Below are 56,874 nucleotides of genomic sequence, written 5' to 3'. Positions count from 1 at the left end.
CGCGAGCTGGCCGAACTCTCCGAGCGCTGTTCCCGGGTGTTCGTCGCGGGCCTGTCCATGGGCGGCGCCCTGGCGCTCCGGCTCGCGGCCCGGCACGGCGAGCGGGTCGCGGGCGCGGTGGTCGTCAACCCGGCGAACAAGGTGCACGGCCTGTCGGCGTACGCCCTTCCGGTGGCCCGCCATCTCGTGCGGACGACGAAGGGCATCGCCAGCGACATCGCGAAGGAGGGCGCGGCCGAGCTGGGGTACGACCGGGTGCCGCTGCACGCGGCACACTCGCTGCGCCAGTTCCTGCGCCGGCTGGACGGCGAGCTGCCCCAGGTCACCCAGCCGTTGCTGCTGCTGCGCAGCGCCCAGGACCATGTCGTCCCGGCGGTCGACTCGGCCCGTGTGCTGAGCCGGGTGTCGTCCACGGACGTGACGGAGATCGTGCTGGAACACAGCTACCACGTGGCGACGTTGGACGAGGATGCGGACCGGGTCTTCGAGGAGAGCCTCGCCTTCGTCGGCCGGCTCGCACCCAGTCTCGGTAAGGAAGGGACGGCCACAGGTGGCTGAGCACGAGTCCGACCGCGAGGACCGCGAGCCGGACGAGCAGGGCGCGTCCTTCGACGAGGACGCCGCCTGGCGCGCCATCGTCGCCGGGTTCGGCGAGGAGCCGCCGGATCCGCCGGGCGCCAGGCCCTTCAAGCCGGTCGAGGACCTGGCGCTGCCGGAGCCGGAGAAGGACGCCGGGAGCGACACCGACAAGGCGCCGGTGCGGCCGCTGGGCAGCTCGGTCTCGTTCGCGCCCGGCGTCGGCCCACGCGACTACACGGCCCCGGAGCCGGCCGAGGACGACTTCGACGAGGACGACGAGGGCCACTTCGTCCCACCGGAGCCGCCGCCGCTGCCGACCGCCGACACCACCGCGAAGTTCGCCTGGCTGGGCGTCCTGGGCGGGCCGGTTCTCCTTCTCCTGGCGGTGCTGCTCGGCTGGGAGATGACCTGGTGGCTGACGACCCTCGGCATCGGCGGCTTCCTGGGCGGCTTCGCCGCGCTGGTGATGCGGATGCGCACGGACGACGAGGAGGACGGCGACGATCCGGGGCGGGGCGCGGTGGTCTGAACTTTGTACGAGTTCTGTGTGGCTCACCTATCGTGAGCCCGTGCCGCGCGACACCCTCACCCCGGAGCAGATCGTCCGGACCGCCGTGGAACTGCTGGACGACGAGGGCCTCGAAGGCCTGAACATGCGCAGCCTGGGCAAGCGGCTGGGGGCCGCGGCGACCGCCGTCTACTGGCATGTGAAGAACAAGGACGACCTCGTGCTGCTGGCCGCGGACCGGGTGTGGCACGAGGTGGAGCTGCCACAGCTCGACGCGGCCGACTGGCGGGGCACCGCCGCGGCGATGGCCGACCGGCTGCACGCGATGCTCGTCCGGCATCCGTGGCTGGTGCAGGCGATCGGCTCCCATCTGCTCTACAGCACCGGGAAGGCCCGTTACGACGACCATCTCCTCGGGGTCTTCGAGACGGCGGGATTCGCGCCGGAGGAAGCGGACCGCGCCGCCGGTGCGGTGATGACGTATGTCCTCGGCAACGCGCTCGGCGCTGCCACGATGGCCTCTCTGTCGCGCAAGCTGCGGCGGGCCGGCGAGGATCCCGGGGGGCGGTTCGAGGAGACGATGGCCAAGGCGGCGGAGGTTGCGGAGCCGTTTCCGCGGTTGCGGGCGCGGTTGGACACGGCGGCGGCCACGGGGTACGCGGACGCTCCTGACGGCACCTACCGGGTGGGACTGCGGGCTCTGCTGGACGGGCTGCGGGCGGGCGGCGCGGACAGCGGTGCCGGTGCTGCCTGAGGATCGGCAGACGCTGCTCTCCGGGAGGTGCGCTTTCTGTGGGACGGGCACCGCCCGAGCGGCACGACCGCCGGCAGCCAGGGCGGTATGAGGCTGCCCGCAGCGGCGGTGCGCTGTCGGGGGCGGCGGCTGCAGTTCCCCAAGGGGCGCGGGGCTGTATCGATCTGCGGCTCCGCCGCGACGGGGGTCCCCAGGTTCGAGCGAAGCCGAGAACTTGGGGGAGCGACCAGCCACCCCGCACCCGCAGCCGCGTACGGCGAGTCAGACCCTGCTGAAGAGGCGCCCGGCCAAGTCGACGCCCGTCACCGTGCCATCGGCCCCGCGTGAGAAGAAGCCTCGCTGGCCCTTCAAGCCGCCCTCGGCGATCACGTACTCCTCGCCCTCCCCCGGCAGGAAGCCGATCTCCGCGGCCGGGTAGTCCGGCGGCATCTGCACGTCGGAGGCCGCGCGGATCTGCGGCTTGATGCCGACCGCCAGCGTGAGGCGGCCGGCGTCGGCCGCGATGTCGAGGTTCATCGCGTCGGTCTCGTACCGCCCGGCGACCTCCCGCGCCTGCTCCTCGTCGTACGGGAGCGGTTCCGGTTCCCGCTCGACGACACCGAGGTACAGCTCCGGCGCCCGCTTCAGTACCGCCTGGTTGAACTGATAGCCGTCCGGGCCGATGTTGGCCAGCGAGACGACGGCGAAGTCCCGCTCCGGCACCAGGAGCAGCTCGGCGAACTGCCCGTTGCCCGAACCTCCGTGGCCGACCGTGCGGACGCCCTCCACGTCCCGCAGGAACCAGCAGATACCGAGGGCGTCGCCGAGCGCGCTGCCGCGCAGTCCGACCGTGGGCTGCTTCATGCGGGCCAGCGCCTGTGCCGGCAACAGGCCCTCGCCGTCGCCCAGTTGGAAGCGGGCCCAGCGCAGCAGGTCGCTCGCCGAGGAGACGATGCCGCCGCCGGGGTTGTTGCCCCGGGTGCCGGCCCGCCAGGACTTCCAGGGGCGGGCGAGGGTCACGGTGCCGTCCTCGGCGCGGTGGTGACCGACGGCGAAGCGCCGGACCACGACCTCGTCCAGGTCGTAGACGGTGTCGGACAGGCCCAGCGGCTCCAGGACCAGCTCGGCCACCGCCTTCTCGAACGGCATCCCGGTGACGTTCTCCACCACCAGCCCGGCCAGGCTGTACCCGGCCTGGCTGTAGGAGGCGCGAGCGCCGGGCGGGGCGATCAGCGGCAAGCGGTCCAGTTGGGCGACGAACGCGGCGAGCGAACCGTCGGTGTCGTCGGCGTCGATCAGATTCCAGTCCAGGCCCGCCGTGTGGTTGAGCAGGTTCAGCACGGTGATCCGGGCGGCGGTGTCCTCGTCGGCGAGGCGCAGCGCGGGGACTGGAAGAGCGTGTGCTCGTCGACCGGCAGGGGGTGGTCCACGTTCGTCACGCCGGGCGTGACATGGACCTCCTCACCACCCGTCAGCACGGCGACAGCCGCCCCCGAGAGTGGCTGCAAGAAATTTCCTGTACTTAGTTCAAGTGAAAGCTGTGGAAGCTACGCCACCGGCACGCGAAGGGCGGCCAGCACCGGGAGGTGATCCGTGGCCGCGATCAGGTCGGCCGGGGTGACTCCCGGCTGCTCCAGCGGCACCCCGCAGCCCAGCACCTCGATGCCCTTCGTGGCGAAGACGGCGTCGATACGGCGGTGGGGCTCGCTGTATCTCCAGGTCTCCTCGCCGCCCCAGGGGGCTACGGCCCGGCAGTCCTGGAGGGCGCCGGAGAGCAGCCGGAAGGCGGGACCGTCGGGGCCCTCGTTGAGGTCGCCACCGGCGATGGCGTGCTCCACCCCCATGCCGGCGAGGCGGTCGAGGAGCATCCCGGCCTGCTCGCGGCGTTCGTCCTTCCGCAGGCTCAGGTGGCAGCTGAGTACGCCGACGCGGGCGCCGCCGAAACGGACCACTGCCGTGGCGAAGCCGCGGCGGTGCTGGCCGGGGGTGAGCGGGAGGAGGACGTCTTCCGTGCGTTCGACGGTGGCGCGGAGTGAGCAGAGGATCGCCGGGCCCGCTGCCGTGGCTCCGCCGGTGAGGATCACCTGGCCGGAGGCCGCGGCCAGGCGGGCGAGCTTTTTGCGCCAGCGGAAGAAGCGGGGGGCTTCTTGCACGAGGACCAGGTCGGGAGCGCAAGCGGAGATGATTCTGGCCAGGGCATCCGTGTCGTCGCGCATCGAGCGGATGTTGTAGCTGAGAACGCGGATGACCGAGGAACCGTCGGATTCGGTACGGGAGTTGGGAAGCAGCGTGCTGGTCGCCATGCCGATCAACATACGACGATGCCCGCCCGTCCCGGGACCGGACGCGGCGGGCACTGTCGTACGACCTCGCTACATGATCGGGTCGGGCTCCCGGGCCAGGTCCGCTGCGCCCACCATGCCCGCCTTGTTGCCCAGCTGGGCCGCGATCACGTCGGCCACCGGGCGCCAGTTGCCGCCGACCAGCCAGCGCTTGTAGGACTTGCGGATCGGGTCGAGGACCAGTTCGCCCTCGTCGGAGAGGCCGCCGCCGACGATGAATGCGGACGGGTCGAAGAGGGAGGCCAGGTCGGCCAGGCCCGCGCCCGCCCAGCGGGCCAGCTCGCGGTAGGAGTCGACGGCGACCGGGTCGCCCTGGCGGGCGGCCATGGAGATGTGCTTGCCCTCGATGCCCTCGGGGGTGCCGTCGCCGAGCGAGAGCAGCAGCTCTGCATGCTCGGGGGTGGCGTTGGCGCGCTGCTTGGCGTACCTCACCAGCGCCCGCCCCGACGCGTACTGCTCCCAGCAGCCCTGCGAGCCGCAGCCGCACAGCAGGCCGTCCGGGACCATCCGGATGTGACCGAACTCGGCGGCCACGCCGAAGTGCCCGCGGCGCAGCTTGTTGCCGATGATGATGCCGCCGCCGAGGCCGGTGCCGAGGGTGATGCAGATGACGTTGCGGTGGCCCTTGCCGGCGCCGAACTTGTACTCGCCCCAGGCGGCGGCGTTGGCGTCGTTCTCGACCACGACCGGGAGGCCCACGCGGGCCTCGACCTTCTCCTTCAGCGGCTCCTGGCGCCAGTCGATGTTCGGCGCGAAGTACACCGTCGAGCGCTGCCGGTTCACATAGCCGGCCGCACCGATGCCCACGCCGACGATGTCGTGACCGACGCGTGCGCCCTCGACGGCGGCGGCGATGGCGTCCACGATGCCCTCGGGCGTGCCCGGGGTCGGCACCTGGTGGGTCGAGAGGATGTTGCCTTCCTCGTCGACCACGCCGGCCGCGATCTTGGTGCCGCCGATGTCGACGCCGATGGTGAGTCCCATGAATCCCTCAGTTTCGGTCGAGCCCCGCTACGGCCAACCGTACCCGAGGCCCTGCCGGGGGACGGCTTCAGTCCAGGTCGATGCGCTCTCCCGGGCCGCTGCCCTCACCCCGGTCGCGCCGGTCGTCGCGCCACTCGTCGGCCAGGTCGGCCGAGCGGGCGGTCCAGCGGTGCTCCTGGGCCTGGACGGCGGAACGGTAGGCGGCGAGCAGCTCGCCGCCGGCCGCGGCGAGGTGGTCGAAGACGTCGGGGTTGCGCTCCATGACGGGCTCGACGGCGGCCTTGGCCTGCTGGACGACCTGGCGCACCACCTGCTGGGCGGCGGGTCCGGCGAGGCCGCCGAGGAGCGGTGACGGGAGGCCGGACAGCTTCTCGGCCACCGTGTCCACGAGCTTCTTCAGTTCCTCGGCGGCCGAGCCGGGCTGCGGGCCGTGCTCGGCACGGTGGCGGGCCTTCTCGGCGGCGAGGTCCTCGGCGCAGGCCGTGGCCCAGGCGTCGGCGTCGGCCGCCCGGCCCTGCTCCTCGGACGACTCCTCGGACGAGTCGGTTGCGGGGCGCTCTTCGCTCATGGCGGACTCCTGACTACGGTTCGCCCTTACGACGTTACCCGAACGGGCGTACCCGGTTCATCGTCCGCCGACCGGCCACAGGTCGGGGTCCGGGGCGAACCGGACGCGCAGCTCGCCCTCGCGCAGACCGGCCCCCGCGACGGTGCAGCGGCGCAGGGCGGAGGGCAGCGCGACGATCCGCCGGAAGGGTCCCACGGTGATGACGAGTTCGTCGCCGCGCCGGATCAGGTCCACCTCGTCCCGTATCGCGCCGGGCAGCGGGATGTGCCAGACCAGCACGCCGTCCTCGGCGATCCGGTCGGCCACGGGCCACTCGACGGGGGCGGGCGCCGGATTGACGGCGGGCACGGCCAGGGCGGCGAGGTCGTCGCCGCCGCGTGGGTCGCGGCCGAGGTGCGGGACGGGGTGGACGTCGTACGGCTGCTCCCGCCAGTCGGCGAGCGTCTTGCGCTGCTGGGCGAGGAGGGAGGAGAACCAGCTGTCGGGGGTGGCCTCGGGCAGGGTGCGGTTGGCGATCAGGGCCTCGGTGCGCAGGCCGCGCAGGGCGAGGCCCAGGCGGGCGGCGGATACGGCGTCGGCGCCGGCCGGGCCGGGTTCGGCGACCAGGCGTACGGCGGTGTTCCGGTCGGTGAGGACGGCCTCGACGGCGGCCAGTTCGACGTCCCAGCGGGCCGCCGTCTCGTACAGCCAGTCGGCGGGCATGGGCACGCCGGCCAGCCGGCCGAGGACCGGGCGCAGGGCGCGGGCCGCCTGCCGCTCGGGCGGGAGCAGGCGGCGCAGATAGCGGCGCAGCTCCTCGGCGAGTGCGAGCAGGGCGAGGGCCTGCGGGAGGGGTGGGAGGTCGACGACGAGGAGGTCGTAGCGCTCGCAGAGGGCGGCGTCCCTGAGCGCGCGCAGGAAGGACAGTTCCTCGGCGCCGGGGAGCGGGGTGACCTCCTCGGCGTCCAGGCGGGCGGCGCCGAGGAGGTCGAGGACGTTCGCGGCGCGGGCCTGGAAGGCGGTGAGGTCCTCGCGGAACCGGGCGGCCGCGTCGGGACGCCAGGTGGTGAGGTTCGCGGCGGCTTCCTCGGGGACCGGTCCTGTCGCGGAGCCCAGCGCGGCGCCGAGGGTGTCGGTGCGGTCGGCGCTGAGGAGGAGAGTGCGGGTGCCCTCGCGGGCGGCGTCGAGCGCGGTCGCGGCGGCGATCGTGGTACGACCGCTGCCGCCGGGGCCCGTGATCAGGATGGTGCGCATGAGGGTGAACGGTATCGTCGTGCGCGAGCGGTGAACCGGGGTGATCAGTTCTCCCCCGACTCCACCCTCTTCTTCAGGCCCGCCAGGGCCCGGTCGATGATGACCTTCTCCGCCTTGCGCTTGATCATGCCGAGCATGGGGATCTTGACGTCGACCGTGAGGAGGTAGGTGACCTCGGTGGCGCCGGGGCCGGTGGGCTTCAGGACGTACGAGCCGTCCAGGGAGCGGAGCATCTGGGACTTGACCAGGGTCCAGGAGACCTCGTTGTCGCCGGTCCAGGTGTAGGCCAGCGTCTGGTCGTCCTTGATCGCCCCGGCGTCCATGACGAGGCGGACCTGCTCGGCGCGGCCGTGGTCGTCGGTCTTGAGGACCTCCGCCTCCTTCACCTCGCCCGTCCAGTCCGGGTAGCGGGCGAAGTCGGCGATCACCCCCATGACGTCGGCCGGTGCCGCCTCGATCGTGATGCTCGAGCTGGTGTGTTCCGCCATCGCCGTGGCTCCTCCAGATGCGGGCCGGTACTGAGGTCGTCGTGCGCACGTGTGTGCAGCGTGAAGGCTACCGCGCCGCCGACCTGCCGCCTTCACCCCATGTCCCACCGGCCGTCGACCGGTCACCATTCGAGCGCCCAGGGGCGGCCCGTGCCCGCGAAGTGGCCCACGTTGACGCACTCGGTCGCGCCGATCCGCATGCGGCGGGCGAGCGGCTGGTGCACATGCCCGAAGAGCGAATAGCGGGGTTTCGTACGGCGGATGGCGTCCAGCAGCGCGCGGCTGCCGCGTTCGAAGCGGCGGGCGACGGTGTCGTAGACGAGCTCGGGGACGTCCGGCGGGATGTGCGTGCACAGCACGTCGACCTCGCCGACCGCCTCGATCTTCGCCGCGTACTCCTCGTCGCCGATCTCGTACGGCGTGCGCATGGGCGTTTTCAGGCCACCGCCGACGAACCCGAAGGTCCAGCCGCCGATCTCGATCCGTTGGCCGTCGAGGACCGTGGTGCCGGGGCGGGCGTACTCGCTCCACAGTGGCGGCATGTCGACATTTCCGTAGGTGGCGTACGTCGGGGTGGGGAACGCGGCGAACATCTCGGCGTACTGCTTGCGCACCGCCTTCTCGATGGCCCCGGCCCGGTCCGTGCCTATGCCGCCCCACAGCCGGGCGCCGAACTCCCGGGCCTCCTCGAAGCGGCGGGCGGTGCGCAGCTCGACGATGCGGTCGGCGTTCTCCTTGCCGAACAGGTCCGGGAAGATGCCGCGCGAGTGGTCGGCGTAGTCGAGGAAGAGCACGAGGTCGCCGAGGCAGATCAGGGCGTCGGCACCCTCTCCGGCCCGGGCCAGGTCCCGGGCATTGCCATGCACGTCACTGACCACGTGGACGCGCGTCCTGTGGTTACCGGAGGGTGTGGATGCCATGACGATCAAGGGTAGGCGTGTGCGGTGTGCGTGAACAGTGTCGGCCCCGCCTGCGGTTACTCGCCGGTCGGTTCAGCCGTGGACTACTGTGCGCGAAGGAACGCCAACGTGTGTGACGCAGCGAACATCTGGCTCGGACCCCCTGTCGGGAACGCCATACCGACGGGTAACGTCCGGGCAGTCCAGTCGTGCTCTGGATTTCAACCACCGAAGACCCGAGCACCAGCCCGAGCCTTGGACCGCACCGTCGCATCACACAGTGTCGTGGCGCCGGCGCCCTATGAGGAGCAGCAGTCTTGCGCGAGTTCAGCCTTCCGGCTTTGTACGAGGTCCCTGCGGACGGCAATCTGACCGACATCGTCCGCAGAAACGCCGCGCAGCATCCCGACGTCGCCGTCATCGCCCGCAAGGCCGGAGGCAGCTGGCAGGACGTGAGCGCCCGGGAGTTCCTGGCCGAGGTGCACACCGCCGCCAAGGGCCTCATCGCCGCCGGGGTGCAGCCGGGCGACCGGGTGGGCCTGATGTCCCGCACCCGTTATGAGTGGACGCTCATCGACTTCGCGATCTGGTGCGCGGGCGCGGTCACCGTGCCGGTGTACGAGACCAGCTCGCCGGAGCAGGTGCAGTGGATCCTGTCCGACTCGGGCGCCACGGCGTGCGTCGTGGAACTTCCGGGCCACGCGGCCGCCGTGGAGTCGGTGCGCGAGTCGCTGCCCGCCCTCAAGCACGTCTGGCAGATCGAGGCCGGCGGCCTGGAGGAGCTGGCGCGGCTCGGGCAGGACGTGTCGGACGAGACGGTCGAGGAACGCAGCTCGCTCGCCTGCGCCGACGACCCGGCGACCATCGTCTACACGAGCGGGACGACCGGCCGCCCCAAGGGCTGCGTGCTCACCCACCGCAGCTTCTTCGCCGAGTGCGGCAACATCGTGGAGCGGCTGCGCCCGCTGTTCCGTACCGGCGAGTGCTCGGTGCTGCTCTTCCTGCCGCTCGCGCACGTCTTCGGGCGGCTCGTGCAGATCGCGCCGATGATGGCGCCGATCAAGCTGGGCTGTGTCCCGGACATCAAGCACCTCACCGACGAGCTGGCCGCCTTCCGGCCGACGCTGGTCCTCGGTGTCCCGCGGGTCTTCGAGAAGGTCTACAACTCGGCGCGCGCCAAGGCGCAGGCGGACGGCAAGGGCGCGATCTTCGACAAGGCCGCGGACACCGCGATCGCCTACAGCAAGGCGCTGGACAGCGCCTCCGGGCCGTCGTTCGGTCTGAAGGTCAAGCACAAGGTCTTCGACAGGCTGGTCTACAGCAAGCTGCGCGCGGTCCTCGGCGGCCGGGGCGAGTACGCCATCTCCGGCGGCGCCCCGCTGGGCGAGCGGCTCGGCCACTTCTTCCGGGGCATCGGCTTCACGGTGCTGGAGGGCTACGGCCTGACCGAGTCCTGCGCGGCGACCGCGTTCAACCCCTGGGACCGGCAGAAGATCGGCACGGTCGGCCAGCCGCTGCCCGGCTCGGTGATCCGGATAGCGGACGACGGCGAGGTGCTGCTGCACGGCGAGCACCTGTTCAAGGAGTACTGGAACAACCCGGGCGCGACGGCGGAGGCGCTGGCCGACGGCTGGTTCCACACGGGCGACATCGGCACCCTGGACGAGGACGGCTACCTCAGGATCACCGGCCGGAAGAAGGAGATCATCGTCACGGCGGGCGGCAAGAACGTGGCGCCGGCGGTGATCGAGGACCGGATCCGGGCGCACGCGCTGGTCGCGGAGTGCATGGTGGTGGGCGACGGGCGGCCGTTCGTGGGCGCGCTGGTCACCGTCGACGAGGAGTTCCTGGGCCGTTGGGCCGAGGAGCACGGCAAGCCGGCGGGTTCCACCGCGGCGTCGCTGAAGGACGACCCGGATCTGATCGAGGCGATCCAGGCGGCGGTCGACGACGGCAACGCCGCGGTGTCGAAGGCGGAATCGGTGCGGAAGTTCCGCATTCTGCCCTCCCAGTTCACGGAGGAGTCGGGCCATCTCACCCCGTCGCTGAAGCTCAAGCGGGGCGTGGTGGCAAAGGACTACGCGGCCGAGATCGAGGCCATCTACCAGAAGTAGCGGGCCACGTACGGCAGTTGGCTCATGGCGCGGTGTCCTCGGCGAGGACCCGCGCCATCGTGCGTTCGGCGAGCGCGGTGATGGTGACGAAGGGGTTCACGCCGATGTTGCCGGGCACGAGCGAGCCGTCGGTGACGTAGAGCCGGTCGTACCCCTTCACCCGGCCGTAGTCGTCCGTCGCCTTCCCGAGGACACAGCCGCCCAGCGGGTGGTACGTGAAGTCGTCGGCGAAGACCTTGCTGGTCGGGCCGAACAGGTCGTAGCGGTAGATGGTCGCGTTGGCCAGGTTGATCCGGTCGAACAGCTTCTTGGCCATGCTCACCGACACCGCGCTCTGGGCGGCGCTCCAGCCGAGCTTCACCGCGCCGGAGGCGGAGTCGTAGGTGAAGGAGGCCCGTTCGGGGTTCTTGGTGATGGCCAGGTAGAGGCTGATCCAGTGCTCGAACCCCATGGGCAGCGGGGCGATCTCGGCGAAGACCGGGTTGTCGGTGTTGGCCCAGTCGTCGATGCCCATCACGGGCATGGTCGCCTCGTTGGCACCCACGGTGTCCCAGACATGGTTGGCACGGCCGAGCATGGTGTTGCCGTTGGTGCCCCAGCCCGCGCCCACGGCGGAGTTCAGGTCGGACAGGGTGCCGGTGTCCCGGGCGCGGACGAGGAGTTCGGTGGTGCCGAGGCTGCCGCCGCCGAGGAAGAGGTACGTGCAGCTGTACTGCTTGGTCTCGACGATCGCGCCGGTGGTGTCGATCCGGTCGGCGGTCAGGACGTACGACCCGTCGTCCGCCCTGGTGACCGCCTTGACCTTCTCCAGGGTGTGGATGGTGACGTTGCCGGTGCCGAGGGCGGCGGCCCAGTAGGTCTTGTCGAGGCTGCGCTTGCCGTAGTTGTTGCCGTAGATGACCTCTCCGGCGAGCGCGGACCTCGTGGCCGTACCGGCGGCCTCCTGCTGCATGTAGCCGAAGTCGTAGACGTTCGGCACGAAGGTGGTCCTCAGGCCCGCGTTGCCGGCGGCCTTGCGGGAGGTGCGGGTGAACCGGTACCAGTCGGTGGACTCGAACCACGCCGGGTCGATGGTGTTGACGCCGAGCATGGCGCGGGCGCGGGGGTAGTAGGTGCCGTACATCTCGTCGGCGTCCACGGTCGGGAACTGCTCGGTGAAGTACGACTTCAGGGGCGTGACCGCCATGCCGCCGTTGACGAGGGAGCCGCCGCCGACGCCGCGGCCGACGTAGACGGACATGTCGTCGTAGTGGACGCGGTCCAGGACGCCTGGATAGGGGCTGATGTCCTTGTTGACCACGTCCAGCCAGAGGAACGCGGCGAGCGGGGCCTCGGTGCGGGTGCGGAACCACATGGAGCGCTGGTCGGGGGCGGAGGTGGAACAGAACACCTTGCCGTCACCGCCGGCCGTGTTCCACAGCCGGCCCATTTCGAGGACGACGGTACGGATGCCGGCCTGACCGAGGCGGAGGGCGGCGACCGCGCCGCCGTAGCCGGAGCCGATCACTATGGCGGGGGCGGATTCGACTGCGTCGGGCTGCGCCGCTCGGGCCGACTGGAGTCCGATGCGGGTGAAACCGAGGGCGGCCGCGGTCTGCAGTGCGGCCATACCGAGTATGTGACGTCTTGTCAGCTGACGTCTCATCAGGTTTGCTGTCATGTGCGCAGCATGGGCGGATTACGGGGTTCCGCCAAGAGGTCCGCCGGGAGCAAGGGCGCCTTCTGGGGTGCCAGGTGCGCTTCGACGGCGAGTGCGGGTCCGATGTGGCTTGTCGCTCCCCCACTCTCGACTGCGCTCGAGCGGGGGGACCCCCATCGCGGCGGTAGCCGCATATCAGACACGGCCCCGCGCCCCTTGGCGGCGTTTGCCCTACAGCAAGTCTTTCAGTTTCTCGGCGAGCAGGTCCCAGCGCCATGTCTCTTCCACCCACTGGCGGCCCCGCTCGCCCATCCTCCGGCGCAGCTCGGGGGCGGCCAGCAAGGGGACGATGCGGGCGGCGGCCTCGGCCGGGTCGCCTCCCCTGACCACCCAGCCGGTCTCGCCGTCCAGGACGGCGTCGGGGGCGCCGCCGGAGTCGCCGGCAATGACCGGGAGCCCGGTGGCCGACGCCTCCAGGTAGACGATGCCCAGGCCCTCCACGTCCAGACCGCCTCGCCGCGTCCGGCAGGGCATCGCGAAGACGTCGCCCGCGCCGTAGTGGGCCGGCAGCTCGGACCAGGGGACGGCGCCGGTGAAGCGGACGGAATCGCCCACACCGGTCTCCGTGGCCATACGCCGCAGGTCCCGCTCGTAGGGGCCGCCGCCGACGATGAGCAGGACGGTGTCGGGCTCGGCCGCGAGGATGCGGGGCATGGCCTGGATCAGGGTGTCCTGGCCCTTGCGCGGGACCAGCCGGGAGACACAGACCACGACCGGGCGGTCGGTGAGGCCGAGGCGGGCGCGGACCTCGTCGCCGCCGGAACCGGGGTGGAAGGTCTTCTCGTCGACGCCGGGCGGCAGCTGGACCATGCGCGCGGCCGCCGCCGGGGTGAGCGCGGTGGCGATACGGGAGCGGGTGTACTCACCCAGATAGGTGATCGTGTCCGTCGATTCACCGATCCGGCGCAGCAGCTGCCGGGCTGCGGGCAGCTGGGCCCAGCCGGCCTCGTGGCCGTGGGTGGTGGCCACCAGCCGCTCGGCGCCGGCCTTGCGCAGGGCCGGGGCCATGAGGCCGAGCGGGGCCGCCGCGCCGAACCACACGGAGGTGCACCCGTGCTCGCGCAGCAGCCCGACCGCCCGCCGGGTCACCTGCGGGGTGGGCAGCAGCATGGTCGTACGATCGCGTACGACGGTGAAGGGCTGCTCGGCGTCGAAGGCGGCCGTGGCCTCGGTGCCCTCCCGGCCGCGCTTCCAGGTGGAGGCGTAGACGACCAGCCGGCCGGGGTCCAGGCGGAGCGCCATGTTGTGCAGGAACGCCTGGATACCGCCCGGCCGGGGCGGGAAGTCGTTGGTCACGATCAGGGTCTTGTGCATCGCCGCCGACCCTACCTAACGGGCTCTCGTCGACCGGGTGGGGCGGGCTCCGGCCGGCCGGACCGAATGGGGCGTCCGTGACCGGGCGCGGCCGGGTCTGTGGCAGGGGCACAGCCGGTCAGGACATCATGGTCACGCGAAAACGGACACCGAAGCGAACAGCGAAGCGAACACCGAAGCGGGCATCGAACGGCAAGGGGATCACGTGGAGACCAAAGGCGCCGGGCGGTCCCTGGCATGGCTGCTCGCGACCTGGGTCGTCACCCGTGCGGTGCTGCTGCTGTTCGTCTTCGGGGTGTACGCCTTCTCGGACCTGGACGTCACGTCCGATGTGTCGGTGATCTACCGGGGCTGGTACGAGGTGCTGCGCCAGGGAACGTTTCCGCTGGACGACGTGACCTGGCAGTACCCGCCGGCCGCCGCCCTCGCGATCCTCTCCCCCGCCGCCCTGCCCTTCCTGTCGTACGCACACGCCTTCTTCCTGCTGGCGTTCCTCGCGGACGTGGCCGTCATGGCACTGCTGGTGTATCCGGGCCGGCGCCCCGACCGGTCCCTGCGCGGCGCCTGGGTGTGGGTGGCGGGCGTGCCGCTGCTCGGCCCGACGGTGTACGCCCGCTACGACGTGATGGTGACCGCGGTGGCCGTGGCGGCGCTGGTCGCCGGGGTCCGGCATCCGCGGGTGATGGGAGCGCTGACCGCGCTGGGGGCGCTGCTGAAGGTGTGGCCGGCGCTGCTGCTGGTGGGCTGCTTCCGGCGGCGGGCGTGGGTGTCGGCGGCGGTGACGGCGTCCGGGATCGCGGCGCTGTTCGCGGTGTCCATGCCGGGTGCCTTCGCCTTTCTGACCTTCCAGCGGGACCGGGGCACCGAGGTGGAGTCGCTGGGCGCCCTGGTCTTCCATGTGGCCCGGCACTTCGGCTGGCAGGGACAAGTGCTGCTGAACTACGGATCGGTCGAGTTCCTGGGCCCGCATGTGAACCTGGTCAGTACGGCGGCGCTGGCGCTGACCGGAGCCGCGTTCGGCTGGCTGCTGCTGTGGCGGCTGCGCGCTGCCCGCAGGGCGCCGCACACGCTCGCGGAGGCGGCCTTCACCGCCGTCCTGATGTTCACGGTCACCAGCCGGGTGATCAGCCCGCAGTACCTGGTGTGGCTGGTCGGACTGGCCGCGGTCTGTGTGTCGTACCGGGCCAGCCGGATGGGGGCGCCCGCGCTGATGGTGGTGGCCGCGGCCTTCGCGACAGTCCTGGAGTTCCCGTTCGGCTTCGCGCACGTGGTGACGAGCGACCGGTACGGCGTTCTGCTGCTGGCGGTGCGCAACGGCCTGCTGGTCGCGGCCTCGCTGACGGCGGCCCGCCGGCTGTGGCGCTCGACCGTGCCCCCGGCTCCCGCCGCGCCGCTGCCGCAGCCGTCCCGGCGCCGCAAGGCCCCGGTCTCCCCCTGATCTTCCCGTGATCCGCCCCCGGCGTTCAGGCGAGCTGCGTCCTGACGTACTCCCGCCAGCGCTCGGTGAACGCCCCCGCCGTGGTGCCGAGGACCTTCTTCAGCGCGTCCTCGACCGCGCCCGCCCGCTGCTCGTGGGCGCCGACTGCGCGGTAGAAGGCGTCGAGCCGGGCCGTGCCCCAGTGGTCGGCGATCATCCGGCAGGCCAGCCAGCCGCCTTCGTAGGCCTGGGCCAGCTCGGTGGGGTCGCTGGTGAAGCCGAAGTCCTTGTCGGTGGGGAGCGCGGTCGGGGTGTGGCCGTCCCGGACGGCGCGGGTCAGCTCCGGCGCGGCCTCGGTGGGGGTGCGGCCGGTGTCGAGGTAGCCGACCCAGTCCGCGTAGCCCTCGGAGAGCCACAGCGGGGTCGCGGCGGTGGTGTCCGCGCGGGTGGCCACATGGGTGGTCTCGTGGGTCAGCACCACCTGCTTGCCGAGGTCGCCCAGGACGGCGTACGCCTCCGGGTTGACGACCACCCGGTCCGCGGGCGCCTGGCCGGATCCGCCCACCTCACCGGTGGTGACGGCGGCGATACCGCGGTAGTTCGCGGCGGACGAGCCGAGCAGTCGCGCCATGTCCGCCAGGGAGCGCGGGACAAGGACGACGACATGGCGGCTCCAGTGGGTCCCCCAGGCCCGGGAGACGGCCGGGACGGCATGGTCGGCCAGTGTGGCGTACCGGCGCAGCCCGGCGGCGGTCCGGCCGGTGCCCAGCACCAGGCTGTGCGCGCCCTCGACGGCGGTCACCGGGCCCTGGTCCCACAGCTGCTGCCCGGCCTGCTCGGCGGGCTTGTCGGAACTCACGTACCACCCCCCGTCGGCGGTGCGGCCGAGGGTGAGGGTGCGGCGGGCGTCGACCGGGGCCCGGTCGTACCCGGCGACGCGGTAGCTCAGGTCGGCGTCGGCGGTGGCGCCGGAGGAGCTGGTGCGTACGTCGGTGACGCGGTAGGTCCAGGAGGCCAGCGGGAGGGCGCGCAGCCGGGTGTACTCGGTACGGGTGCCCGTCACCCCGTACGCCGTCTCGTCGTGGTCCAGGAGGGCGGCGGAGCGCCGGTCGAGCAGGTGCTGCACCTCGGTGCGGGCGGAGTCGGCCGGCGCGCCGCCGCACCCGGCCAGGGGCAGCAGCAGCCCGAGCCCCACGGCTCCGATACTCCACGCCCGTCTGCGACCAGCCACTTCCCGATCCACCTGTGTGACAATTCCCTCCCCCACTGCCTCAAGGGCGTGGGAGGTACCCCCAGCCCCGCCCTCCGGGCGGACGACGGGCATTGTCACACAGGTCCTGACGGCGAGCGGCGCGATCAGGGCCGGGTGACCGACGAGATCGGCATCATCCCGACCGGGTCGTAGCGCACCGCCGCTCCCGGATAGGGCGCGTGGATGACCTGGCCGTTGCCCACGTACATCCCCACATGGCTGGCGTCGGAGCGGTAGACCACCAGGTCGCCGGGGCGGGCCGCGGAGAGCGGGATCTGCCGGCCGGCGAAGCGCTGCTCCTGCGAGGTGCGCGGCAGCTCCATCCCGGCGTGCGCGTACGACCACTGCATCAGGCCCGAGCAGTCGAAGCCGGCGGGGCCGCTGGCGCCCCACACGTACGGGCGGCCGAGGGCGGAGCGGGCGGCGGCCACCGCGGCGGCGGCGCGGGCGTCGGGGGCTTCGGAGCCGAAGACGCCGGTCAGGTCGGGCAGGTCGACGCGGCCGGAGCCGTCGTCGCGCGAGGCCCGGTCGAATGCGGCGCGATCGTGGGCCGGCATCGCGTTGAGCAGTTGCCGGGCCTTGGCCAGCTTCTTCTCCACGGTCCGCTTGTGCGCGGCCACTGCCTTGCGGCTCTTGTCCAGCGCGGCGAGCTTCCCGGCCGTCTCCGCGCGCTGCTGGGCCAGCTCCCGCAGCGCCGACTGCAACTCCCGCAGCTGGCCCGCCTGCTGGACGCTGATGCGGTCGAGGGTGGTCGCCTTGTCGAGATAGCCGGCGGGGTCCGCGGAGAAGAGCAGCGCGACGGTCGGGTCGATGGCGCCCGAGCGGTACTGGGCGCCGGCCAGCGAACCGAGTTGCTCACGCAGGGTGTTGATGTGCTGCTGCTGCCGGGCGATGAGGTCCTGGGCGCCCTGCACCTCGTGGCGCAGCGCATCCGCCCGCTCCTGGGCCTTGTCGAAGGCCTGGGTCGCCTGCTCGGCCTCCTGGTAGAGCCGGTCCACCTCGGCACGGGTGTCGCTGTGCGGGGCCGCGTGCGCGGGTACGGCGCCGAGCGCGGCGGCCGCGGCCGACAGCATGCACAGGGCGGCGGCTCCCCGGTCGAACCCGGACGAGGCAAGGCGGCGATGAGACCCCACGGCAGTCCTTCTGCTGGCGGACACGGACCGCTCCCCCGGCGCCTGGGGACGGGGAGGCCCCGGCGCCGGGGAAACGCGGCAGACAGTAGCCGGGCGGAAGGGCCGCGGCCAAAGACCGCGGTGGCAACACACAGTGACGCCCCGCCGGTTACGCAGGTAACTGGCGGGGCGTGGGGTCAGTTCCGGTCCACGGGATTCGCCCGTTCGGGCGCCCCCGTTGCAGTGTTTCTCACGGAGCCGCGGGGGTATCAGAGCGGGTTTCGCGAGGGTGCCGGGGACCGGGGACCGGGCTGCGCGGGGGGCGTCAGACCCGGACGCCGAACTGGAACGGCATGTCGGACATCGCCTCGTAGCGGACCACGGCACCGGTGTGCGGGGCGTGCAGCACCTGACCGTTGCCGGCGTACAGACCGACGTGGTGGATGTCGCCGTAGAAGAACACCAGGTCGCCGACCTGCAGGTCGTTCACCGAGTCGATCCGGGTCCCTATGGTCGCCTGCTCCTGGGAGGTGCGCGGGATGGAGATGCCGGCCTGGGCGTAGGCCCAGGAGGTCAGGCCCGAGCAGTCGTAGGAGGCGGTGCCGGTGGCGCCGTAGACATACGGCTTGCCGATCTGCGACTGGGCGGCCGAGAAGGCGGCCGCGGCACGGCCGGAGGCGGGCGGCGTGTTGCCGAGGTCGACCCGTGCGCTGGCGGAGCGGTTGGCGCGCTGCTGCTCGTCGGCCAGCTGCTGCTTCTCCTTGGCCGTCAGGGAGTTGAGCAGCTTCTGCGCATCGGCGAGCTTGCCCTGAATGTCCTTCTTGTTCTGCTCCAGCTGGGCGCGAGTGGCGGAGAGGTCCTTGAGCTTCTCGGTGGCCTCGGCGCGCTCCTGGGCGAGTTCGCGCTGTTTGTCCTGAATCTTCTTCAGCGCGTCGACCTGCTGCGCGCTCAGCTGGTCGAGCGTGGACGCCTTGTCGAGGAAGTCGTCCGGGTTGGAGGACAGGAAGAGCTGGACCGAGGGGTCGATGCCACCGGAGCGGTACTGCGAGGTGGCCAGCGAACCCAGGCCGTCGCGCAGCTTGTTGAGGTCCTGCTGACCTCGCGCGACGTTGTCCTGGATGGTGGATATTTCCTTCTGCAGCTTCTGCTGCTTCGCCTGGGCCCCGTCATACTTCTCGGTGGCCTGCTCCGCCTGCTGGTAGAGATCGTCGACCTTGGCCTTGACCTGGTCCTTGCTGAGCTTCTGGCTCGGCGCGGCGTTGGCGGCGTTCGCGCTCAGCACGACAGCCGCGGCTGCTGCGGTGGTCAGCACGGTCACGCGGGCGCGACTCTGCTGCTTGGGTCGACGGTGGGACGCCACGGAGGACGAACTCCTTCTTGTGAGTGAGTGAGCAATCACCCGTTCGGAGGTTCGAGCCAGACCCTAGTGACCCGACTGTGATCAGTTCAAATCCTCACACTAAAAAATCCCATCACACAAAGCATTCTTTGCACACAACCCACATGCGGTGACGCGCGGTTGACGCTACGTTGCGTGACGATCCGGCTAATTCGGGCATTGCCCATGCCCGTTGGACCTTCAGGACAGTCGCTTGAGAAGCACCGCAGACGCGACCGGACGGGCGCCCGCCTTGGCGACCCCGTCGGCCACCTCTCGGTCGGTGGAGGCGACGATGACCGGACGGCCCGGCGGCTCCGCGCGCACGAGCTGGCGGATCAGCTCGTCCGCCGTGACACCCGGCTTGGAGAACAGCACCCGCACCCCGCGCGGGGGCGCGAGCAGCACCGGCGCGGCCAGTTCGGCGCCGTCGAAGACACACGTCACCTCGGCGCCGGTCTGCGCGGCGAGCGCCGAGAGCTGGCCGAGCAGCCTCAGGCGCTGCTTCTCCAGCGGCATCTGCGGATAGCCGGTCTTGGTGACGTTGTAGCCGTCGACCACCAGGTGCGCCTGCGGCAGCGCGAGCAACTGGTCGAGGATGGCCGGATCGTTTTCGGACAGGGCGCGGGCAGCGATGTCCTTCGGTGTCATTCGTCCCGGTTCGACCGCGTCCACGGTCTCGGCGGGGCGCACGGACACGGGCGGCAGGGCGAGTTCGCGCCGCAGCCCCTGGGTCGCGTCCAGCAGGGTGTCCAGCAGCAGCCGTACCCGCATGTCCTCCACGCTGCGGCCCTCGCGCGCCGCCCGGCGGGCGGCCTCAAGGGCCCCCTCGGCTTCGCTCAGGCGTGCCTTGAGCCGCCGGGACTCGCTCTCGGCGGCCGACACCTGGGTCTGCGCCTCGGCCCGTACGGCGTCGATCTCGCCGTGCGCCTTGCGCAGTGCGGCCTCGCCCCGCTTTACGTCACTGAGGGCCGCACGCAGCTTACGGTGAAGCGATTCCGCTTCCTTCTTCGCCGACTCCAGCTCCGCGCGCAGCCGTTCGGTCTCGGCGCGGGTCTGGTCGCGGGCCTGGGCCAGCTCGGCGCGGAGCCGCTCCAGCTCGGCCCGGCTCTCCTCGTCGGCGCGCTCGGCGTCCGCGCGCTGGGCCTCCTCGCCGGCCGCGGTGACCAGCTTCACCCAGCCCGCCGGGCGCAGTACGTAGGCCGCGGCCGCCACGTCGAGCGGGTCCGCGGCCGGGGGCGGGGAGCCGGAGTCGAGGGCGCCGGTGAGTTCCGGCTGGGCCTCTCTGAGCTTCTCCCCGATCCGCTGCCGGAACAGCGGATCGGTCTCCAGCGCCGCCGCCATCGCATTACCGGCGAACTTCGCCCGGCGATTGGGGGCGAACCGGGCGTACTGCCGCAGCTGTGCGGGCAGTTCCGTCACGGTCAGGCCGCCGAAGCCGTCCGAGACGATCTGCACGACCCGTCGGCGCACGCCGTCGGGCAGCGGACGGTCAAGCACCTCAGCGGTACCGTCGCCCGGCCCCCCGCCTGCGGTCTCCACCATCCGTCACACCCCACTACGTCACTTCTTCGGGGCCGCTCCGCTCAGGAGTCGGCACCCGGCCTGTCCACGAGTTCCACCTGGTCCACCGCGTTGCACCAGCGGCAGCGCACCGACTCGATGGTCTCACTGACCACCTCGCGCTCCTCCACCTTCGGCTCTCCGGCAAGATCGAGATGGACGTACTCGACGACCTTCGAAGAACGGGTCACGTCGAACCGGGTGAGGTTGCCGCACAGGGTGCAGCGCCATCGGGTCGTCGCGGTCGGCAGGGGAACCGTCATCGTGGCTGTCCGCTTCCTTGTCGTTGTCGCTCGGTGTGGCTCGGTGTCGATCGGTGTCGCTCGTGCTCGTATCCGCGCCGCCGGCCGACGCGTGTGGCCGTAACCCTACGGCCTGGCGGGGACTCGCCGCTGGTCCGTCCGCAGGGCCTGTCCGGCGGATCCTGTCGCCGACGCGGGGTATGGCGCGTACTCCCCCACTGCGTCAAGGGCGTGGGGGCACCCCCGGCGGCGTTGTCCTCACTCGCCGAGTCCCCCACGCTCGCCTTCACTCCCCCGCCCTGCGGCTGCCCGCACCATACCCGCTCACCTGCACCGACAAGGCGGCGCACGACCCTGCGACCTGATCCGCCGGACAGGCCCCGGCGGCGAGGCGGTCTGTCAGCCTGCGTCCCGTTACGTCATGCTCTGTGTTCATGATCAGCGCGTGGAGCACGGCGACCGGCAGGGCCCTCAGAGCGATCCGGAGCACATCGGCACCCCTGACATACGGCCTCATCGCCCTGTGCTGCGTGCTCTTCGTCCTGGGCCCGGCCTCGGGTCTCACACCCGGATACGGCACCGGGGACGCCCTGCTCGCCGCGCAGCGGGCGTACTTCCGGCGCTGGGGCGTGGTCCCGGCCGAGCTGTTCGCCCGGCCGGTGCGCGAGGCCCTGACCCCCGCCACGGCCCTGTTCTTGCACGGCAGCTGGGTGCATCTGCTCGGCAACATGCTCTTCCTCTTCGTCTTCGGCGCGATGACCGAGGAACGGATGGGCCGGGTCGAGTTCACCCTCTTCTACGTCGGCTGCGGATATCTGGCCCTGCTGGGCTACGCGGCCGCCAATGCCACCTCCGAGCAGTCGCTGGTCGGCGCCTCCGGGGCGATCTCGGCGGTCCTCGGAGCGTTCCTCTACCTGTTCCCCCGCGCCCGCGTCACCAGTCTTCTGCCGTTCCTGTTCTTCCTGCCTCTCAGGTTCCCCGCGTGGGTCGTGCTGCCGTTCTGGGCGGCCCTGCAGTGGGCGGCGGCCGAGCAGACCTCCGACGGCCCCGGGGTGGCGTATCTGGCCCACCTGGTCGGCTTCGGGCTGGGCTTCGGCTACGCGTGGGTGCGCTACGGCCGTGCGGCTAGAGTGAAGTGCGCCCCAGCTCCGGCACCCGAGGGAGAGAACCAGCCGTGATCACCGCGATCGTCCTCATCAAGACCAGCGTGGACCGGATCCCCGAGATCGCGGAGCAGATCGCTTCGCTGGAATCGGTGAGCGAGGTTTTCTCCGTCACGGGTACGTATGACTTGATCGCGATGGTCAGGGTGCGGCAGCACGATGATCTCGCCGATGTCATCCCCGGGCGGATCAGCAAGATTCCCGGGGTGGAGGGGACGGACACGCACGTCGCGTTCCGTACGTACTCCCAGCATGACCTGGAGGCGGCGTTCTCCATCGGGCTGGAGTCGTAGAGCCTCTACGTCTGCGGGGCGCTGCCCCTGAGGCCGGTCTGGATCACACCGCCGGGACGCAGCGGCCGTCCTCCGTCCTGTACGTCCACTTCGCGCCCTCGGTCACCAGTTCCTTCACGGCGTTGACGAAGCGTTCCACGTGCTCGTCGGGGGTGCCCGCGCCGAAGCTCACGCGGATGGCGTTGAGGGACTTCTCGCCGGGGGCCGCCTCGGGGGCGCCGCACTCGCCCTGGGCCTGGGGGTCGCTGCCGAGCAGGGTGCGGACCAGGGGATGGGCGCAGAAGAGGCCGTCACGGACGCCGATGCCGTACTCGGCGGAGAGCGCGGCGGCGAAGTGGGAGCTGTTCCAGCCGTCCACGACGAAGGAGATCACGCCCACGCGCGGGGCGTCGTCCCCGAAGAGGGACAGCACCTTCACCTGGGGGACGGCGGCCAGGCCCGCACGGACCTTGGTGATCAGGTGCTGCTCGCGGGCGACCAGGGTGTCCCAGCCGGCCTCGGTGAGCGCCTTGCAGGCCGACGCGATGGAGTAGGCGCCGATCACATTGGGCGACCCCGCTTCATGCCGCGCGGCACTCTCGTGCCACTCCACGTCCACGCCGCCGTCCTGACGCCGGGTCACCTTGCGGCTGGCGCCGCCGCCCGCGAGGTACGGCTCGGCCGTGCGCAGCCAGTCGGCACGGCCGGCCAGGACGCCGGCGCCGAAGGGGGCGTACAGCTTGTGGCCCGAGAAGGCGACCCAGTCGACGTCCAGATCGCGGATGTCGAGCGGGTGGTGCGGGGCGAGCTGGGCGGCGTCGAGGACGATCCGGGCGCCGTGCGCGTGCGCCGCGGCGGCCAGTTCGCGCACCGGCCACAGCTCGCCGGTGACGTTGGAGGCGCCGGTGACGCAGACCAGGGCCGGGCCGTGGGGGTTCCGGTCGGCGAGGGCCCGCTCCAGGGTCGCCACGGCCTGCCGTGGGGTGCGGGGGGCGTTGAGGTAGGTGACGTGCGCGTCCTGCCAGGGCAGCAGGGAGGCGTGGTGCTCGGTCTCGAAGACGAAGACCTGGCAGTCGACGGGGAGCGTGCGGGCCAGCAGGTTCAGGGAGTCCGTGGTCGAGCGGGTGAAGATCACCTGGTCGTCGGCGCGGCAGCCGAGGAACTCGGCGACCGCCTTGCGGGCGTTCTCGAACAGGTCGGTGGAGAGCTGCGAGAGGTAGCCGGCGCCGCGGTGGACGCTGCCGTAGTACGGCGCGTAGGCGGCCACGTCGTCCCAGACGCGCTGCAGGGCGGGGGCGCTGGCCGCGTAGTCGAGGGCCGCGTAGGTGACCTCGCCGCCGGTGACGAGCGGGACGGTGACATCCCGGCCCAGAACGGGCAGCGGGGCGCAAACGGACTGGTCGGCGGCAGCGGTGAAGACGGACATGGGTGAACTCCCGTAGGGCAAGGCGGAATCGCCGTGCGAGCGGGCATGGCTCAAGCACGGGGATGAAGAGAAAAGGGGTATGCGGAGGCGGGGCTCTGCGGCCCTATCGCATTCGCTTGCTCACGGAAGGCTCCCTCGACGACCAGGACCCCTGGTCCCGCGCTCCATCAGCAGCGCGCGAGGGGTCCGCGCTTGCCGTAGACCTCGCTGCCTACGACCTGGTCTTCACCCGGGGCACCCCGCCACGGACGGAGGGTTGCCGGACAGCCGGCCGGGGCCGAATGACTGTCGCTCATGACCTGGCTCGTATCCTGCCATACGATCTTCGACGCGCAAGGCGCAGTCCGCCATCTGGACTGCGCCTCGCGTCACACCCCGCCGGTGTCAGCGGTTGGTGGCTGCCACCCACCGCTCCAGCGTCCGCTTCGCCGCACCCGAGTCGACCGACTCTGCGGCTCTGGCCATGCCTGCCCGGAGCTGGTCGGCGAGCGAGGCGTCCGTCGGCTGGAGGGCCACCAGGGCCGCCGCCGAGTTCAGCAGGACCGCGTCCCGAACCGGGCCCTGCTCGCCGTCCAGCAGACGGCGGGCGACCTCGGCGTTGTGGGACGGGTCGCCGCCGCGCAGCGCCTCCACGGGGACCAGCTCGATGCCGACCTCCCGCGGGTCGAAGCGCTCCTCGGTGACCTTGCCGTCCCGGACGACCCAGACATGCGACGTGGACGTCGTCGTCAGCTCGTCCAGGCCGTCGTCGCCGCGGAAGACCAGCGAGGAGTTGCCGCGCTCGGCGAGCACGCCCGCGACGATCGGCGCCTCCTCGGCGACGGCCACGCCGACCGCCTGGGCCCGCACCTTGGCCGGGTTGGTCAGCGGACCGAGCAGGTTGAACACCGTCCGGATGCCCAACTGACCGCGTGCGGCGCCCACATGGCGCAGCGCGGGGTGGAACTTCACCGCGAAGCAGAAGGTGATGCCGGCTTCCTCCGCGACCTCGGCCACCCGCCGGGGCGGCAGGTCGAGGTTGACGCCCAGCTTCTCCAGGACGTCGGAGGACCCGGAGGCGGAGGACGCGGCGCGGTTGCCGTGCTTCACGACCTTCGCGCCCGTACCGGCGACGACGAGCGACGACATCGTGGAGATGTTCACGGTCTTCGCGCCGTCGCCGCCCGTGCCGACGATGTCGACGGTCCGGCCGGGCACCTCGATCACGTTCGCGTGCTCGTACATCGTGCGGACCAGACCGGTGATCTCCCGCACCGTCTGCCCCTTGGCCCGCAGTGCCACCGCGAACCCGGCGATCTGCGCGTCGGTCGCCTCGCCGCGCATGATCCGGTCCATCGCCCACGCGGTGTCGTCGGCGGACAGGTCCTGGCCGTTCAGCAGGCCGTTCAGCAGGGCGGGCCAGGAGCGGCCCGCCGTGGTGTCGCCTCCAGCGGGGGTCACAGCGCTCATAGCCGCTCCTGGGTGTCGTACCTGCGAAATCAGGTGGTGGATCCCACCCTATCGGCCGCCCGGCACAGCGAAGGGCCCCGTCCGGGAGTCGGACGGGGCCCTTCAGCGTGGCGTGGCGACGCGGGGATCAGTGGTGGCCGTGGCCGCTCGTGATCTCCTTGTACTCCTCGACGGTCGGCTTCGGGATCTGGCTGTCCTCGCCGTAGTAGGCGTTGGACAGCTTCACCCGGAGCTTCTCGGTGGCCGGCACCTTGCGCTCGACACCGTTCTCGTCGACCGTCGGGCCGATCTCGGCCGGCTCGTACTGGTGGTGAGCCGTGAGGGTGTGCAGCTGCTCCTGGCTGAGCGGCTCGTGCACCTCGATGAACTCACCGTGCGGCAGGCGCTTGATGATGCCGGTCTCGCGACCGTGCAGCACCTTGTCCTTGTCGCGGCGCTGCAGGCCGAGGCAGATCCGCTTGGTGATGATGAACGCGACGACCGGTCCGACGAAGAAGCCGATCCGGACGAACCAGGTGACGGCGTTGATCGACAGGTGGAAGTGGGTGGCCCACAGGTCGTTGCCACCGCCGACCAGGCCGATCATGTAGACCGTCACCCAGGCGACACCGAATCCGGTACGGGTCGGGGCGTTGCGCGGGCGGTCCAGGATGTGGTGCTCGCTCTTGTCGCCGGTGACCCAGGACTCGATGAACGGGTAGACCGCGATCGCCACCAGGACGAGGCCGAAGAGCACCAGCGGGATGAACACGCCCAGGACGAGCGTGTGACCCCAGAAGTTGATCTCCCAGCCCGGCATGTAGCGGATCAGACCCTCGGCGAAGCCCATGTACCAGTCGGGCTGGGCGCCGGTGGACACCTGGTCCGGACGGTAGGGGCCCATGGCCCAGATCGGGTTGATCTGGGCGACCGCCGCGATGGCCGCGATGACACCGAAGACCAGGAAGAAGAAGCCTCCGGCCTTGGCCATGTAGACCGGCAGCAGCGGCATGCCGACGACGTTCTTCTCGGTCTTTCCGGGACCCGCGAACTGCGTGTGCTTGTGGTAGAAGACCAGGATCAGGTGCGCCACCATCAGGCCGAGCATGATGCCCGGCAGCAGCAGGATGTGGATCGAGTAGAACCGGGCGACGAAGTCGTGACCGGGGAACTCGCCGCCGAAGAGGAACATCGAGATGTACGTGCCGACGATCGGCATGGACAGGATCGCGCCCTCGGTGAAGCGCACACCGGTGCCGGAGAGCAGGTCGTCCGGGAGCGAGTAACCGGTGAAGCCGGTGAACATGCCCAGGACGAACAGCAGGAAGCCGAACAGCCAGTTGATCTCACGCGGCTTGCGGAACGCGCCGGTGAAGAACACGCGCATCATGTGCACGAACATGCCGGCGAGGAAGATCAGCGCGGCCCAGTGGTGGATCTGCCGGACCAGCAGACCACCGCGCACGTCGAAGGAGATGTGCAGGGTCGAGTTGAACGCCTCGGACATCAGCTGTCCCTGGAGCGGGACATAGCTGCCGTGGTACTCCACCTCGTTCATCGACGGGTGGAAGAACAGCGTCAGATAGACACCCGTCAGGATGATGATGATGAAGCTGTACAGGCACACTTCGCCCAACATGAACGACCAGTGGTCGGGGAAGATCTTGCGCATGTTGGCCTTGGCCAGGGAGTAGATCCCGAGCCGGCCGTCGGCCCAGTCGGCGATGCGCTCGCCGGCCGGTGCCTTCCCGCGAGAGCGGGGCGTCTCGTTCGCTGCAGTACTCATCCGCGCTCCCAGAATGCAGGACCGACGGGCTCCTCGAAGTCGCCGAGCGCCTGGAGGTAACCCTCACTGTCCACACCGATGCGCAGCTGCGGCAGGGCGTGGCCGGCGGGGCCGAAGATCACTCGGGCGCCGTCGGAGAGGTCGAAGGTGGACTGGTGGCACGGGCACAGCACGTGGTGTGTCTGCTGCTCGTACAGCGAGATCGGGCAGCCGACGTGGGTGCAGATCTTGGAGAAGGCCACGATGCCTTCGTGCGACCAGTCGAGCTCGCGCTTGTCCTTGATGTTGTCCGGCTGCAGCCGGACGATCATCAGTGCGGCCTTGGCGATGTCGTTCTGGAACTCCTCGTCCGTCTCCTCCAGCCCGTCGGGCTTGGCGAAGGTGAGCGAGCCGACCATGACGTCCTCGGGACGCAGCGGCTGGTTGGTGTTCATGTTGACCAGGCGCTTGCCCTTGGCCCACAGGGTGTGGCGGAGCTTGGTCCCGGGCGCCGGGCCGAGGCCGCCGAGCAGCATGACGCCGGAGAGCGGCACCAGCGCCAGCGCGCCGAACATCGTGGTGCGGATCAGCTTGCGGCGGCCGAACGCCGACTCCTTGGCACCCTGGCGGAAGTCCTCGTGGACCTTCGCGCGGACCTCGGGCGAGGCCGCGATGGCGTGCCGGTCGTCGGCGACCTCCACGTCGGACATCAGGGTGCGGGCCCAGTGGACCGCGCCCGCGCCGATGCAGAACAGCGCCACGCCGAGGGTCAGACCCAGCGTGAAGTTCATCGCGCTGATGTGGCCGATCGGGAAGACAAAGATCGACTTGTCGTTCGGGATCACCAGGTACGCGACGATGAAGGCGATGGTGGCCAGCATCGACACCGTGAACAGCAGGGCGACCATGCGCTCGGACCGCTTGGCGGCCCGCTCGTCGGTGTCCTGGATCCGGTGCTCGTGGGGCGGCAGCCCCGGGTCGGCGAACGGGTTCTGCTCGTCCGCGACCGCTACCGCGCGGTGCTCTTCGGCCTGCTCAGCGGGCAGGTTCTCTTCTGGAATGTCTTGGCTACTCATGACTTCTTGGCCTTTGCGGTCCGAGCGGCGACCCAGACGGCGACCGCGATCAGCGCGCCCAGGCCGAAGATCCAGCCGAACAGACCCTCACTGACCGGCCCGAGGCCGCCCAGCGACAGACCGCCCGGGTTCTCCGTCTTGTCGCCGTTGACCGCGTTCAGGTACGCGATGATGTCCTTCTTGTTCTTCGAAGACAGCGTGGTGTCGGGGAAGGACGGCATGTTCTGCGGGCCCGTCTGCATGGCCTCGTAGATGTGCTTCGGGGCGACCCCCGACAGGTCCGGCGCGTACTTGCCCTTGGTCAGGGCGCCGCCCTTGCCGACGAAGTTGTGGCACTGCGCGCAGTTGGTGCGGAACAGCTCGCCGCCCTTGGCGATGTCCGCGCCGTCGGGGCCGTACTGGTCCTTGGTGGGCACGCTCGGGCCGGCGCCCAGCGAGGCGATGTAGGCGGCGAGCTGGTCGATCTGCGTCTGGTTGTAGACGACCTTCTTGCGCGGGACCTGGGCGCCCTGCGAGGTGGCCGCGGGCATACGGCCGGTGCCGACCTGGAAGTCAACGGCCGCGGCACCCACGCCGACCAGGCTGGGCCCGTCGGAGGAGCCCTGGCCACCGGTGCCGTGGCAGCTGGCGCAGCCGACCTCGTAGAGCTTCTTGCCCTCCTTGATGGTCAGGGACTGGGCGGAATCATCGGCCTGCGCCTTGCTCGCGGGCGCGAACGCGGCGTACAGCCCCCCAGTGGCCGCCAGCGCGAGGAGTAGGACGACGACCGCCGCCAGCGGATGGCGTCGTCGTGCGGAGAGCTTTTTCACGGATTACCCCGGTGTCAGGATCTTCTGCGTCGGTGCTTCTGGATGTGCGGGAGCCGGTCCCGGCTACTTGATCAGGTAGATCGTGGCGAAAAGGCCGATCCAGACCACATCGACGAAGTGCCAGTAGTAGGACACGACGATGGCGGCGGTCGCCTGCTCGTGAGTGAACCTCTTGGCCATGTAGGTGCGGCCGAGGACCAGCAGGAAGGCGATGAGACCGCCCGTCACGTGCAGGCCGTGGAAGCCGGTGGTCAGGTAGAACACCGAGCCGTACGGGTCGGAGGAGAGCGAGATGCCCTCGTCCTTCACCAGGCTCGTGTACTCGTAGATCTGACCGCCGATGAAGATCGCACCCATGATGAAGGTGAGGATGAACCACCCACGGAGCTTCTTCACGTCACCGCGCTCGGCCGCGAACACGCCGAGCTGGCAGGTGAGCGAGGAGAGCACCAGGATCGTGGTGTTCGTCGCGGAGAAGGGCACATTGAGCGCCTCGGCCATGTGCTTCCAGTGCGCCGGACCCGTCACCGATCGCAGGGTGAAGTACATCGCGAAGAGGGCCGCGAAGAACATCAGCTCGGAACTCAGCCAGATGATGGTTCCGACGCTGGTGAGGTTCGGCCGGTTGACCGACGGGTGCGCGTGCCCGGTTTCTACTGTCGTTGCTGTCGCCACGACCGACATTATGTCGGTCGCTTATCCCGCCCTCACTCCGGGGGGTGCCGTTCGGAGTGTTGCTGCCCGCCGAACCGGTGTTGACGTGGTGTTCAGGGGGACTTCGACGGGAGTAACATCCGCCCCGAACGGCCCTGTCCTTCCCGTCCGTACGACGCTGACGTCCCGGAGGAACCATGCAGCCGACCGCCACGGTGCTGGTCTACAGCGACGATTCCAACACCCGCGAGCAAGTACGGCTGGCCACCGGCCGTAAGCCGGCTTCCGATGTTCCCTTTGTCGAGTTTGTGGAGTGCGCGACGCCCGAGGCGGTTCTGCGTGAGCTGGACCGGGGGGGTATCGATGTGTGCGTACTCGACGGCGAGGCCGTGCCGATGGGGGGTATGGGGGTGTGCCGGCAGATCAAGGACGAGGTGTTCAACTGTCCGCCGGTGCTGCTGCTGATGGGGCGGCCGCAGGATGCGTGGCTGGCCACGTGGAGCCGGGCCGACGCGGCTGTGACGTTGCCGGTGGATCCCGTGGAGTTCGCCTCGGCCCTCGCTTCTCTGCTCCGTCAGAAGAGGTTGCTGAGCGCCTGGTAGCCCGGGGCGTGGGGCTTCGTGCGCGGGTGCGGGCCGGTGAGGGGTTCTCGCTCCCGCGCGGCGGAGCCGCACGGCGGTACAGCCCCGCGCCCCTGAGGCCGGTCAGAGCGCTGCCGGCCGCAGGCGTACCGTGTTCGCCTCTGCGGAAGTGGCCGACGAGGCGGCGGTCAGGGCGCTGCCCGTGCGCCATTTCTTCCAGTCGAGGTTCCAGTCGCCGAAGCCGTTGCCGAAGGGTTCCATCTGCCGGCCGTTGGAGTTGACGACCTTGACGATGTCGCCCTCACGGACGGCCTTGAAGAACCACTCGGCGTTCGCCGTGCTCATGCCGGTGCAGCCGTGGCTGACGTTCGCGGAGCCCTGCGAGCCCACGGACCAGGGCGCCGCGTGGACGAACTCGCCGGACCAGGTCACCCGGGTGGCCCAGTACACCATCAGGTCGTAGGAGTCGGAGGTGCCCGCGGCGATGCCGACCGTGGTACCACGCATGCGTACGAAGTACTGCTTGGCCAGGATGACCTTGACGCCGTTACGGGTCTCCCAGCCGGGCCTGCCGGTGGTGACGGGGAGCGTTCTGATCGCCGCGCCGTTCTTGTAGACCGTCAGCTGGTGCGCCGCGGCGTCCGTGACGGCCTCGACCCGGTCCCCCGTGGTGATCGTGAGCGGCTGGGACCTGCCGCCCCACAGCCGGTCACCGATCTTGAGGCCGTCCAGGTTGCTGTGCACCGTGATGGTGGCGTGGGTCGGCCAGTAGTCCTTGGGCCGGAAGTGGAGTTCCTTGCCGTTCACCCAGTACCAGGCGCCCTGCACGGCCGGCGTGGACTCCACCCGGAGGGCGTTCTCCACGAGGGCGCGCTGCGCCTTGTCCTTGACCTCCTGGTCGAGTTGGGCGGTGATGGGCTGTCCGACGCCGTACTCGCCCGCGTCCGGCCCGAAGGTGACGGTCAGTCGCTTCCTGTTCGTGGGCGCGCTGGTGTCGAACGTGAGGACCTTGCGGCCGCGTGCGCCGTCCTCGTCCTCGGTGCTCACCGTGACCGTGTAGTGGGCGTTGGCGGCCAGCGGGGCGGTGCTGTGCCACCGGCTGCCGTCGGCGGCGAGTTCGCCCGCCACATAGCGCCCTGTGGCGTCCTGGGTGGTGACGTCGGTGATCCGGTCGTCGTCGCTGTTGGCGGTGATCTCCAGGGGCTTGTCCGGGTCAGCCCGCTTTCCCGCCTCGGTGGGGCCGTTGAAGGAGATCAGGCCCGCTGCGTCGTACGGCTTGGCCGACAGGGGGTTGCCGTCCGAGCCGCAGGCGGTGACGCCCGCGCCGAGTGCGGTCACCAGCAGGGTGCAGCCGACGACGGTACGGGTCCGCGGTGTGTGGTTCATACGATCACGCTATGAGGCACAGACCTCACCGGCGCGACAGGTAATCCGTTCGAGTTATCGACACTACGGCAGAGAGACGACAGCGGACGGGTGACCCGGCAGGTGGGTCACCCGAAAGGCCGGAAGCCCGGACCCCCCTGATGGAGTGTCCGGGCTTCCGGTGCATGTGCTCGTGTGTTACTGGGTGCGGTTCTCACCGTGGTAGTACTCGAACACCCAGCCGAACAGGCCGACCACGATGAACGGGGCCGAGAAGTAGATCAGCCACCAGCCGACCGCGATGCTGAGGAAGGCGATCGCACCGCCGAAGCCCAGCATGAGCGGCTGCCAGCTGTGCGGGCTGAAGAAGCCCAGCTCGCCCGCGTCGTCCGCGACGTCGGCCTCCTTGTCGTCCTGGGCGCCCGCGTCGACCCGCCGGGCGGTGAAGCCCAGGTAGAAGCCGATCATGACGCTCAGGCCGAAGGCCAGGAAGAGCGCGGTGGTACCGGCCGGCTCCTTCGACCACACGCCATACACGATGGCCATGATCAGGATGAAGACGCTCAGCCAGATGAACATCCGACCCTGGATCTTCACTTGCCGGCCTCCTTGCTGCCCGCGATGGCGGTGCCGTGACCGGCGTACTCGAGCTGCTCGAGCGCGGCGATCTCAGGGTGGTGCAGGTCGAACGCCGGGGATTCGCTGCGGATCCGCGGCAGGGTGGTGAAGTTGTGGCGCGGGGGCGGGCAGGAGGTCGCCCACTCCAGCGAGCGGCCGTAGCCCCACGGGTCGTCGACCTCGACCTTCTTGCCGTACTTGGCCGTCTTCCACACGTTGTAGAGGAACGGCAGGATCGACAGGCCGAGCAGGAAGGAGCTGATGGTCGAGACCGTGTTCAGGGCGGTGAAGCCGTCGGCCGCCAGATAGTCGGCGTAACGACGCGGCATGCCCTCGGCGCCCAGCCAGTGCTGGACCAGGAAGGTGCCGTGGAAGCCGATGAACAGCGTCCAGAAGGTGATCTTGCCGAGACGCTCGTCCAGCATCTTGCCGGTCATCTTCGGCCACCAGAAGTGGAAGCCGGAGAACATCGCGAAGACGACCGTACCGAAGACCACGTAGTGGAAGTGGGCCACCACGAAGTACGAGTCGGAGACGTGGAAGTCCATCGGGGGCGAAGCCAGGATGACACCGGTCAGACCACCGAACGTGAAGGTGATCAGGAAGCCGGTCGCCCAGAGCATCGGCGTTTCGAAGGACAACGAGCCCTTCCACATCGTGCCGATCCAGTTGAAGAACTTCACACCGGTCGGGACGGCGATCAGGAAGGTCATGAAGGAGAAGAACGGCAGCAGCACACCACCGGTGACGTACATGTGGTGCGCCCACACCGTCACGGACAGACCGGCGATCGCGATGGTCGCGGCGATCAGGCCCATGTAGCCGAACATCGGCTTACGCGAGAAGACCGGGATCACTTCGGAAATGATGCCGAAGAACGGCAGCGCGATGATGTACACCTCTGGGTGTCCGAAGAACCAGAAGAGGTGTTGCCACAGCAGGGCGCCGCCGTTTGCCGCGTCGAAGATATGGGCGCCGAACTTGCGGTCCGCCTCCAGCGCGAGCAGCGCGGCGGCCAGCACCGGGAAGGCGAGCAGGACCAGGACACCGGTCAGCAGCACGTTCCACACGAAGATCGGCATGCGGAACATGGTCATGCCCGGAGCGCGCATGCAGATGATCGTGGTGATGAAGTTGACCGAGCCGAGGATGGTGCCGAAGCCGGACATGGCCAGACCCATGATCCACATGTCGGCGCCGACGCCCGGGCTGCGGACCGCGTCCGACAGCGGCGAGTAGGCGAACCAGCCGAAGTCGGCCGCACCCTCGGGGGTGAGGAAGCCGCCCACCGCGATGAGCGAGCCGAACAGGTACAGCCAGTAGGCGAACATGTTCAGCCGCGGGAAGGCCACGTCGGGCGCGCCGATCTGCAGCGGCATGATCCAGTTCGCGAAACCGGCGAACAGCGGCGTCGCGAACATCAGCAGCATGATCGTGCCGTGCATCGTGAACGCCTGGTTGAACTGCTCGTTCGACATGATCTGCAGGCCCGGCCGGGCCAGCTCGGCGCGCATGAGCAGCGCCATCACGCCACCGATCAGGAAGAACGCGAACGACGTCGCCAGATACATCGTCCCGATCGTCTTGTGGTCGGTGGTCGTCAGCCACTTCACCACGACATTGCCGGGCTGCTTGCGCCTGACCGGCAGCTCGTCCGCGTACGAGCCTTCAGCCGCCGCGGCACCCTGGGGTTCGTTGAGGATGCTCACAGGTTGTTCGTCTCCCGGTTCTTCTCGTGGCTCGTCTGCGCGATGCCGGCGGGAATGTAACCGGTCTGCCCCTTCTTGGCGAGGTCCTTGAGGTGCTGCTCGTACGCCGCCGGGGAGACGACCTTCACGTTGAACAGCATCCGGGAGTGGTCGACGCCGCAGAGCTCGGCGCACTTGCCGAGGAAGGTGCCCTCATGGTTGGGGGTCACCTGGAACGAGTTGGTGTGGCCCGGGATCACGTCCATCTTCATCAGGAACGGCACCACCCAGAAGGAGTGGATGACGTCACGAGAGGTGAGGACGAAGCGGACCGTCTTGCCCTTGGGGAGCCAGAGCGTCGGACCGGGGTTGCCCGTCTGCGGGTTCTTCGTGGCGGGCGTACCGGCGTCGTAGACACCGCCGGCGTTCGCCGGGAAGTCCTTCTTGAACCGGTCCGGAATGGCGTCCAGGTTCTTGTCGGTCTTCGCGTCGCCGGGGACACCGGGGACGTTCTCGACGTAGTTGAAGCCCCAGCTCCACTGGTAGCCGACCACGTTGACCGTGACGTCGGGCTTCTTGGAGAGGTCCAGGAGCTTCGACTCGTCCCGGGCCGTGAAGTAGAACAGCACCGAGATGATGATGATCGGGACCACCGTGTACAGGGCCTCGATCGGCATGTTGTACCGGGTCTGCGGAGGAACCTCGACCTTGGTGCGGCTGCGCCGGTGGAAGAAAGCACTCCACAAGATCAGGCCCCACACCAGCACGCCGGTGGCCAGCGCGGCAGCCCAGGAGCCCTGCCACAGGGAGAGGATCCGCGGAGCCTCTTCCGTGGTCGGGGTGGGCATGCCAAGGCGGGGGAAGTCCTTGTATGTGCAACCGGTAGCGGTCGCCAGGACCAGGCCCGCGGTCAGTGCCTGCAGCAGCTTCCGCCGCATCGGGCGCCGCGGCGAGCGGTCGGAGCCGTTGGGACTCACGTAGCGCCTTCCCGAGAGTCTCGCCCGCGCGGTCGGCTGCGGCCTTCTCGCTGGTCGGTCGCCGCCCTGCGGCGGGCAGGGGTTTGGATGTTTATGCGGACCAAACCCTAGCCGACGCCCTCCGGGGGTTCGCGGGGAGGGGGGCATACGCGCTACGGGTCACTCGAAAGCGCCTAGGAGCCCGGGTGGTTTCGGTGCGTTTGCGACTGCGGTCGGGTGGGAGGTTCTCGCGCAGTTCCCCGCGCCCCTCAGGGTGTTGCCCCTGCCGGAAGTCTTAACGTTGCCCTGTGTCCTACTTCGACGCTGCCTCCGCCGCACCCCTCCATCCCGTCGCCCGTCAGGCGCTGACGGCCTCCTTGGACGAGGGATGGGCGGACCCTGCCCGACTCTACCGGGAGGGACGCAAGGCCCGGATGCTGCTGGACGCCGCCCGGGAGGCGGCTGCCGAAGCCGTCGGCTGCCGGGCCGACGAGGTGGTGTTCACCTCGTCCGGAACGCGGGCCGTACATACGGGCATCGCGGGCGCGTTGGCCGGGAGGCGGCGGGTGGGGCGCCACCTCATCGTGTCGGCGGTCGAACACTCCTCGGTACTCCATTCGGCGGAGGTGTTCGAGGCGGACGGCGGAACGGTGACCCGGGTGCCGGTGAACCGGGCCGGTGCCGTGGACCCGTCCGGCTATGCGGACGCCCTCCGTCCGGACACCGCGCTGGCCGTCCTGCAGTCGGCCAACCACGAGGTGGGGACCGTACAGCCGGTGGCCGAGGCGGCCGAGGTGTGCCGGGCCGCCGGCGTGCCGCTGCTGGTGGACGCGGCGCAGTCGCTGGGGTGGGGGCCGGTCGAGGGTGCCTGGTCGCTGCTGACGGCCAGCGCGCACAAGTGGGGCGGGCCGTCCGGGGCCGGGCTGCTCGTCGTACGCAAGGGTGTGCGGTTCGCCGCCCAAGGCCCGGCGGACGAGCGGGAGTCGGGGCGGGCGCCCGGGTTCGAGAACATTCCGGCTGTCGTGGCGGCCGTCGCCTCGCTGCGCGCGGTGCGGGCCGAGGCGGCCCAGGAGGCGGTACGGCTGCGGGAGCTGACGGAGCGGATCCGGGCGCGGGTGCCGCGGCTGGTGCCGGATGTGGAGGTCGTCGGCGACCCCGAGCGGCGGCTGCCCGGGATCGTCACCTTCTCCTGCCTCTACGTCGACGGCGAGGCGCTGCTGCACGAACTGGACCGCGAGGGCTTCTCGGTCTCCTCCGGCTCCTCGTGCACGAGCAGCACGCTGACGCCCAGCCATGTCCTGAAGGCGATGGGCGTGCTGAGCGAGGGCAACGTCCGGGTGTCCCTGCCGATGGGGGCCGCCGAGGAGGATGTGGAGCGGTTCCTGGAGGTGCTCCCGGGGACCGTGGCGGGCCTCCGCGAGAAGCTGGGCACACCGGCCCCCGAGACGGCCGTACAAGCCGGGGAACTCGTCGTCGACTCCCTCGGCAAGCGCTGCCCGATCCCGGTCATCGAACTGGCCAGGGCGTTCGGTGACGTACCGGTGGGCGGCACGGTCCGGGTCCTCTCCGACGACGAGGCCGCCCGCCTGGACATCCCGGCGTGGTGCGAGATGCGGGGACAGGAGTACGTCGGAGAGGAGCCGGCGGACAAGGGAACGGCATACGTGGTCCGCCGGGTGAGGTGACCGGCCTCAGGGGCGCTCAGCCCAGGTGAGCCTGAACCTCCCGGGCGGCGTCATCGCCGTAGGCCTTGGTGAACCGCTCCATGAAGTGCGCCCGCCGCAACTGGTACTCCTGCGTCCCCACGGTCTCGATGACCAGCGTCGCGAGCATGCAGCCCACCTGGGCGGCACGCTCCAGCGAGACACCCCACGCCAGTCCCGACAGGAACCCGGCGCGGAAGGCGTCGCCCACACCCGTGGGGTCGGCCTTGCGCTCCTCCTCGGCGCAGCCGACCTCGACCGGGTCCTCGCCGGCCCGCTCGACGCGTACACCGCGCGAGCCGAGCGTGGTGACGCGGTGGCCGACCTTGCCCAGGATCTCGGCGTCGCTCCAGCCGGTCTTGGTCTCGATGAGGCCCTTCTCGTACTCGTTGGAGAACAGGTACGTCGCCCCGTCCAGCAGGACGCGGATCTCGTCGCCGTCCATCCGGGCGATCTGCTGGGAGAAGTCCGCGGCGAAGGGGATCGCGCGGGAGCGGCACTCCTCCGTGTGGCGGAGCATCGCCTCCGGGTCGTCGGCTCCGATGAGGACCAGGTCGAGCCCGCCCACGCGGTCGGCGACGGTCTTCAGCTCGATGAGGCGGGCCTCGCTCATCGCGCCGGTGTAGAACGAGCCGATCTGGTTGTGGTCGGCGTCGGTGGTGCACACGAAGCGGGCGGTGTGCAGGGTCTCGGAGATCCGGACCGACTCGGTGTCCACACCGTGCCGGTCGAGCCAGGACCGGTACTCGTCGAAGTCGGCGCCGGCGGCACCGACCAGGATCGGCCGGGTGCCGAGCTGGCCCATGCCGAAGGCGATGTTCGCGGCGACGCCACCGCGGCGCACGTCCAGATTGTCGACCAGGAAGGAGAGCGAAACCGTGTGCAGCTGGTCCGCGACGAGTTGGTCGGCGAAACGGCCGGGGAAGGTCATGAGGTGGTCGGTGGCGATGGAGCCGGTGACTGCGATGCGCACGACGGGAAATCTCCTGCGGGAGGCGGGATTGACAGTTCACGCTACCCGGTCGGCCGTCGGCGCTGTAGGTGGCGAAAATACCCGATAGTAGATCTTTCTTCGCGGCCTTGAGCAGGCTTACGGTGCGTTCATGACGAATCTCAGATTCCGCTCCGCCGACCCGGCCGAGTCCGAGGGCGACCTCGCCGCGCTGCGCGGTGACTGCGCCCGGATGGCTCCGCACTGGAGGGTTCCCGAGCACTCCGCGTCCCGGCCGGTGCCGCCGTCACTGATCCACGGGGTGACCGTGCCGGCGAAGTCCGCGCGGCTGCTGGACGCGATGTCCGACTACGGCGACTGACGCGCGAGCACGTTGCGCAGGGAACCGCACGCTCCCCTCCCGCGTCCCATCGCCGTCCTCCACACGGGGGATGCGGGATACGACCAGCGAGGAGCGATGCGGTGAACACCGAGGGACCTGAGAACCGCGAGCACCCCGAGGGCGCCGAGCATGCCGGGAGCGCCGCGAGCCGGGAGAGTACGGCGGACCTGCCGGGTGGACGGCGCCGGTCGAGGCTTGCCGTCCTCTCCGTCGCCGCGGCCGTGCTGCTGGTCGGCGGTGGGGGTGCCTACCTCGCGGCAGGCAGCGGCGCGGGCGGTCGTACGGACGGCCCCGGGACGGCGGGCGGCGGTGCCACTCCCCCGCCGCTCGCCCTGGACGGCTTCGGCCGCGGCACGGGCGGCATCGCTCCGGGCGAGCCGGACCCGTACGGCGCGACGTATGTGGCCGCCGGCGAGCTGCCGGCCGGTCCCGGCTCCGCACCGGTGTACGCGCCCAAGGGCGAGGTCGGCAAGGACGCGGTGGCCCGGCTGGCCAAGGCGCTCGGCGTCGACGGCACGCCGGTGGCCCAGGGGTCGGTCTGGCGGGTCGGCGGCCAGGACGGCTCCGGGCCGAGTCTGCAGGTGAACCGGGACGCGCCGGGAAGCTGGACCTTCAGCCGGTATGCGCCGGGCACCGACGACTGCAAGAAGGGTGTCCTCTGCACGCACGACCCGATGGCCCCCGCCGGCACCCCGGTGAGCGTGGCGAAGGCGACCGCGGCCGCCGCTTCGGTGCTGAAGGCGGCCGGGCTGGACGACGCGAAGATCGACGCGAGCCAGGTCATGGGCGCCCAGCGGGTGGTCAACGCCGAGCCGGTGGTCGGCGGGCTGCCGACGTACGGCTGGACGACCGGCCTGACCGTGGACAAGCAGGGCGAGCTGGTCGGCGGGCACGGGCTGCTCGGGGCGCCGGTGAAGGGCGACACGTATCCCGTGCTGAGCGCCGCGAAGACGCTGAAGCTGATGAACGCGGCGCCGAAGGACGACCACCGGATGGGGATCGGCGGCTGTACCAGTGGCATGCCGCTGAAGGACCGGCTGGAGCAGCCCTGCACCGGCTCCACCGGGGTGCCCGAGCAGGGGGCGGACCGGGTCACCGTGGCGAAGGCGGTGTTCGGGCTGGCCGCGCACTCCGTCGCCGGGCGGCAGACGCTGGTGCCGTCCTGGCTGTTCGAGGTGCGGGAGCCTGCGGGCCAGGGCGCGTCCACGGTGACGTATCCGGCGGTCGATCCCCGCTACCTGGCCTCGGCGACGACTCCCTCCGGCGGGACGAGCACGGCGCCGAAGCCGCACAGCGTGCGGGTGACCGGCTACACGGCCGACGACCGGGAGCTGAAGGTGAGCTTCTACGGCGGGGTGTGCGCCGACTACAAGGCCTCGGCGAAGGAGAGCCGCGACCGGGTGACCGTGACCGTCACCGAGCGGCCCTGGCCGGACAAGGTGTGCGTACTGATCGCCAAGGAGTACGTGAAGACCGTACGGCTGGCTGCGCCGCTCGGCGGACGGACCGTGGTCGGCGACGACGGCGCCCGCATCCCCCAGGCCAAGCCGGGCTCGCTGCGGCCGGATGCGTCGGCGCAGGCTCGTTGACCCCGCCGCGTACGACGGCCTCCAGGCGTACGCCGAAGGCGGCGGCCCCCGTGCAGGGAGCCGCCGCCTTCGGCAGACCTTTGGACCGTGGCCGGCGGCCACCGGTCCCTCGGCTCAGCTGAAGGAGTCGCCGCAGGCGCAGGAGCCGGTCGCGTTCGGGTTGTCGATCGTGAAGCCCTGCTTCTCGATGGTGTCCACGAAGTCGACGGTGGCGCCGCCCAGGTACGGAGCGCTCATCCGGTCCGTGACGACCTTGACCCCGCCGAAGTCCTTCTCCACGTCGCCGTCGAGCGAGCGCTCGTCGAAGAAGAGCTGGTAGCGCAGGCCGGAGCAGCCGCCGGGCTGGACGGCGACACGCAGCGCGAGGTCGTCGCGGCCTTCCTGGTCGAGCAGGGCCTTGACCTTGGCCGCGGCGGCGTCGGTCAGGATGATGCCGTCGGTGACGGTGGTGGTCTCGTCCGATACGGACATCTACATCTCTCCCGGGTTGTACGGAGACTGCTTGCCGACGAGTGCAACCGGCGCTTCCGCGGATTCATTCCGGGCCGGGCAGTCGCGTTGTCGCGTTTTGCTTCCGCTTTCATGCTCGCACATGCCCTACGGAGTCGGCAGCGGCCTGTGGAGGGACCTGAGCGGGATTCACGTCACATCGACGTTATGGCCATCGTCAAAGTGACGTGAACCAGTTATGATAGATAGCGTCAGTTAGACGAAAAGTAGAAAGGGTGCGTGTCGTGACCACCGCCCAGACCCCGGAGCTCGACGTGCAGCCGACTCCGCTCGCCCTGCTGCTGCTCGGCCGTGAGGCCGACCCGAAGAGCGAGCGGGGCGTCGAGTGCCCCGGCGACCTGCCTTCGCCGTCCGACCCGGACCTGGTCGCACGCGCCCGCGCGGCCAAGGAGAAGCTCGGCGACAAGGTGTTCGTGCTCGGCCACCACTACCAGCGCGACGAGGTCATCCAGTTCGCGGACGTCACGGGCGACTCCTTCAAGCTGGCCCGGGACGCGGCCGCGCGCCCGGAGGCCGAGTACATCGTCTTCTGCGGTGTGCACTTCATGGCCGAGTCGGCGGACATCCTCACCTCCGACGGCCAGAAGGTCGTCCTGCCCGACCTCGCCGCCGGCTGCTCGATGGCCGACATGGCGACGGCCGAGCAGGTCGCGGAGTGCTGGGACGTCCTGACCGAGGCCGGGATAGCCGAGCAGGTGGTCCCCGTCTCGTACATGAACTCCTCCGCCGACATCAAGGCGTTCACCGGCAAGCACGGGGGCACCATCTGCACCTCGTCCAACGCCAAGCGGGCGCTGGACTGGGCCTTCGAGCAGGGCGAAAAGGTGCTGTTCCTGCCCGACCAGCACCTGGGCCGCAACACCGCCGTCCGCGACATGGGCATGTCCCTGGACGACTGCGTGGTCTACAACCCGCACAAGCCGAACGGCGGGCTCACCGTGGAGCAGCTGCGGGCCGCGAAGATGATCCTGTGGCGGGGTCACTGCTCGGTGCACGGCCGCTTCAGCCTCGACTCGGTCAGCGACGTGCGCGCCCGCATCCCCGGGGTGAACGTCCTGGTCCACCCGGAGTGCAAGCACGAGGTCGTGGCGGCGGCGGACTACGTCGGCTCGACCGAGTACATCATCAAGGCCCTGGAGGCCGCCCCGGCCGGCTCGAAGTGGGCCATCGGCACGGAGCTGAACCTGGTCCGCCGGCTGGCGAACCGTTTCGCGCCCGAGGGCAAGGAGATCGTCTTCCTCGACAAGACGGTCTGCTTCTGCTCGACCATGAACCGCATCGACCTGCCCCATCTGGTCTGGGCGCTGGAATCCCTGGCCGAGGGCAACCTGGTCAACCGGATCGAGGTCGACAAGGAGACGGAGGCGTTCGCCAAGCTGGCGCTGGAGCGGATGCTCGCGCTTCCGTAGTCAGCGGCACGCACGAAGGGCCGGGTTCTCGTCGAGAACCCGGCCCTTCGTCATGACCGTCAGACTCCGGCCGGCTCCAGGACCTTCTCCGCCTTCGTCTCCTTCTTCGCCGCCCGCTTCTTCGCCCGGCGCTCCTTGCGGAGCTCCAGCATCGCGTAGAGCGTCGGGACCAGGAGCAGGGTCAGCAGGGTCGACGTGATCAGGCCGCCGATGACGACCACCGCGAGCGGCTGGGCGATGAAGCCGCCCTCGCCGGTGACGCCCAGCGCCATCGGGAGCAGGGCGAAGATCGTCGCCAGGGCCGTCATGAGGATCGGCCGGAGCCGGTGCCGGCCGCCCTCGATCACGGCCTCGACCACGCCGTAGCCCTGCCCTCGGTACTGGTTGATCAGGTCGATCAGCACGATCGCGTTGGTCACCACGATGCCGATCAGCATCAGCATGCCGATCATCGCCGGGACGCCCATGGGGGTGCCGGTGGCGACCAGCAGGCCGATCGCGCCCGTCGCCGCGAACGGGATGGAGACCAGCAGGATCAGCGGCTGGGCCAGCGAACGGAAGGTCGCGACCAGCAGCATGAAGACGATCGCGATCGCCGCCAGCATGGCCAGGCCCAGGTTCTTGAACGCGTCGTTCTGGTCCGACGTGACGCCGCCGATCTCGGCCTTCGCGCCGGCCGGCAGCTTCAGCTCCTTGATCTTCGACTGGAGCTCGGTGCTGATCGCACCCGTGTTGTCACCGGTCGGCTTGGCCGTGATGGTCGCTGCCCGCCGGCCGTCGATCCGGGTCAGCGACACCGGGCCGTCCACCAGCCGCACCGTGGCGATGTCGCCGAGCTTCACCGGGCCGAGGCGCAGCGCCTTCAGCTGGGCCAGCGTGGTCGCGGGCCTCGCCGAGCGGACCACGACATCGCGCTCGGTGTCGTCGAGGATCGCCTTCGCCGCCGTCGTACCGCGCACGGACTGCGCGACCGCGGCGCCCAGCTTCTGGTCGTCGAACCCAGCTGCGGCCGCCTTGGCGTTGGCCTTCACCGAGATCCGCGGCACGCTGGTCGCGAGGTCGCTGGTGACGTCCGTGACGCCGTCCAGGCCGGCGACCGTGGAGCGGACCTGCTCCGCCGCCGTGCTCAGCGCCTGCGGGTCGGACGCCTTGACCACCACGCTCAGGTTCTGGTTGCCGAAGCCGTCACCGGCCGACACGGTGGTCGTGCCGATGCCCTGGAGCTTCTTCAGGCCGTCCTCGAGGTGCTTCTGCACCTTGTCGTACGACTTCGAGTCCTTCAGCATCACCTGGTACGACGCCTGGTTGGTGTCGGTGCCGCCGCCGAAGGCCGCCATGAAGCCGGAGGAGCCGACGGTGACCTGGTAGTCCTTGACGCCGTCGGTGGAGGCGAGCAGCTGCTCCACCCGCTTCGCCTGTCTGTCGGTCTCGGCGAGGCTCGTGCCCGGCTTCAGCTCCTGCTTGACGGTGATGACCTGCTGCTCGCCCTGGTCGAAGAAGTTGGTCTTCAACAGGCCGCCCATGCCGAAGGTGACCACCAGGACGACGATCGCGATCAGCACGCTGGTGAGGCGGCGGCGCGTGGCGAAGCGCAGAACGGGGACGTAGGCGCGCTGGAGGCGGCTGTTCGCCTCCTTCTCCTCGGCCCGGCGACGAGCCTCCGCCGCGTCCTCGGGGGTGCCCTTCGGGGCGCGCAGGAACCAGTACGACAGAACCGGGACGACCGTCAGCGACACCAGCAGGGAGGCCAGCAGGGCCGCCGTCACCGTGATGCTGAACGAGCCGAACAGGGCGCCCACCATGCCGCCGACCAGGCCGATCGGCAGGAACACGGCGACCGTGGTGAGGGTGGAGGAGGTGACCGCGCCGGCCACCTCGCGCACCGCGTTCAGGATCGCGTCCTTGCGCTCCTCGCCGTAGCCGAGGTGCCGCTTGATGTTCTCCAGGACCACGATCGAGTCGTCGACGACGCGGCCGATGGCGATGGTCAGCGCGCCGAGCGTGAGCATGTTCAGCGACAGGCCGCGCGTCCACAGCACGATCAGGGCGAGGACGACGGACAGCGGGATGGACACGGCCGTCACCAGCGTCGAGCGGATCGACGCGAGGAAGACCAGGATGACCAGGACCGCGAAGAGCAGGCCGAGCGCGCCCTCCGTGGTCAGGCCCGTGATGGACTTCGAGACGGCCGGGCCCTGGTCGCTGACGACCGTGAGCTGCGCGCCGGAGCCGAGCTGCTCGCGCAGGTCGGGCAGCTTGTCCTTGACCGCGCTGGAGATGGTGACCGCGCTGCCGTCGTGGTCCATGGTCACGTTGACGGCGAGGCTGGGCCGGCCGTCGGTGCGGGTGATGGAGTCGGCCGGGGCCGGCTGCTCCTTGACGGTGGCCACATCACCGAGGCGTACGGGCTTGCCGCCGCCCTCGCCGGTGACCATCAGGTCCTGGATCTGCCCCAGCGAGGTGAAGCCGCCGCCGACCTGGACGGTGCGGTTGGCGCCGTTCTCGTCGAAGGAGCCGGCCGGGACGGTCGCGCCGCCGGCCTGCAGGGCCTGGCCGAGCGCGGCGGGGGTGAGGCCCGCCCGGGCGAGCTCGGCGTCGTCCGGGGTGACCGTGACCTGGACGTCACGCACGCCCGTGACCTGTACGCGGCCGACGCCGGAGATGTCCTTCAGCGCCGGTACGACGGTCTTGTCCAGCTGGTCGGCGAGGGCCTGCTGGTCCTTGTCGGAGGTGACGGCGAGGACCACGGTCGGCATGTCGTCGGTGGAGCCGGAGACGACCTGCGGATCGACGTTGTCCGGGAGCTGGTTGCGGGCCCGGTTCACGGCCTGCTGCACGTCGGAGACGATCTGCTTGGTGTCGTTGCCGTAGTCGAAGGACGCCATGATCACGGCGTTGCCCTCACTGGCGGTCGAGGTGACGCCCTTGACACCGGAGACGCCCTGGAGGTTGTTCTCGATCGGCTCGACGACCTGCTTCTCGACCACATCGGGCGAGGCGCCCCGGTACGGCGCGATCACCGACACCATGGGCAGGTTGATGGTGGGCAGCAGCTGCTGCTTGATCTGGGGTATCGCGATCAGCCCGAAGACGAGCGCGACGAGCGACATCAGGCCTGTCAGGGCCCGTTGCCGGAGGCTGAATCTCGACAGCCAGGACATGGATCAGGGTCTCGTTTCTGTGAGCGGCAGACCCTCTCACCCTGAGCCATCCCGGACGGCCGATCCGTCGGCCCTGGGTCCATTTCCTTATCCGGGCCCTACTCCGCCCGCAGTACGCCAGGGTGGAGACCGGAGTACGCCCTGGGTGGGCCCCGGGTGGAGACCCGGGTGGAGATCAGTCCGTGCGCGGCCGGACCAGACCCGACTCGTACGCGATCACCACGAGCTGCGCCCGGTCGCGCGCGCCCAGCTTGGCCATGGCCCGGTTGACGTGCGTCTTCACCGTCAGCGGGCTCACCGCCAGCCGCTCGGCGATCTCGTCGTTGGAGTGGCCGCCGGCGACCTGGACCAGCACCTCGCGCTCGCGGCCGGTGAGCGCGCCGAGCCGCTCCGAGCGGGCCGGGTCACGGCCGTCGTCACCGTCGCCCTGGGCGAGGAAGCGGGCGATCAGCCCCTTGGTGGCGGCGGGCGAGAGCAGGGCCTCACCGCCCGCCGCGACCCGGATGGCGTTCAGCAGCTCTTCCGGCTCGCTGCCCTTGCCGAGGAAGCCGGAGGCGCCCGCGCGCAGGGCCTGGACGACGTAGTCGTCCACCTCGAAGGTGGTCAGGATGACCACGTGGACCTGGGTGAGGGAGGGATCCTCGCTGATCAGCCGGGTCGCGGCGAGACCGTCCGTCCCCGGCATCCGGATGTCCATCAGGACCACGTCGGGGCCGTGCTCCTTCGCCAGCCGGACCGCTTCGGCCCCGTCGGAGGCCTCCCCGACCACCTCCATGTCGGGCTCGGAGTCGACCAGCACCCGGAATGCGCTGCGCAGCAGTGCCTGGTCGTCGGCGAGCAGGACACGGATCGTCATGCGGGCTCCCCCGGGGCCGTCGTACGGGTCTCGCTTCGGGTCTTGAGGGGCAGGATCGCATGGACGCGGAAGCCGCCGCCGTAGCGGGGTCCAGTGGTGAGGGTGCCGCCGAGGGCGGTGACCCGCTCACGCATGCCGAGCAGTCCGTGCCCGCCGCCGGCCCCGGGGACACCGGCCGCGCCCGCGCCGTCGTCCAGGACGGTGACCTCGATGTTCGGTCCGACGCGTACGACGCTGACCTCGGCCTTGGCCTCGGAGCCCGCGTGCTTCTGGGCGTTCGTCAGGGCTTCCTGGACGATCCGGTACGCGGCCAGGTCGACGGCGGCGGGCAGTTCGGTGCCGTGGTCGGCGCGGGCGACCGCCACCGGCAGGCCCGCGTTGCGGAAGGTCGCGGCCAGCTCCTCCAGGCGGCTCAGGCCGGGGGCGGGCTCGGTCGGGGCCTCGGGGTCGCCGGACTGGCGGAGCAGGCCGACGGTGGCGCGCAGCTCGTCCAGCGCGGAGCGGCTGGCCTCGCGGACGTGCGCGAGAGCCTCCTTGGCCTGGTCGGGCCGCTTGTCCATGACGTGCGCGGCCACCCCGGCCTGCACATTCACCAGGGCGATGTGGTGAGCGACGACATCGTGCAGATCGCGCGCGATCCGCAGCCGCTCCTCGGCGACCCGGCGGCGGGCCTCCTCCTCACGGGTGCGTTCGGCTCTCTCGGCCCGCTCCCGGATGGCCTGGACGACCGCGCGCCGGCTGCGTACGGCGTCCCCGGCGGTGGCGCCGATGCCGGTCCAGGCGAGCACACCGAGGTTCTCCTGCGCGTACCAGGGCAGCGGTCCGCCGAGCATGGCGGCCGCCGTCAGCACGGTCATGGTGAGCAGACCGACGCGCCAGGTGGTGGTGCGGTCGGTGGTCGAGGCGACGGTGTACAGGGCGATCACGGCGGACATCGCGACCGGGGCGCGCGGGTCGCCGGTGACGCACTCGATGACGGAGAGGGTGCCGGTGGCGGCGAGGACCGTCTTCGGGGCACGGCGGCGGAAGACGAGGGCGGCCGCGGAGAGGACCATGAGGAGCAGGCCTTGCGGGTCCGGGGTGCGGACGCCCCAGGTGACGCCGTTGTTCCCGCGCGGGGTCACGAAGGATCCGGCGACCATGCACACCAGCACGCCTGCGGCGATGGCCGCGTCCAGCGCCCAGGGGTAGGCCTTGAGGCTGCAGCGGGCGCGGTCGAGGGTGCTCACGAGTATGAACAGTACGGGTGCCGTGCCGGTGCCCTGTACTGGCGTGCGCCAGGGCGGGAGCCGGGCTCTGGAGCTATCAGGCGTCCAGCCGCCGAACCTCTCGCAGAGACCGGCTCAGCCCGGGATCAGGCCGTCGTCGCTGAGCATCTCGCGGACCTCCGCCAGCGAGGCTTCCGACGCCGGAAGGATCAGTTCCGAGGGCTCCAGGGCGTCGTCCGGCAGGGGCGCGCCGAGGCGGCGGACGGCGTCGAGGAGGGCGCCCAGCGTGCGGCGGAAGCTCTCCTCGTCGCCGGCCTCCATCTCCTCCAGCAGCTCGTCGTCGAGCTTGTTCAGCTCGGCGAAGTGGGCGTCGGCCAGCTTCCACTGGCCCTCCCCCATGATCCGTACGATCACGTCGGCCTCCTCGGCTCGGCCCCCGGCGCCCGGACTACTGCTTGTCGAAGCGCGGGGTGTCCTGCGGCTGCTGCTGGGTCTGCCCCTGGCCGGTGCCGCCCTCGATGGCCTGCTGCGGGGAGCCTCCGGCCAGCTCGGCCTTCATGCGCTGCAGCTCCAGCTCTACATCCGTACCACCGGAGATGCGGTCCAGCTCGGCGGTGAGGTCGTCCTTGGCCATGCCGGTCGGGTCGTCCAGGGCGCCGGAGGCGAGCAGCTCGTCGATGGCGCCGGCCCGGGCCTGGAGCTGGGCGGTCTTGTCCTCGGCACGCTGGATGGCGAGGCCGACGTCACCCATCTCCTCGGAGATACCGGAGAACGCCTCACCGATCCGGGTCTGGGCCTGGGCGGCGGTGTAGGTGGCCTTGATGGTCTCCTTCTTCGTACGGAACGCGTCCACCTTGGCCTGCAGGCGCTGGGCCGCCAGGGTGAGCTTCTCCTCCTCTCCCTGGAGGGTGGCGTGCTGCGTCTCGAGGTCGGTGACCTGCTGCTGGAGGGCGGCGCGCCGGGACAGCGCCTCGCGGGCCAGGTCCTCGCGGCCGAGCGCGAGCGCCTTGCGGCCCTGGTCCTCCAGCTTGGTGGACTGCTGCTGCAACTGGTTGAGCTGGAGTTCCAGGCGCTTGCGGCTGGTCGCCACGTCGGCGACACCGCGGCGCACCTTCTGGAGCAGCTCCAGCTGCTTCTGATACGAGTAATCGAGGGTCTCGCGCGGGTCCTCGGCCCGGTCAAGGGCCTTGTTCGCCTTCGCGCGGAAGATCATCCCCATACGCTTCATGACACCGCTCATGGGCTTCGCGCGCCCCCTTCTGACGGACTCCAGCTCACAGATCCTGCGACAGGTCCCACAGTACGGGCCCTGACTCCATTACCGCACTGTTCGGGGACGGATACGCTCATCCCCAAGGACGACTGCGGACGGTATCGCTCCGGCGTGAGGAGTAGGTGGTCCTCCGGGTGAGCCTTTCCGGGCCCTCCGCGGTCCCTTCGGTGACCGCCGGGTGAAGCGCCTGCAACGTCCCCTCTGTCCCCCTACAGACGTCCGGTGTTGCCGGATCGTTCCCCGCCGGGCTGGGTCCATGCCGGTGCAGCCCTTACCCTTGGGTTTTGTGTTCCGTAGCCGTGCCAAGGACGAGAAGGCTCCCGCTGACAAGACGCGGGTAGCCCTCTCCAAGCAGCCCCGTGACCCGCAGGCCCCGAAGGGCAGGCCCACGCCCAAGCGCAGTGAGGCCCAGACCCAGCGGCGCAGCGTGGCCAACACGCCGACCAACCGCAAGGAGGCCGCCAAGCGTCAGCGCGAGGAACGGCGCCAGGCCCTGGATCGGCAGCGCCAGGCGCTGGCCACCGGTGACGAGCGCTATCTGCCCGCCCGGGACAAGGGCCCGGTGCGCAAGTTCGCCCGCGACTGGGTGGACTCGCGGTTCAACGTGGCGGAGTTCTTCCTGCCGCTCGCCGTGGTGATCCTCGTGCTGAGCGTGGTGCGGGTGCCGGCGATCCAGTCGATCGCGCTGCTGCTGTGGCTGGTGGTGATCGTGCTGATCGTGGCGGACGCGGCGTTCAGCGGCTTCCGCCTGAAGAAGCGCCTCAAGGAGAAGTTCCCCGGCCAGAACACCCGCGGCGCGGTCCCGTACGCCCTGATGCGGTCGCTGCAGATGCGCCGGCTCCGGCTGCCGAAGCCGCAGGTCAAGCGCGGAGAGCGGCCCTGAGCGCAGACGCCTTCACCGGGGGTGCGGCAAAGGCCTGGCTGAACAAGCTGGGCCGGCTGCGTGATGTCGTACGACAGGAGTTGGTGGCCCGGCAGCTCGACGAGCAGATAGCCGGGCGGTTCCCGGTCGGGCAGCGGTTGCGGGTGCTCGACGTGGGCATGGGCCAGGGCACGCAGGCGCTGCGGCTGGCCCGGCTCGGCCATCAGGTGACCGGGGTCGAGCAGGACGCGACGATGATCGCCGCCGCGCGTGAGGCGCTGGCCGCGCAGCCGCAGGGCATCCGCGAGCGGGTGCGGCTGGTGCAGGGCGACGGCCGCGACACCGGTGTGCACTTCCTGCCGGGCGGCTTCGACGTGGTGCTGTGCCACGGCGTGCTGATGTACGTGGAGGAGCCGGACCCGCTGCTGGCGGGCCTGGCCCGGATGCTGGCGCCCGGCGGGCTGCTGTCCCTCCTGGTCCGCAACGGCGACGCGCTCGCCCTGCGGCCGGGCCTGTCCGGGGACTGGGCGGGCACCCTGGCCGCCTTCGACACCACCGCCTATTGCAACCGCCTCGGCCTCAACGTCCGGGCCGACCGGCTGGCCGGCCTCACCGCCACGCTCGCCGGGATCGCCGCCCCGCTGCACGCCTGGTACGGCGTGCGGGTCTTCACGGACACGGCCATGGACGACACGCCGATCCCGGACGACCTGGAGACGCTGCTGGCCGCCGAGGAGCGGGCCGGCCGCACCGATCCCTACCGCGGGGTGGCGGCGCTGCTCCACCTGTGCGGTGTACGGGGCTGAGCCCGTTCGGGGGAACACCACGGGCCGGTCGATCACCGTGCGGTGAGACTCGGGGCATGGACGCTTCCCGTACCCGTGCCCTCGGCAAGGCCGTGTCCGCCGCCGCGCTGGTGTGCTGCGCCGTCCTCGCCGCCGGCTGCTCACCGACCGCCGGTCCGGCCGCACAGGACACCGACAGGGCGACGACCGACCGGGCGGCCGTACCGATGGCCGCGAACGACCTGCAGAACCAGTACCAGAAGGTCATCAGGCAGGTCCTGCCGTCGGTCGTGCAGATCCAGGCGAGCCGAACCCTGGGCTCCGGGGTGGTGTACGACGACAAGGGCCACATCGTCACCAACGCGCACGTGGTCCGGTCGGAGAAGACCTTCAAGGTGACCACGGCCAACAACGAGGAGCCGCTCACCGCGCGCCTGGTGTACTCCTACCCCGAGCAGGACCTGGCCGTGATCAAGCTGGACAAGGTGCCGGCCGGGCTGAAGGCGGCGACGTTCGGCGACTCCGAGAAAGTGGAGGTCGGCCAGATCGTGCTGGCCATGGGTTCGCCGCTCGGACTGTCGTCCAGCGTGACCCAGGGCATCGTGTCGGCGACCGGGCGGACCGTCAGCGAGACCGCGGGCGGGGGCACGGGCGCGACCATCGCGAACATGGTGCAGACCTCGGCCGCCATCAACCCCGGCAACAGCGGCGGCGCCCTGGTCAACCTGGACGGGCAGGTCATCGGCATCCCGACGCTCGCCGCCGCCGACCCCGACCTCGGGGGCAGCGCGGCGCCCGGCATCGGGTTCGCCATCCCGGCGTCGATGGTGAAGACGATCGCCGGGCAGATCGTCAAGGAGGGCAAGGTCGTCGACTCGGGGCGGGCCGCGCTCGGCATCACCGCGCGGACCGTCGTGGACGACCGCTACCAGCCCGCCGGGGTGGCGGTGGTCAGCGTCAAGAACGGCGGCGCGGCCGACCAGGCGGGCCTGAGACCGGGCGACATCATCACCAGGCTCGGGGACGAGCCGATCACCACCATCACCTCGCTGTCCGAGGCGCTGGCGGCGGACAAGCCGGGCCAGAAGACAACGGTGACGTACCAGCGCACCGGCGCCGAGAAGTCGGCGAAGGTGACGCTGGGCGAGCAGTGAGAAACGAAACGGGAAGGGGTACGACCCAGGGCCGTACCCCTCGGCGCGGCTAGGCAGCGTCGGCGTGCAGGCTCATCGGCCCGTAGATCTCGGCGCTCTCCTCGAACAGCCGTACCTGGTCGGCCCCGCCCTCCAGCAGCGCCTTCCAGTGCTCCCCGATCCAGGACTCGGCATCCCCCTGCGTGGTGAATTCCTCGGGCTGCACCGCGGGCTGGACCTCCGTCCCGTCGGCCTTCTCGAACCGCCACGTCCATGCCGTCATCTGGGCCTCCTTCGATCCAACACCTGCTGGAAGACTAGCCGGAAGCGCAAGACCTGATCGGACAGGCGAAAATCGACCCGTGGAAGTGACTCTGCTCGGTACCGGTTCCCCCGCCGGACTGCCCCGGCCCGACTGCCCCTGCGCCGCGTGCGCGACCGCGCTGGGGCCGGATGCCCGGGCGGCGACGGCCGTGCTGGTGGACGGGACGCTGTTGCTCGACCTGACGCCGGGCGTGGCGTTCGCGGCGGCGCGGGCCGGGCATTCGCTGGGCGGGGTACGGCAGGTGCTGCTGTCGCATCCGCACGACGGACCGGCGGTGGAGGTGCCGGCCGGGCTGCCGCAGCCCGGGCGGGTGCCGGACGGGCGGGAGTTGGCGCTGCTGACGGGGCATCGGGTGCGGGCCGTGGCGATGGACGCGGGCGGCACCGGGTACGCGGTGACCGGTCCGGACGGGCAGCGGCTGCTGTATCTGCCGCCGAGTGGCGCGCCGGCCGGTCTGGAGGCGGCGACGGCGGAGTCGTGCCACCTCGTCCTCGCGGACGTCGTGGGCCGCCCGGACGCGCTGGCGCGGTTGCGGGCGGTGGGTTCGGTCGGTCCGACGACGGATGTGGTCGCCGTCCACCTCGACCATGACGTGCCCCCGGGCGCGGAGTTGCGGCGCCGGCTGGCGGCGGCCGGGGCGCGGGCGGTGCCGGACGGTACGACGCTGGCGGTCGGCGTGTACGAGGACGTGCCGGACGTGCCGCGCCGGACGCTGGTGCTGGGCGGGGCGCGCTCGGGCAAGTCGGTGGAGGCCGAGCGGCGGCTGGAGTCCTTCCCTGAGGTGCTGTACGTGGCGACCGGCGGGACGCGGGGCGGGGACAGCGAGTGGGCGGAGCGGGTGGCCGTGCACCGGGAGCGGCGGCCGGGGTCGTGGCGTACGGCGGAGACGACGGATCTGGTGCCGCTGTTGCGGGAGGACGGGCCGCCGTTGCTGATCGACTGTCTGTCGCTGTGGCTGACGGATGTCATGGACTCCGTGGGGGCGTGGGACGACGCGGAGTGGGCGGGCGGTGGGGAGAAGGCGCTGCGGGAGCGGGTGCGGGAGCTGGCGGCCGCCGTGCGGGGTACTCGGCGGACCGTCGTCGCCGTGTCGAACGAGGTGGGGTCGGGGATCGTGCCGGCGACCGCGTCCGGGCGGCGGTACCGGGACGAACTGGGGCGGCTGAACACGGCGTTCGGGGCGGAGTGCGAGCAGGTGGTGCTGGTGGTCGCCGGTCAGGCGTTGGTGCTCCGGGGGTGAGCGGCACCGGGTGCCGCTGCCGCACGACTGCCCGCAGCGGCGGGACCACACACGCGCCGTCAGCGGGCGGCCTTGCGCGCCACGAGTCTGTACGCGTTGGAAAAAGGAGTGCGGCGGACGAACGGCGCCAGGACGTGGTCGAGGGCCGTCGCCACGTCCAGCAAGGGCGCTGCGGCAAACCTCAGCAGGGCATGGGGGGCCGAGGCCAGGGCGACGGCGCCTGAGAGGTCGTAGGGGATGTGCGGGGCGCGGCGGTCCGTGATGAGGATCGTGCAGCCCAGCGCCTCCAGTTCCGCGCGCAGGTTGGGCAGGGGCATCAGGTGGAGGTGGCGGGGCTGGCCGTGGGGGAGCCACCATCTGCCGAGGAGGGCGGCGAACGCGCAGCGTGGATTGGCGACTTCCAGGACGAGGTGGCCGCCGGGGCGCAGGACCGTCAGGGCCGCGCGGAGTTCGGCACGTGGGTCGGGGGTCTGCTCCAGGTGGCGGAACATGCTGACCACGTCGTAGCGGCCGCGCAGCCCGGCCGCCGTCCCGGGGGTGGTGAGGTAGCCGCGGTGGGCCTCCTCGACCCGCTCCTCCAGCTGCGCCTGCTGCACCCGGGCCGTCGGGTCCAGGCCGTCGAAGCTCGTGTACGGGAAGAACTCCTTCGCCGCCTCGGGAAAGCCGGCGCGGCCCGTGCCCACGTCCAGCCAGCTCTCCGCCTCGGCCAGCGCCGACAGCTTGTAGGCGGTGGCTCGGTGCCGGCGGCGGACCGCGCGGGAGGACAGCACCCGGGCGGTGAACTCCTCCAAGTGCCGTACATAGAAGTCCCGGTGGTAGAAGGCGAGCCCCTCCGCGGTGAGCCGGGGGTTCTGGAAGGTGTGGGCGCAGTCCCGGCACTGGTCGAGGACGAACCGGCCCGGCCGGTGGCGCAGCGGGTCGCTCGCGCGCACCCGGGTGCGCAGCCGTGCGGAGCCGCACCAGGGGCAGTTCTCACGCCGCGGCTCCAGGAACGGGTCGGAGGACCGCTGCGGGTCCCCCCTCCGGGGCAGGGTCTTCGGGGTGACGGGCGAGGCCGGCATGGGCTGCTCCCTGTGCGACATTCCATGACAAAACGGAAAGTATGGGATCCCGATCTTGGGTGCAATGACGTCGTAGGGGTGTGGTGGCCATGTGGCGCGGAAGCGTTCGTTCTCTGGCGGTACTGTTCGGCGAATGAGCAGGCTTAATCTGGACGACTTCACCGATCTGATCGAGCGCCCGGACGGGGGCGTGCGCCGTGACGCCGAGGCCCGGCGGGAGCGCCAGATCGTGCCGGCCGGGGCGCTGGGCCGCCTCGACGAGCTGGGCGAGTGGCTGGCCGCCGCACAGAGCGCCGTACCGGTACGGCCCATCGAGCGGCCGCGGGTGATCCTCTTCGCCGGTGACCACGGCATCGCCGAACTGGGCGTCTCGGCACGGCCCGCGGGCGGCGCGGAGCAGCTGGTGCGGGCGGTGCTGGAGGGTGCGAGCCCGGTGTCGGTGCTCGCACGGCGGCAGGAGGTGCCCGTACGGATCGTGGACATGGCCCTGGACTGCGCACCGGACGTCTTCCCGCAGGACGTCGGGCGCCACCGGGTGCGGCGCGGCAGCGGCCGTATCGACATCGAGGACGCGCTCACCCTGGACGAGGCCGAGGCGGCGCTGCGCGCGGGCATCGCGGTCGCCGACGAGGAGGCCGACTCGGGTACGGACCTGGTGGTGCTCGGGGACGTCAGCGTGGGCGGGACCACGGCCGCGGCGGTGCTGATCGCCGCGCTGTGCGGGACCGACGCGTCGGTGGTGACCGGGCGGGGCGGGCTCGCGATCGACGACCTGGCGTGGATGCGCAAGTGCGCGGCGATCCGGGACGCGCTCAGGCGGGCACGGCCGGTGCTCGGGGACCAGTTGCAGCTGCTGGCGACCGTGGGCGGAGCCGACCTCGCGGCGATGACCGGGTTCCTGCTGCAGTGCGCGGTACGGAAGCTGCCGGTGATCCTGGACGGCGTCGTGGCCGCCGCGTGCGCGCTGGTCGGGCAGCGGATCGCCTTCCGGGCGCCGGACTGGTGGCTGGCCGGGCACGACAGCGGGGAGCCGGGGCAGGCGAAGGCGCTGGACCGGATGGCCCTGGAGCCGCTGCTGGAGCAGGGGGTGAAGGTCGGCGAGGGTACGGGAGCCCTGCTGGCGCTTTCCCTGGTGCGCAGCGCTGCCGCGCTGGCTGCCGAGCTTCCCGAGAAGCCGGAAGCCGAGCAGGAGCCGGAGGAGAAGGAGCCGGAGGAGAAGGAGAGCGAGTAGTCGGGTTTCGGCCGGTTCGGCACGCCTGGATTCCGCCGCGGCGGCTGATCGCCGTTGCGCCGGAAAAGATCGGCAGTTGCCGCCTCCCGGCGGAAAAGTGCGGTTCGTCACGGCAGCGCCCATATGATCCTGACCCATGGGAGATGCCCGAAATGCCGTGCCGTTGCAAGCCGAGCCGGGGCGCCCGGGTGAGGAGGGGCGGCGGTCGACCGGGGCCTCCCGGCGAGCCGCCGCCTTCGCCGTCTGGTATCTGCGGACCGTCGCCTTCATCAACTTCCTCAGCGCGGTCTGGGTCTCGCTCGGCCAGGACGTGCGCCGGCACAACCAGGACGACTTCTTCACGCCGTATCTGCTGACGGCCGGCTTCGCCTCGGGTGTCTTCACCGCGTTCCTGGCGATCACCATGCGGCGCAGGAAGCGGGCCGCGTGGATCCTCAACCTCGTGCTCAGCGGGCCCTTCCTCGTCCTGTTCGCGTTCGCCATGGCCTTCCCGGAACTGCGCCGGTACGCGCAGAACTGGATCTCGCTGGGGCTCACGGCAGCCTTCGTCGGCGCGCTGATCGTGGGCCGGCGCGAGTTCTACGCCAAGGGCGACCGGTCCAACCCCCGGCTCGCGGCCACGGTCGCGGTCGGCGGCGGGCTCACCGCGAGCCTGCTGGCCGGACTGCTCGTGACGCTCACCAACCAGGCGCCGGACGCGGCCAGTTCGACCTTCCTGGAGCGCTGGCACTACGGCACCCTGCGGCTGGTGTCGGTGGCGGCCGACGAGTCCCGTTTCCCGGGCATCGACCCGCCGAACTGGACCAATGTCACGATCAACGTGCTCAGTACGGCCCTCGTCCTCGCCGTGTTCTACGCCGCCTTCCGCTCCCGGCGCGCCGTCGACCCGCTCACCGAGGACGACGAGAAGGCGCTGCGGGCCCTGCTGGAGCGGCATGGCGAGCGGGACTCGCTGGGCTACTTCGCGCTGCGCCGGGAGAAGAGCGTGGTGTGGTCGCCGACCGGGAAGGCGGCCGTCGCCTACCGGGTGGTCGGCGGGGTGAGCCTGGCGTCCGGGGATCCGCTCGGCGATCCGGAGGCGTGGCCGGGCGCGATCGCGCCGTGGCTGGCCGAGGCGCGGGCGCACGGGTGGATCCCGGCGGTGATGGGGGCGAGCGAGGAAGCGGGCACCATCTACGCCCGGCACGGTCTGGACGCCCTGGAGCTCGGCGACGAGGCGATCGTGGAGGTCGCCGACTTCACTTTGGAGGGCCGGGCGATGCGGACCGTCCGGCAGGCGTACAACCGGGTGAAGCGGGCCGGGTACCAGGTGCGGATCCGGCGCCACGAGGACATCGCGGCCATCCCGGCGGACTCGGCGGACTCTTCGGACTCGGCGGACTCGGCGGACTCGGCGGACTCAGCGGCGGACGAGATGGCGTATCTCGTCGAGCGGGCGGACGACTGGCGGGACGGGGCGACCGAGCGCGGGTTCAGCATGGCGCTCGGCCGGCTCGGGGACCCCGAGGACGGGCGGTGCGTGATGCTGGAGTGCACGGACGCCGAGGGCCGGCTGCGCGCCCTGCTGTCGTTCGTGCCGTGGGGGCCGCACGGGCTGTCCCTGGACCTGATGCGCCGTGACCGGGACTCCGACAACGGGCTGATGGAGTTCATGGTCATCGAACTGCTGCGGCGGGCCGGCGAGATCGGGATCACGCAGGTCTCACTCAACTTCGCGATGTTCAGGTCGGTCTTCGAACGTGGCGCGCGCCTCGGTGCCGGTCCGGTGCTGAGGCTGTGGCGGTCGCTGCTCAGCTTCTTCTCCCGCTGGTGGCAGATCGAGTCGCTGTACCGCGCCAACGCCAAGTACCGGCCCATCTGGGAGCCGCGGTTCCTGCTCTTCGAGAAGAGCGCGGACCTGCTGCGCATCGGCCTCGCCTCGGCCCGCGCCGAAGGCTTCTTGGAGGCGCCGGGACTGCCGAAGTGGCTGCACCGCAGGCACCTGGACACGCACCGATGAGGAACGCCCGATGAGAACGCTCGCCCGCTGGGCCCGTGAGGAGTGGGGGCTGCTGTACGTCACCGTACGGGAAGCCCTGCTGAAGCGGCATCTGCGGGCGCTGCCGATGACGCTCGGGGCGGTGTGCCTGACGTCCCTTCTGCAGTATGTGCAGAACCGGGAGTGGGGCTATCAGTTCGTGCAGAACGTGGGCGCCGTACGGGCCGAGGACCCGCTGTGGCTGGCCCTGCTGCGCACTCCCCTGTCGCTGTACGTGCCGGCGCTGGATCTGCCGGTGTGGGGCGCGCTGGTGCAGATCCTGCTGGTGTTCGGGATCGCCGAGGTGTCCATCGGCTGGTGGCGGACGCTGGTCATCGCCTACGTCGCCACGCTCGCCGGCACCCTGTACGCGCGCGTCGGCATCTCGCTCGGCGCACACGCCCCGTTCGGGCTGCCGTGGACGGACGCGCAGGTGGTCGACACCGGCCCGTCGGCGGCCGTGGTGGGGCTCGCCGTGTTCGTGGCCTGGCGGTACGGCGCCTATATGACGGCGGGCGCGGTGACCGTGGCCATGGTGGCCGAGGTGCTGATCAAGGAGAACCTGGCGGGCAAGGAACATCTGGCCGCGCTGATGGCGGTGGGGCTGCTGTGCCTGATCGTGGCCGTGCGGCACCGCCGCGGGCACCCGCTGCGGCTCCGGATGCGGCGCGGGTACGGCCGACTGACGCGGCACCGTCAGCGACGATCCGACAACCGGACCGGGCGCGGATCGGGCTTGCCACCGATCAAGTCCTGAAAGGCCCGACGCGGCTTGACCCAGCGCCGGTCGCGGCAGTACGCACGCAAGGCCGCCTCGGCGCGAGCAGCCCGCGGGCACCGGACGCGGCGCGGATACCGCCGACCGACACGGCACCGTCAGCGACGATCCAGCAACCGGACCGGGCGCGGATCGGGCTTCCCACCGATCAAGTCCTGAAAGGCCCGACGCGG

General features: G+C 70.8%; 53 protein-coding genes and 1 riboswitch (1 of these 54 running past the window's edge). Of the genes, 19 read left to right on the top strand and 34 right to left on the bottom strand.

Annotated features, from left to right (window positions below; translation table 11 throughout):
- The 3 genes in view from M878_RS80620 to M878_RS80610 are tightly spaced (at most 40 nt apart) and all read left to right on the top strand, a layout consistent with a single transcriptional unit that may run on beyond the window.
- Positions 1-558 carry the 3' portion of an alpha/beta hydrolase gene (locus M878_RS80620; protein WP_023551387.1) on the top strand. The gene continues 222 nt to the left of window position 1, outside the view, so the window shows 558 of its 780 coding nt (coding positions 223-780); the start codon falls outside the window, past its left edge; the stop codon is at positions 556-558.
- Positions 551-1,108, top strand: coding sequence for a hypothetical protein (locus M878_RS80615; RefSeq protein WP_023551386.1), 558 nt, complete (start codon positions 551-553; stop codon positions 1,106-1,108). The genes M878_RS80620 and M878_RS80615 overlap by 8 nt, the downstream gene beginning before the upstream one ends.
- A gap of 40 nt (positions 1,109-1,148) precedes the next feature.
- On the top strand, positions 1,149-1,841 hold the full coding sequence (locus tag M878_RS80610; protein ID WP_023551385.1) for a TetR/AcrR family transcriptional regulator: 693 nt from the start codon (positions 1,149-1,151) through the stop codon (positions 1,839-1,841).
- A 261-nt stretch (positions 1,842-2,102) separates the two neighbouring features.
- Here M878_RS80610 and M878_RS80605 read toward each other — a convergent pair whose 3' ends face one another.
- The 8 genes from M878_RS80605 to M878_RS80575 all read right to left on the bottom strand — a co-directional run bounded on the left by M878_RS80605 (position 2,103) and on the right by M878_RS80575 (position 8,355).
- Complete coding sequence (locus M878_RS80605; protein ID WP_023551384.1) at positions 2,103-3,161, bottom strand: serine hydrolase domain-containing protein; 1,059 nt, start codon at positions 3,159-3,161, stop codon at positions 2,103-2,105.
- On the bottom strand, positions 3,155-3,328 hold the full coding sequence (locus tag M878_RS99040) for a hypothetical protein (protein WP_209445574.1): 174 nt from the start codon (positions 3,326-3,328) through the stop codon (positions 3,155-3,157). Before M878_RS99040 ends, M878_RS80605 begins: the two co-directional genes overlap by 7 nt.
- A 39-nt stretch (positions 3,329-3,367) precedes the next feature.
- Positions 3,368-4,123, bottom strand: a complete 756-nt coding sequence (locus tag M878_RS80600) for an endonuclease/exonuclease/phosphatase family protein (protein ID WP_031226348.1) — start codon at positions 4,121-4,123, stop codon at positions 3,368-3,370.
- A gap of 69 nt (positions 4,124-4,192) precedes the next feature.
- Entirely contained in the window at positions 4,193-5,146 is a 954-nt protein-coding gene (locus M878_RS80595; protein WP_023551382.1) for an ROK family glucokinase, read from the bottom strand.
- A 67-nt stretch (positions 5,147-5,213) separates the two neighbouring features.
- A complete protein-coding gene (locus M878_RS80590; protein ID WP_023551381.1) occupies positions 5,214-5,714 on the bottom strand; it encodes a DUF5304 domain-containing protein in 501 nt (166 codons plus the stop codon).
- Positions 5,715-5,771: 57 nt separating this feature from the next.
- Positions 5,772-6,947 (bottom strand): ArsA family ATPase, encoded by a 1,176-nt coding sequence (locus tag M878_RS80585; protein WP_023551380.1) that lies wholly within the window; start codon positions 6,945-6,947, stop codon positions 5,772-5,774.
- Positions 6,948-6,991: 44 nt separating this feature from the next.
- Positions 6,992-7,435: an SRPBCC family protein gene (locus tag M878_RS80580; protein ID WP_023551379.1), complete on the bottom strand. Its 444-nt coding sequence runs from the start codon at positions 7,433-7,435 to the stop codon at positions 6,992-6,994.
- Between the two features lie 122 nt (positions 7,436-7,557).
- Positions 7,558-8,355: a metallophosphoesterase family protein gene (locus M878_RS80575; RefSeq protein ID WP_078630451.1), complete on the bottom strand. Its 798-nt coding sequence runs from the start codon at positions 8,353-8,355 to the stop codon at positions 7,558-7,560.
- A 296-nt stretch (positions 8,356-8,651) separates the two neighbouring features.
- Here M878_RS80575 and M878_RS80570 point away from each other — a divergent pair, with 296 nt between their 5' ends.
- Positions 8,652-10,448, top strand: coding sequence for an AMP-dependent synthetase/ligase (locus tag M878_RS80570; RefSeq protein ID WP_031226347.1), 1,797 nt, complete (start codon positions 8,652-8,654; stop codon positions 10,446-10,448).
- 22 nt (positions 10,449-10,470) lie between these two features.
- On the opposite strand, the gene M878_RS80565 is transcribed toward M878_RS80570, so the two are convergent.
- Together M878_RS80565 and M878_RS80560 are read right to left on the bottom strand one after the other, a co-directional pair.
- Positions 10,471-12,093 (bottom strand): GMC oxidoreductase, encoded by a 1,623-nt coding sequence (locus tag M878_RS80565; RefSeq protein ID WP_483414720.1) that lies wholly within the window; start codon positions 12,091-12,093, stop codon positions 10,471-10,473.
- Positions 12,094-12,318: 225 nt separating this feature from the next.
- A complete protein-coding gene (locus tag M878_RS80560) occupies positions 12,319-13,461 on the bottom strand; it encodes a glycosyltransferase family 4 protein (protein WP_023551375.1) in 1,143 nt (380 codons plus the stop codon).
- Between the two features lie 205 nt (positions 13,462-13,666).
- Here M878_RS80560 and M878_RS80555 point away from each other — a divergent pair, with 205 nt between their 5' ends.
- Positions 13,667-14,899 carry a glycosyltransferase family 87 protein gene (locus M878_RS80555; RefSeq protein ID WP_023551374.1) on the top strand — a complete coding sequence of 411 codons (1,233 nt, stop codon included), beginning with the start codon at positions 13,667-13,669 and terminating at the stop codon, positions 14,897-14,899.
- Positions 14,900-14,924: 25 nt separating this feature from the next.
- On the opposite strand, the gene M878_RS80550 is transcribed toward M878_RS80555, so the two are convergent.
- The 5 genes from M878_RS80550 to M878_RS80530 form a co-directional block, all read right to left on the bottom strand.
- On the bottom strand, positions 14,925-16,073 hold the full coding sequence (locus tag M878_RS80550; RefSeq protein WP_023551373.1) for a hypothetical protein: 1,149 nt from the start codon (positions 16,071-16,073) through the stop codon (positions 14,925-14,927).
- A gap of 161 nt (positions 16,074-16,234) precedes the next feature.
- Positions 16,235-17,263 (bottom strand): C40 family peptidase, encoded by a 1,029-nt coding sequence (locus tag M878_RS80545; RefSeq protein ID WP_031226346.1) that lies wholly within the window; start codon positions 17,261-17,263, stop codon positions 16,235-16,237.
- 304 nt (positions 17,264-17,567) lie between these two features.
- Entirely contained in the window at positions 17,568-18,602 is a 1,035-nt protein-coding gene (locus M878_RS80540) for a C40 family peptidase (RefSeq protein WP_031226345.1), read from the bottom strand.
- Positions 18,603-18,821: 219 nt separating this feature from the next.
- Positions 18,822-20,165 (bottom strand): NYN domain-containing protein, encoded by a 1,344-nt coding sequence (locus tag M878_RS80535; protein ID WP_023551370.1) that lies wholly within the window; start codon positions 20,163-20,165, stop codon positions 18,822-18,824.
- Between the two features lie 41 nt (positions 20,166-20,206).
- Positions 20,207-20,446 carry a hypothetical protein gene (locus tag M878_RS80530; RefSeq protein ID WP_009309707.1) on the bottom strand — a complete coding sequence of 80 codons (240 nt, stop codon included), beginning with the start codon at positions 20,444-20,446 and terminating at the stop codon, positions 20,207-20,209.
- 413 nt (positions 20,447-20,859) lie between these two features.
- Between M878_RS80530 and M878_RS80525 the strand changes: the two genes are divergently transcribed.
- Entirely contained in the window at positions 20,860-21,603 is a 744-nt protein-coding gene (locus tag M878_RS80525) for a rhomboid family intramembrane serine protease (RefSeq protein ID WP_031226341.1), read from the top strand.
- On the top strand, positions 21,600-21,881 hold the full coding sequence (locus M878_RS80520) for an Lrp/AsnC family transcriptional regulator (RefSeq protein ID WP_023551367.1): 282 nt from the start codon (positions 21,600-21,602) through the stop codon (positions 21,879-21,881). The genes M878_RS80525 and M878_RS80520 overlap by 4 nt, the downstream gene beginning before the upstream one ends.
- Before the next feature lie 43 nt (positions 21,882-21,924).
- Here the strand turns inward: M878_RS80520 and M878_RS80515 are convergent, their stop codons facing one another.
- The 6 genes from M878_RS80515 to ctaE form a co-directional block, all read right to left on the bottom strand.
- Positions 21,925-23,286, bottom strand: a complete 1,362-nt coding sequence (locus M878_RS80515; protein WP_023551366.1) for an aminotransferase class V-fold PLP-dependent enzyme — start codon at positions 23,284-23,286, stop codon at positions 21,925-21,927.
- 183 nt (positions 23,287-23,469) lie between these two features.
- A riboswitch (SAM riboswitch) is annotated at positions 23,470-23,586 on the bottom strand.
- Positions 23,587-23,670: 84 nt separating this feature from the next.
- Positions 23,671-24,735: an anthranilate phosphoribosyltransferase gene (gene trpD / locus M878_RS80510; RefSeq protein WP_023551365.1), complete on the bottom strand. Its 1,065-nt coding sequence runs from the start codon at positions 24,733-24,735 to the stop codon at positions 23,671-23,673.
- Between the two features lie 127 nt (positions 24,736-24,862).
- Entirely contained in the window at positions 24,863-26,500 is a 1,638-nt protein-coding gene (gene qcrB / locus M878_RS80505; RefSeq protein ID WP_023551364.1) for a cytochrome bc1 complex cytochrome b subunit, read from the bottom strand.
- Positions 26,497-27,555, bottom strand: coding sequence for a cytochrome bc1 complex Rieske iron-sulfur subunit (gene qcrA, locus M878_RS80500; RefSeq protein ID WP_023551363.1), 1,059 nt, complete (start codon positions 27,553-27,555; stop codon positions 26,497-26,499). Before qcrA ends, qcrB begins: the two co-directional genes overlap by 4 nt.
- Positions 27,552-28,364 (bottom strand): cytochrome bc1 complex diheme cytochrome c subunit, encoded by an 813-nt coding sequence (gene qcrC, locus M878_RS80495; protein WP_023551362.1) that lies wholly within the window; start codon positions 28,362-28,364, stop codon positions 27,552-27,554. Before qcrC ends, qcrA begins: the two co-directional genes overlap by 4 nt.
- Positions 28,365-28,427: 63 nt before the next feature.
- Entirely contained in the window at positions 28,428-29,048 is a 621-nt protein-coding gene (ctaE, locus tag M878_RS80490) for an aa3-type cytochrome oxidase subunit III (RefSeq protein WP_023551361.1), read from the bottom strand.
- A 167-nt stretch (positions 29,049-29,215) separates the two neighbouring features.
- Here ctaE and M878_RS80485 point away from each other — a divergent pair, with 167 nt between their 5' ends.
- On the top strand, positions 29,216-29,620 hold the full coding sequence (locus tag M878_RS80485; protein ID WP_023551360.1) for a response regulator: 405 nt from the start codon (positions 29,216-29,218) through the stop codon (positions 29,618-29,620).
- A 102-nt stretch (positions 29,621-29,722) separates the two neighbouring features.
- Here the strand turns inward: M878_RS80485 and M878_RS80480 are convergent, their stop codons facing one another.
- The 4 genes from M878_RS80480 to ctaC all read right to left on the bottom strand — a co-directional run bounded on the left by M878_RS80480 (position 29,723) and on the right by ctaC (position 34,247).
- A complete protein-coding gene (locus tag M878_RS80480) occupies positions 29,723-30,985 on the bottom strand; it encodes a L,D-transpeptidase (RefSeq protein ID WP_023551359.1) in 1,263 nt (420 codons plus the stop codon).
- 177 nt (positions 30,986-31,162) lie between these two features.
- Complete coding sequence (locus tag M878_RS80475) at positions 31,163-31,561, bottom strand: cytochrome c oxidase subunit 4 (protein WP_023551358.1); 399 nt, start codon at positions 31,559-31,561, stop codon at positions 31,163-31,165.
- Entirely contained in the window at positions 31,558-33,291 is a 1,734-nt protein-coding gene (ctaD, locus tag M878_RS80470) for an aa3-type cytochrome oxidase subunit I (RefSeq protein ID WP_023551357.1), read from the bottom strand. Before ctaD ends, M878_RS80475 begins: the two co-directional genes overlap by 4 nt.
- A complete protein-coding gene (gene ctaC / locus M878_RS80465; protein ID WP_031226339.1) occupies positions 33,288-34,247 on the bottom strand; it encodes an aa3-type cytochrome oxidase subunit II in 960 nt (319 codons plus the stop codon). The genes ctaD and ctaC overlap by 4 nt, the downstream gene beginning before the upstream one ends.
- A gap of 287 nt (positions 34,248-34,534) precedes the next feature.
- On the opposite strand from ctaC, the gene M878_RS80460 reads away from it, so the two are divergent.
- Positions 34,535-35,911 (top strand): cysteine desulfurase/sulfurtransferase TusA family protein, encoded by a 1,377-nt coding sequence (locus M878_RS80460; protein WP_023551355.1) that lies wholly within the window; start codon positions 34,535-34,537, stop codon positions 35,909-35,911.
- Between the two features lie 16 nt (positions 35,912-35,927).
- On the opposite strand, the gene M878_RS80455 is transcribed toward M878_RS80460, so the two are convergent.
- On the bottom strand, positions 35,928-36,902 hold the full coding sequence (locus M878_RS80455; protein WP_023551354.1) for a carbohydrate kinase family protein: 975 nt from the start codon (positions 36,900-36,902) through the stop codon (positions 35,928-35,930).
- 130 nt (positions 36,903-37,032) lie between these two features.
- Here M878_RS80455 and M878_RS80450 point away from each other — a divergent pair, with 130 nt between their 5' ends.
- Positions 37,033-37,242 (top strand): hypothetical protein, encoded by a 210-nt coding sequence (locus tag M878_RS80450; protein ID WP_023551353.1) that lies wholly within the window; start codon positions 37,033-37,035, stop codon positions 37,240-37,242.
- A 101-nt stretch (positions 37,243-37,343) separates the two neighbouring features.
- A complete protein-coding gene (locus tag M878_RS80445; RefSeq protein WP_023551352.1) occupies positions 37,344-38,852 on the top strand; it encodes a hypothetical protein in 1,509 nt (502 codons plus the stop codon).
- Positions 38,853-38,966: 114 nt separating this feature from the next.
- Here the strand turns inward: M878_RS80445 and M878_RS80440 are convergent, their stop codons facing one another.
- A complete protein-coding gene (locus tag M878_RS80440; protein WP_023551351.1) occupies positions 38,967-39,323 on the bottom strand; it encodes an iron-sulfur cluster assembly accessory protein in 357 nt (118 codons plus the stop codon).
- Between the two features lie 263 nt (positions 39,324-39,586).
- On the opposite strand from M878_RS80440, the gene nadA reads away from it, so the two are divergent.
- Positions 39,587-40,771, top strand: coding sequence for a quinolinate synthase NadA (gene nadA / locus M878_RS80435; RefSeq protein ID WP_031226338.1), 1,185 nt, complete (start codon positions 39,587-39,589; stop codon positions 40,769-40,771).
- A 59-nt stretch (positions 40,772-40,830) separates the two neighbouring features.
- Here the strand turns inward: nadA and M878_RS80430 are convergent, their stop codons facing one another.
- The 5 genes from M878_RS80430 to M878_RS80410 all read right to left on the bottom strand — a co-directional run bounded on the left by M878_RS80430 (position 40,831) and on the right by M878_RS80410 (position 47,236).
- Positions 40,831-43,932, bottom strand: a complete 3,102-nt coding sequence (locus tag M878_RS80430) for an efflux RND transporter permease subunit (RefSeq protein WP_023551349.1) — start codon at positions 43,930-43,932, stop codon at positions 40,831-40,833.
- 175 nt (positions 43,933-44,107) lie between these two features.
- Positions 44,108-44,788 (bottom strand): response regulator, encoded by a 681-nt coding sequence (locus tag M878_RS80425; protein ID WP_023551348.1) that lies wholly within the window; start codon positions 44,786-44,788, stop codon positions 44,108-44,110.
- Positions 44,785-46,017, bottom strand: a complete 1,233-nt coding sequence (locus M878_RS80420) for a sensor histidine kinase (protein ID WP_023551347.1) — start codon at positions 46,015-46,017, stop codon at positions 44,785-44,787. The genes M878_RS80425 and M878_RS80420 overlap by 4 nt, the downstream gene beginning before the upstream one ends.
- A 114-nt stretch (positions 46,018-46,131) precedes the next feature.
- Positions 46,132-46,410 (bottom strand): PspA-associated protein PspAA, encoded by a 279-nt coding sequence (gene pspAA, locus M878_RS80415; RefSeq protein WP_023551346.1) that lies wholly within the window; start codon positions 46,408-46,410, stop codon positions 46,132-46,134.
- Between the two features lie 34 nt (positions 46,411-46,444).
- Positions 46,445-47,236: a PspA/IM30 family protein gene (locus M878_RS80410; RefSeq protein WP_078630450.1), complete on the bottom strand. Its 792-nt coding sequence runs from the start codon at positions 47,234-47,236 to the stop codon at positions 46,445-46,447.
- Between the two features lie 319 nt (positions 47,237-47,555).
- On the opposite strand from M878_RS80410, the gene M878_RS80405 reads away from it, so the two are divergent.
- The 3 genes from M878_RS80405 to M878_RS80395 all read left to right on the top strand — a co-directional run bounded on the left by M878_RS80405 (position 47,556) and on the right by M878_RS80395 (position 50,070).
- The gene (locus M878_RS80405) at positions 47,556-48,152 is read left to right on the top strand and encodes a DUF3043 domain-containing protein (RefSeq protein WP_023551344.1); all 597 of its coding nucleotides are present in this window, start codon (positions 47,556-47,558) and stop codon (positions 48,150-48,152) included.
- 83 nt (positions 48,153-48,235) lie between these two features.
- A complete protein-coding gene (locus tag M878_RS80400) occupies positions 48,236-48,937 on the top strand; it encodes a class I SAM-dependent methyltransferase (RefSeq protein ID WP_023551343.1) in 702 nt (233 codons plus the stop codon).
- Between the two features lie 56 nt (positions 48,938-48,993).
- Positions 48,994-50,070: a S1C family serine protease gene (locus tag M878_RS80395; RefSeq protein WP_023551342.1), complete on the top strand. Its 1,077-nt coding sequence runs from the start codon at positions 48,994-48,996 to the stop codon at positions 50,068-50,070.
- Positions 50,071-50,119: 49 nt separating this feature from the next.
- Here the strand turns inward: M878_RS80395 and M878_RS80390 are convergent, their stop codons facing one another.
- The gene (locus M878_RS80390) at positions 50,120-50,332 is read right to left on the bottom strand and encodes a hypothetical protein (RefSeq protein WP_023551341.1); all 213 of its coding nucleotides are present in this window, start codon (positions 50,330-50,332) and stop codon (positions 50,120-50,122) included.
- Positions 50,333-50,411: 79 nt separating this feature from the next.
- Here M878_RS80390 and M878_RS80385 point away from each other — a divergent pair, with 79 nt between their 5' ends.
- Entirely contained in the window at positions 50,412-51,614 is a 1,203-nt protein-coding gene (locus tag M878_RS80385) for a bifunctional adenosylcobinamide kinase/adenosylcobinamide-phosphate guanylyltransferase (RefSeq protein WP_031226334.1), read from the top strand.
- Positions 51,615-51,673: 59 nt separating this feature from the next.
- Here the strand turns inward: M878_RS80385 and M878_RS80380 are convergent, their stop codons facing one another.
- Positions 51,674-52,675 carry a class I SAM-dependent methyltransferase gene (locus M878_RS80380; protein ID WP_023551339.1) on the bottom strand — a complete coding sequence of 334 codons (1,002 nt, stop codon included), beginning with the start codon at positions 52,673-52,675 and terminating at the stop codon, positions 51,674-51,676.
- A 133-nt stretch (positions 52,676-52,808) separates the two neighbouring features.
- Between M878_RS80380 and cobT the strand changes: the two genes are divergently transcribed.
- The 3 genes from cobT to M878_RS99035 all read left to right on the top strand — a co-directional run bounded on the left by cobT (position 52,809) and on the right by M878_RS99035 (position 56,680).
- A complete protein-coding gene (gene cobT, locus M878_RS80375) occupies positions 52,809-53,906 on the top strand; it encodes a nicotinate-nucleotide--dimethylbenzimidazole phosphoribosyltransferase (protein WP_023551338.1) in 1,098 nt (365 codons plus the stop codon).
- Between the two features lie 136 nt (positions 53,907-54,042).
- Complete coding sequence (locus M878_RS80370; RefSeq protein ID WP_031226331.1) at positions 54,043-55,905, top strand: phosphatidylglycerol lysyltransferase domain-containing protein; 1,863 nt, start codon at positions 54,043-54,045, stop codon at positions 55,903-55,905.
- 10 nt (positions 55,906-55,915) lie between these two features.
- Complete coding sequence (locus tag M878_RS99035; protein WP_023551336.1) at positions 55,916-56,680, top strand: hypothetical protein; 765 nt, start codon at positions 55,916-55,918, stop codon at positions 56,678-56,680.
- Positions 56,681-56,874: the final 194 nt, after the last annotated feature.

This window comes from Streptomyces roseochromogenus subsp. oscitans DS 12.976, from assembly GCF_000497445.1.
Lineage (GTDB): Bacteria > Actinomycetota > Actinomycetes > Streptomycetales > Streptomycetaceae > Streptomyces > Streptomyces oscitans.
This window is presented reverse-complemented; position numbering and strand designations above follow the sequence as displayed.

What these genes read in the sequence shown, in the direction of transcription:
- ctaE (WP_023551361.1), bottom strand. Translation starts at nt 29,048, where the DNA reads ATGTCGGTCGTGGCGACAGCAACGACAGTAGAAACCGGGCACGCGCAC.
- M878_RS80575 (WP_078630451.1), bottom strand. Translation starts at nt 8,355, where the DNA reads ATGGCATCCACACCCTCCGGTAACCACAGGACGCGCGTCCACGTGGTC.
- M878_RS80440 (WP_023551351.1), bottom strand. Translation starts at nt 39,323, where the DNA reads ATGTCCGTATCGGACGAGACCACCACCGTCACCGACGGCATCATCCTG.
- qcrB (WP_023551364.1), bottom strand. Translation starts at nt 26,500, where the DNA reads ATGAGTACTGCAGCGAACGAGACGCCCCGCTCTCGCGGGAAGGCACCG.
- M878_RS80590 (WP_023551381.1), bottom strand. Translation starts at nt 5,714, where the DNA reads ATGAGCGAAGAGCGCCCCGCAACCGACTCGTCCGAGGAGTCGTCCGAG.
- M878_RS80565 (WP_483414720.1), bottom strand. Translation starts at nt 12,093, where the DNA reads ATGAGACGTCAGCTGACAAGACGTCACATACTCGGTATGGCCGCACTG.
- M878_RS80380 (WP_023551339.1), bottom strand. Translation starts at nt 52,675, where the DNA reads ATGCCGGCCTCGCCCGTCACCCCGAAGACCCTGCCCCGGAGGGGGGAC.
- M878_RS80390 (WP_023551341.1), bottom strand. Translation starts at nt 50,332, where the DNA reads ATGACGGCATGGACGTGGCGGTTCGAGAAGGCCGACGGGACGGAGGTC.
- M878_RS80450 (WP_023551353.1), top strand. Translation starts at nt 37,033, where the DNA reads ATGACGAATCTCAGATTCCGCTCCGCCGACCCGGCCGAGTCCGAGGGC.
- M878_RS80425 (WP_023551348.1), bottom strand. Translation starts at nt 44,788, where the DNA reads ATGACGATCCGTGTCCTGCTCGCCGACGACCAGGCACTGCTGCGCAGC.
- trpD (WP_023551365.1), bottom strand. Translation starts at nt 24,735, where the DNA reads ATGAGCGCTGTGACCCCCGCTGGAGGCGACACCACGGCGGGCCGCTCC.
- M878_RS80515 (WP_023551366.1), bottom strand. Translation starts at nt 23,286, where the DNA reads ATGTCCGTCTTCACCGCTGCCGCCGACCAGTCCGTTTGCGCCCCGCTG.
- cobT (WP_023551338.1), top strand. Translation starts at nt 52,809, where the DNA reads ATGAGCAGGCTTAATCTGGACGACTTCACCGATCTGATCGAGCGCCCG.
- M878_RS80430 (WP_023551349.1), bottom strand. Translation starts at nt 43,932, where the DNA reads ATGTCCTGGCTGTCGAGATTCAGCCTCCGGCAACGGGCCCTGACAGGC.
- M878_RS80600 (WP_031226348.1), bottom strand. Translation starts at nt 4,123, where the DNA reads ATGGCGACCAGCACGCTGCTTCCCAACTCCCGTACCGAATCCGACGGT.
- M878_RS80595 (WP_023551382.1), bottom strand. Translation starts at nt 5,146, where the DNA reads ATGGGACTCACCATCGGCGTCGACATCGGCGGCACCAAGATCGCGGCC.
- M878_RS80410 (WP_078630450.1), bottom strand. Translation starts at nt 47,236, where the DNA reads ATGAGCGGTGTCATGAAGCGTATGGGGATGATCTTCCGCGCGAAGGCG.
- M878_RS80585 (WP_023551380.1), bottom strand. Translation starts at nt 6,947, where the DNA reads ATGCGCACCATCCTGATCACGGGCCCCGGCGGCAGCGGTCGTACCACG.
- M878_RS80535 (WP_023551370.1), bottom strand. Translation starts at nt 20,165, where the DNA reads ATGGTGGAGACCGCAGGCGGGGGGCCGGGCGACGGTACCGCTGAGGTG.
- M878_RS80580 (WP_023551379.1), bottom strand. Translation starts at nt 7,435, where the DNA reads ATGGCGGAACACACCAGCTCGAGCATCACGATCGAGGCGGCACCGGCC.
- M878_RS80530 (WP_009309707.1), bottom strand. Translation starts at nt 20,446, where the DNA reads ATGACGGTTCCCCTGCCGACCGCGACGACCCGATGGCGCTGCACCCTG.
- M878_RS80485 (WP_023551360.1), top strand. Translation starts at nt 29,216, where the DNA reads ATGCAGCCGACCGCCACGGTGCTGGTCTACAGCGACGATTCCAACACC.
- M878_RS80480 (WP_023551359.1), bottom strand. Translation starts at nt 30,985, where the DNA reads ATGAACCACACACCGCGGACCCGTACCGTCGTCGGCTGCACCCTGCTG.
- M878_RS80560 (WP_023551375.1), bottom strand. Translation starts at nt 13,461, where the DNA reads ATGCACAAGACCCTGATCGTGACCAACGACTTCCCGCCCCGGCCGGGC.
- M878_RS99035 (WP_023551336.1), top strand. Translation starts at nt 55,916, where the DNA reads ATGAGAACGCTCGCCCGCTGGGCCCGTGAGGAGTGGGGGCTGCTGTAC.
- M878_RS80525 (WP_031226341.1), top strand. Translation starts at nt 20,860, where the DNA reads ATGATCAGCGCGTGGAGCACGGCGACCGGCAGGGCCCTCAGAGCGATC.
- qcrA (WP_023551363.1), bottom strand. Translation starts at nt 27,555, where the DNA reads ATGAGTAGCCAAGACATTCCAGAAGAGAACCTGCCCGCTGAGCAGGCC.
- M878_RS80370 (WP_031226331.1), top strand. Translation starts at nt 54,043, where the DNA reads ATGGGAGATGCCCGAAATGCCGTGCCGTTGCAAGCCGAGCCGGGGCGC.
- M878_RS80395 (WP_023551342.1), top strand. Translation starts at nt 48,994, where the DNA reads ATGGACGCTTCCCGTACCCGTGCCCTCGGCAAGGCCGTGTCCGCCGCC.